The following is a 57333-nucleotide window of genomic DNA, read 5'->3' on the forward strand; positions in this document are numbered from 1 at the left end:
TGCGCGAGCTCCGGCTCGGCACCGCGCTCGACTACTCGGTGGACATGGGCTCGCTCACGTCCCAGGCGCAGCTCGACCGCGTGGTCGCTCACGTCGACGACGCCCTGTCCCAGGGCGCCCGCGTGCTCGCCGGCGGCGTGCACCGCGCGGACATCGGCCCGTTCTTCTACGCGCCCACGGTCCTCGACCACGTGCCGCCCACGGCCGAGTGCGCGCGCGAGGAGACGTTCGGCCCGGTCGTCACGGTGACCCGCGTGCCCGACGACGCGGCCGCGATCCGGGCCATGAACGACTCGGACCTCGGGCTCAGCGCGAGCATCTGGACGCAGGACACCGCGCGCGGGCGCCGGCTCGCGGCGCAGGTCGAGGCCGGGGCCGTCAACATCAACGACGGCTACGCGTCGGCGTTCGGCTCGGTCGCGGCACCCATGGGCGGGTTCAAGAGCTCGGGAGTGGGGCGTCGGCACGGGCGCGAGGGGATCGAGGCGCTCACCGAGGCGCAGACGATCGTGGTCCAGCGCGGCGTCTCGCGCGGGTTGAGCTTCGACACCCTCTATGCGCAGCCCGCCGACCGTGCGAGCCGCCTGCTCACGACCGCGTTCGCGGTCATGAAGAAGCTGCGCCTGCCGTAGCGGCGGGGAGCGCCTCCGTGACCCCGAAGACCTCGCGCGCCCGCACTCACGGTGCGCCCCGGGGAGGTGTCGGTCGTCCCGGCCGCGCCTAGTGGTGCACGTCGCCGCCGTGCGCGTGACCGTGCGCGCCCGGACCCGCGAGCTCGGTCCGCAGGTTCTGCTCGGCACGCTCCTGCCAGCGCTCGCGTGCCAGCGGTGTCCGGAAGAGGGACGGGAGCGCGAGAAGCTGTCCGAGGACCGCGGCACGGCCCGCCGCGAACTGCTCGTCGGGCACGTGGGCGTACTCGGTCCGCACCTGCCGGACGTAGCGGGCGTACCGGTCGGGCGCGCTGCCGAGGATCGCGAGGTCGGCGTCGCACACGAGCGCACCCGCGGCATCGTCGGGGGCCGGGTCGTGCGTGGCCGTGAGACGGACGAGCCGCGCGACCTCCGCGACGTCGTCGGGCGTCAGGCGCGCCCTGCCCGACGGGAGAGGCTCGGCACCGGTGAGCGTCGTCGTCGGGCCGGGGACGAGCGCGGACAGGCGTTCCACCGCGAGCGCGGCCGACGCCTCCTCGTCCTGCCCCGCGACACCCTCGTGGACCGCGTCGTGGAACCACAGGGCGAGCTGCGCGCGCAGCGACGTGCCCGACGGCGCAGGCTCCCCGGGGGAGGGCACGCCCGGCGAGCGGCCCTCCAGGACCGCGAGGGAGTCGAGCACGTGAGCCAGGTGCGCGGGCCCGTGATAGACGCGGTGCGGCTCGTGCCAGCGGGCGACCAGGTCCTCACCCACCTCGGGCGCCCCCGGGACCCCCGGCAGCGTCGCGTCCCACCGTGCCAGCAGGGCCGCGGCCTTGGCCGTCGCCCGCTCGCGGGCCGGGACGCGCAGCCCCGAGGCCCGCAGCCGCACGATGAGCTCGCGCCCCGACACGTCCTGGGCCCCCGCGGCGACGCAGTCCGCGTGGCGCTCGGCCGGGACGTCGTAGTGGTCGAGGTCGAACGCGCGCCGACCCAGCCCCAGCCGCTCGGCGAAGCCGTGCAGCTCGTCGAGCGAGGAGTCCGAGACGAGGTGGGACCACGAGGTCCCGTGGGCCGGCCAGGTCGGCGGGTCGATGAGAAGAGCCACGCCTCGACCCTAGAGGGTCGAGGCGTGGCTCGGGTCGTGCGCGGGCAGTGCCGTGCGCGCGCACGTGCCGTCGCGCCGTGCTCGGGTGCGCGACGACGGCGGGGGAGAGGTCAGGACTCCTGCGGCGCCTCGGGCTCCTGGGCCGCCGCCGGCTCAGCAGGCGCTGCCGATGCTGCCGACGCTGCGGGCGGGAACGTGACGGGCTTCCCGGCCTTCTCGGTCTCCTCCACGATCTCCACGCTCAGGCGGGCGATCGCGAGCTCCTCCATGGTCGGCACGACCATGACCAGCGTGCTCGTCCAGTCGGGCGAGATGACGCGCGGCTCCTTGCTGCGGACCGCGTTGCGCCCCGGGTCGACCGCGATGCCGAGGCCCGCGAGGCCCTCGACGACCTGGGCGCGCACGATGTCGTCGTTCTCGCCCACACCGGCCGTGAACGCGATGACGTCGATACGGCCCAGCACGGCCATGTACGCGCCGATGTACTTGCGCAACCGGTGGATGTACACGTCGAGCGCGAGCTTCGCGTCCTCGTTCCCGTCGGCGATCAGCTCGTGCAGCGCGCGGAAGTCGTTCTCGCCCGCGAGACCCTTGATGCCCGAACGCTTGTTGAACAGGTCGTCGAGCTCGTCGATCGACATGTTCGCGTTGCGCGCGAGGTGGAAGATCACCGCGGGGTCGATGTCCCCGGTGCGGGTCCCCATGACCAGGCCCTCGAGCGGGGTCAGGCCCATCGAGGTGTCGACCGCGATGCCGCCGCGCACGGCCGAGGCCGACGCGCCGTTGCCGAGGTGCAGCACGATGATGTTGAGGTCCTGCAGCCGTCGGCCCAGGACTCGCGCGACCTTGCCCGACACGTAGTGGTGGCTCGTGCCGTGGAAGCCGTACCGGCGCACGCCGTACTTCTGCGCGGTCTCCTTCTCCAGGGCGTAGGTCGAGGCCGCCTCCGGGAGCGACGAGAAGAACGCCGTGTCGAACACCGCGACGTGCGGCACGTCGGGCAGGAGCTCGCGGGCGACCGAGATGCCCGTGACGTTCGCCGGGTTGTGCAGCGGTGCGAGGGGAGCCAGGTCGAGGATCTGACGCTCGACCTCGTCGTCCACCAGGACGGGACGGGAGAACTGGGCGCCACCGTGGACGACGCGGTGACCCACCGCGTAGACGTTGGCGTCGGCGAGCCGCGGCCCGACCTCGTCGAACAGCGACAGCGCGATGCGCAGCGCCTCCGCATGGTCGCGGACGGGCTCCTCACGCGCGGTCGTGTTGCCCGCGAAGCGGTGCTTGATGACACCGTTCGACTCGCCGATGCGCTCGATGGTCCCCGCGGCGATGGCCTCGCCGCCGACCGGGTTGACGAGCTGGTACTTGAGCGAGGACGACCCCGAGTTCATCACGAGGACCGAGCCGTGCGCCCCGTACGCCGAGTACGGGTTCGAGCGCTCGTGCTCCGGGAGGACGGTCATGCGGGTGCTCCGTTCGTGCCGGGCTCGCTGATCGAGCCCGCCTGTGCCTGGATGGCCGTGATGGCCACGGTGTTGACGATGTCCTGGACCAGGGCACCGCGCGAGAGGTCGTTCACGGGCTTGTTCAGGCCCTGGAGGACGGGGCCCACCGCGATGGCGCCCGCCGAGCGCTGCACCGCCTTGTAGGTGTTGTTGCCCGTGTTGAGGTCGGGGAAGATGAAGACCGTCGCCTTGCCGGCGACGTCCGAGCCCGGCATCTTGGACGCCGCCACCGACGCGTCGACCGCGGCGTCGTACTGGATGGGGCCCTCGACGAACAGGTCGGGGCGGCGCGTGCGCACGAGCTCGGTCGCCGAGCGCACCTTGTCGACGTCCACGCCCGAGCCGGACTCGCCGGTCGAGTAGGACAGCATCGCGACGCGCTGGTCGATGCCGAACTGGAGGGCCGTCGCGGCCGACGAGATCGCGATGTCCGCGAGCTGGGTGTCGGTCGGGTCCGGGTTCACGGCGCAGTCGCCGTAGACCAGGACCCGGTCCTCGAGGCACATGAGGAACACCGAGGACACGACCGAGACGCCCGGCACGGTCTTGATGATCTCGAACGACGGCTTGATGGTGTGGGCCGTCGTGTGGCGCGCCCCCGAGACCATGCCGTCGGCCAGGCCCAGGTGGACCATCATGGTGCCGAAGTACGACACGTCCGGGACGATCTCGCGCGCACGCTCGACCGTCATGCCCTTGTGGGCGCGCAGCCTCGTGTACTCCTCGGCGAAGCGCTCGACGAGCTCGGGGTCGTGCGGGTCGATCACGGTCGCGGCGTCGATGTCGAGGCCCAGCTCGGTCGCGCGCGCACGGATCGACTGCTCGTCGCCCAGGATCGTCAGGTCGGCGACCTGGCGGCCCAGCAGGGTCGAGGCCGCACGCAGGATGCGGTCGTCGTCGCCCTCGGGCAGCACGATGTTCTTGCGGTCGGACCGGGCCCGCGAGAGCAGCTCGTACTCGAACATGAGCGGCGTGACGACCTCCGGGCGCGGCACGTCGAGACCCGCGACGAGCGCGGCGCCGTCGACGTTCTGCTCGAACAGCGCGAGCGCCGTGTCGACCTTGCGCTGCGACTCCTTGGACACCCGACCGCGCACGCGCGACGCGGCGCTCGCCGACCGGAACGTCCCGAGGTCCGTCCGGATGATCGGCAGGCTCGGGTCGAGGGCCTCGACCAGACGACCCGTCGAGTCGGTCGGGTAGAAGCCGCCGTTGAGCACGATCCCCGCGAGCGACGGGAAGTTGCGCGCCTGGTGGGCCGCGAGCAGGCCGATGAGGATGTCGCTGCGGTCACCGGGCGTGATGACCACGGCGCCGTCGACGAGCTTCTCGAGCAGGTGCTCGAGCGACATGGCGCCGACCAGCAGGTCGAGGACCTCACGGCCCAGCAGCTCGGGGTCGCCGAGCGCGAGCCGTCCGCCCACGGCCTCCATGATCGCGGCCACGGTCGGTGCGTTGAGGAACGGGTCCTCGGGGATGGCCCACCCGGGCAGCGAGCCCGACGCCGAGTGGGGGCCCTGGCCCTCGGGCGTGATCGTCGAGAGCTGGGCGCGCACCTGGTCGATGCTCTCGGGACGGCAGCGGTTCGCGATGACCGCGATGGGCTGGGCGTGGTTCGAGCGGAGCTCGTTGACGCTGACCTCGGTGAGGTTCGCGATGGCCTCGGGCGTGCGGTCGCGGCCCGAGACGACCAGGAGCACCGGGGCGCCCAGGTTGGCCGCGATGCGCGCGTTGAACGCGAGCTCGGTCGGGCCTGCGACGTCCGTGTAGTCGGTGCCGACGATCACCACGAAGTCGCACTGCTTGGCGACCTCGTGGTACCGGGCGACGATCTGGGCGAGGGCGGCCTCGGGGTCGGCGTGGACGTCGTCGTACGTGACGCCCATGGCCTCCTCGTAGGTGAGGTCGACACCGTCGTGCGCGAGCAGCAGCTCGAGCACGTAGTCGCGGTCAGCGGCGGGGGGTACTGCGGCGGAGCCGGCCCCGTCGACGGGGGCGGTGGCCCCCGCGACGGAGCTCGGGGCGGTCCGGGTCACGGGCCGGAAGACCCCGACCCGCTGGACCCGACGGGTCAGCAGGTCGAGGACGCCCAGCGCGATCGTGGACTTCCCCGTCTCGCCCTCGGGTGAGGCGAGGTAGATGGATCGGGCGGTGCTGGTCACTCGTTGTCGCCTCCGGTAGCGGCGGCCGCGTCGTACGACGGGCCGCTCCCTTCTGTCGCGGTGTCGCCCGCGTCGGGCCACACCCAGTCACGGACCGAGGGGATGTCCTCGCCGTGCTCTCTCGTGTACTGCCGTGCCTCGAGGCGGGCGTCGACCATCTTCTGGCGCAGGCCCGCCGCCTTCGAGCGCAGCGACGGCACGCGGTCGATGACGTCGATCACCAGGTGGAACCGGTCCAGGTCGTTGAGCATGACCATGTCGAACGGCGTGGTGGTCGTGCCCTCCTCCTTGTAGCCGCGCACGTGGATGTTGTCGTGCCCGTTGCGGCGGTAGGTCAGGCGGTGGATGAGCCACGGGTACCCGTGGTACGCGAAGACCACGGGCTTGTCCGTGGTGAAGAGCGTGTCGAAGTCGCGGTCGGAGAGCCCGTGCGGGTGCTCCTTCTCGTCCTGCAGGCGCATCAGGTCCACGACGTTGACGACGCGCACCTTGAGGTCGGGCAGGTGCTGACGCAGCAGGTCGGCCGCAGCGAGCGTCTCCAGGGTCGGGACGTCGCCCGCGCAGCCGAGCACGACGTCGGGGTCCTCGCCCGGGACCTCGCTGCCCGCCCACTCCCAGATGCCCAGGCCCCGGGTGCAGTGCGCGACCGCCTGGTCCATGGTGAGGAAGTTCGGCGCCGGCTGCTTGCCCGCGACCACGACGTTGACGTACTGGCGCGAGCGCAGGACGTGGTCGTACGTCGAGAGCAAGGTGTTGGCGTCCGGCGGCAGGTAGACGCGGACGATCTCCGCCTTCTTGTTCACGACGTGGTCGATGAAGCCCGGGTCCTGGTGGCTGAAGCCGTTGTGGTCCTGGCGCCACACGTGGCTCGAGAGCAGGTAGTTGAGGCTCGCGATCGGGCGGCGCCACGGGATGTCGTTCGTGATCTTGAGCCACTTGGCGTGCTGGTTGAACATCGAGTCGATGATGTGGATGAACGCCTCGTAGCACGAGAACAGGCCGTGGCGACCCGTCAGCAGGTAGCCCTCGAGCCACCCCTGGCACTGGTGCTCGGACAGCATCTCCATGACGCGACCCGCCCGCGCGAGGTGCTCGTCGACGTCGGGCCCGAAGAAGTCCGCGTTCCACTGCTTGTCCGTGACCTCGTAGACGGCCTGCAAGCGGTTCGACGCGGTCTCGTCGGGGCCGAAGATCCGGAAGTTGTCCGGGTTGAGGCGCACGACGTCCGTGAGCCACTGGCCCAGGACCCTGGTCGCCTCCGACATGCCCCCACCGGGCGCGCTGACCTCGACCGCGTAGTCGCGGAAGTCGGGCAGGCGCAGGTCCTTGAGCAGCAGGCCGCCGTTGGTGTGCGGGTTGTCGCTCATGCGCAGCGTGCCCCGGGGCGCCAGGCGAGCGACGTCCGCGTCGAGGCGGCCCTCGTCGTCGAACAGCTCGTGGACGCGGTAGGAGTCGAGCCAGTCCTTGAGGTCCTGCAGGTGCTCGGGGGTGTCGCGCGCGCTCGCGAGCGGCACCTGGTGCGAGCGCCAGGAGTCCTCGGTCTTCTTGCCGTCGATCGTCTTGGGGCCCGTCCACCCCTTGGGGGTGCGGAAGACGATCATGGGCCACGCCGGGCGCTCGTCGTTGCCCGCTGCGGCGTCGGCCTTGATCTGCGCGATGTGGTTGAGCACCTCGTCGAGCAGGACCCCGAAGCGCCGGTGGACCTCGTAGTGGTCCTCGCCGTCGAACCCGCCCGTGAAGAAGTACGGGGTGTGCCCGTAGCCGATCATGAGGTCGCGCAGCTCGTCGTCGCTGATGCGCCCGAGGATCGTGGGGTTCGCGATCTTGTACCCGTTGAGGTGCAGGATCGGCAGCACGACACCGTCGTTGACGGGGTTGACGAACTTGTTCGAGTGCCAGCTCGTGGCCAGGGGGCCGGTCTCGGCCTCGCCGTCGCCCACGACCGCGGCGACCAGGAGGTCCGGGTTGTCGAACGCGGCGCCGTAGGCGTGCGAGAGCGCGTAGCCGAGCTCGCCGCCCTCGTGGATCGACCCCGGGGTCTCCGGGGCGACGTGCGAGGGGATGCCGCCCGGGAACGAGAACTGGCGGAACAACCGGCGCAGGCCCTCGGTGTCCTGGGTGATGTCCGAGTAGACCTCCGAGTACGTGCCCTCGAGGTACGAGTTCGCGACCAGGCCGGGCCCACCGTGACCGGGGCCCGTGACGTAGATCGTCGACTGCTCACGCTCGACGATCGCGCGGTTCAGGTGCGCGTACAGGAAGTTCAGGCCCGGCGTCGTGCCCCAGTGGCCGAGGAGGCGCGGCTTGACGTCGTCGCGGGTGAGGGGCTCGCGCAGCAGCGGGTTCGCGAGCAGGTAGATCTGGCCCACCGACAGGTAGTTGGCGGCCCGCCACCACCCGTCGACGCGCGCGAGCGTCTCCTCGGAGAGGGGGGCGACCTCGGCGGATCGCCAAGGGGTTCCTTCTGTCGGACGCGAGGTGGTCGTAGTCATCGCACGCTCCAGCTGTACCGGGGGATGGTGGCACCTTCATACAACCCCATCCATGGGGGCAACGCATGGTTTCGACGGCCCCACGGGATGTGAGGTGCGTCTGTCGGGGAAGAAAAGGACGAAGGTCCCGACCGGCTCGTCGAGAGGTCCCGGGACGGGCGATCTTGCCCGGGACAGTGGTCTGGGTCACGTCGGGGGTCGGGGATTCTCTCGGGCCACCCCCGCGCGGCTACCGTGGAGTCGTGTCCGACCAGGCTCCCTCTCGCCCCGGCTTCTGGGCTGTCGCCCGCCGCCCCCGCATGATCGGCTTCCTGCTGCTCTTTCTCCTCGCAGCGGCCGTGTGCGGTCGTCTCGGGGTGTGGCAGCTCGACCGTGCCTACCAGCGGGCCGAGCTCGCCGAGCAGCACGAGATCGCCGAGGCCGAGGCAGCCGGGCCCGAAGGCCTCGGCGTGCTGCTCCCTCCGCAGTCGACCTTCCCGGGTGAGCTCGTGGGACGCCAGGCCTGGGTCGAGGGCGAGTACGAGCCCGAGGGGCAGCTCCTCGTCGCGGGGCGTGCGCTCGACGGGCGCACGGGCTACCTGGTCCTGACGCCGCTGCGCGTGAGCGACGACGGCACGGGCGGCGAGTCCTGGGCCGGCCTGTCCGGCCCGCCCGTGGTCCCGGTCGTCCGGGGCTGGGTCCCGACGGCGGACGCCGAGGAGGACGTGGCCCTCGCCGTACCCTCGGGCGAGGTGCGGGTCACCGCGTACCTCCAGGCCTCGGAGGCCGCCGGGACCGGCGGCCTGCCCGAGGGGCAGACGGACTCGATCTCCTCGGCGGCCCTCGCCAACGAGTGGGGCAACCCCATCTACGGCGGCTACCTGGTGCTCATGGAGTCCGACCCGGCTCAGCTCGCTGCGGCCGAGGGCGGCCCGCACCTGCTGCCCCGTCCGACCATCGAGGGCGGCAACGGGGTCAACGTCCAGAACGCCTTCTACGCGCTCCAGTGGTGGATCTTCGGCGCGTTCGCGGTCGCCCTGTGGGTGCGGCTCGTGCGCGACGAGGCCGCGGGCGGGCGCAAGCGCTCCGACGGGGTCGGGGGCGGGATCGCAGGGCTGCCCGACCTGCCGCAGGAGCCCGTCAGCCGTCCGACGGCGTGAGGTCGAGCAGCATCTCGACCGTGCCCGCGTCCTCGACCTGGACGAAGCCGAGGTTCGGCGCCGCGACGTCGTAGTCGGAGAAGGTGACGGGGATCGACCCGCTGACCTGCGCCCCGTCGCCCGTGGTCCGGGCGTCGAGGGTCGCCGTGACGTCGCGCGAGACGCCCTTGATCGTCAGCGTGCCGGTGGCCTGCACGGTGGCCGAGCCGCTCGCGAGGCCCGAGAGGTCGACGGGGGCGGTGAGGACGAAGGTCGCGGTCGGGTGCTCGCCGGTGTCGAGGATGCGCAGGAACTGCCGGTCGCGTGCTGAGTCGTCGGTCTCGATCGTCGTCATGTCGACCTCGATGCTCGCCGCGGTGAGGATGCCGCCCTCGACCGTGACCTCGCCCCGCACGTCGCCCGTGCGGCCGACCACGGTCACGTCCTGCCCAGAGAGCACCTCGTCGACGCGGTAGCCCGCCTGGGAGTCGGTGTCCACGGCGTAGACGCCGTCCTGGACGCCGTCGACGGACGAGCCTGCGGCGTCAGCGCTCCCGCCGGCCGTGGCGTCGTCGGTGGCCGTCGCCGAGCCGACCGACAGGGGAGCGGCCTCCGTGCCGGCCTGCGAGCGGGCGTAGACCCACGTGCCGCCCAGCAGCAGGAGCGCGCACAGCGTCGCGATCCCGACGGTCAGCGCGATCGTCTTCTTCATGGCCCCTCGCATCCTCGTTGAACGTTCAACCAATCGTGAGGGCTCTTGCTGGGGAATGCCTGGAAGCAGGGCGTGGTGCCTGCTGTGCACCCGGGCGCGCGCCGAGGACCTCGTCGTCCTGTCAGGTCGTCGGACGGCGCCGGGACATGTCGGACTGGCGAGAGCGTACCGGCAGGTCAGGGCGTCGCAGGACGGCGTTCAGGGCGTGGCCCGACACCGGCCACGCCCTGAACGGTCCCGCCAGTGGAACGGGCTCACTCCTGCTGCCAGGAGCTCCACAGTCGCGCGTAGTCGCCACCCGCGGCGACGAGCTCGTCGTGCGGACCGATCTCGGTGATGCGCCCCCCGTCCACGACCGCGACCCGGTCGGCGTCGTGCGCGGTGTGCAGGCGGTGCGCGATCGCGACCACCGTCCGTCCTTCGAGGACGGCGTTGAGCGAGCGCTCGAGGTGCCGGGCTGCTCGCGGGTCCAGCAGCGACGTCGCCTCGTCGAGGATCAAGGTGTGCGGGTCGAGCAGCACGAGGCGCGCGAGCGCTACCTGCTGCGCCTGCGCGGGCGTGAGGACGTGACCGCCCGAGCCGACCTCGGTCGCGAGCCCCTCGGGGAGCGTCTCGACCCAGCCACGCGCGTCGACCGCAGCAAGGGCCCCGAGCAGCGCGTCGTCGTCCGCGTGCTCGTCGGCCAGCCGCAGGTTGTCCGCGAGCGACCCGACGAACACGTGGTGCTCCTGCGTGACGAGGGCGACGTGACGGCGCAGGTCGTCGAGCGGGAGGTCGACCAGCTCGACGCCGCCGACCGTGACGGAGCCGCCCGTGGGCGGGTGGATGCCCGCGAGCATGCGCCCGAGCGTCGACTTGCCCGCGCCGGACGGACCGACGACCGCCAGGCGCTCGCCGACCGCGAGGTCGAGGTCGATCCCGTGCAGCACGTTGTGCCCCTCGCGGTACGCGTACTCGACGTCCCGCGCCACGACGTGCTCGTCCGTGGGCACCTCGTCCCCGGCCTCGCGGTCGCTGTCGACGAGCTTGACGCCCACGATGCGCGCGAGCGAGGTCGCGGCGACCTGGATCTCGTCGAGCCAGAAGATGAGCTCCCAGACGGGCCCGGCGAGCTGGAACGCGTACATCGCGATGGTCGTCACCGCGCCGATCGTCGCGTGCCCCGTCGAGAGCAGGTAGCCGCCCCACACGATCACTGCGACGGGCGCGAGCACGAACGTGAAGTCGACCGCGGGGAACAGGACCGTGCGCAGGTTCAGCGTGTACTTCTCGGCCGCGAAGGCCTCGCGCAGGTCAGCCTCGACCCTGGCCCTGCGACGCGCGCCCAGGCGCAGGGCGTCGACGGTGCGGGCGCCCTCGACCGACTCGGTGATGGTGCCGTTGAGCGCCGCGTACGCCGCGGACTCGCGCTGGTAGCCGGGCGAGGCGCGCCGAAGGTACCAGCGGGAGACCACGACCATGAGCGGGACGCCCAGGAACAGCGACACGGCCACGAGCGGCGAGGTGAGCATGCTCGCCACGACCGTGAGCAGGATCGTGACGACCGCGACGATGAGGCGCGGGACGCCGAACCGCACGGCGTGCTGGATACGGTTGACGTCGTTGGTCGTGCGCGCGACCAGGTCTCCTGTGCCGGCGCGCTCGACGGTCGACAACGGCAGCGTCGTGACGGTCTCCAGGAAGTCCTCGCGGAGCTCGGCGAAGACCGTCTCCCCGAAGATCATCGAGGACTTCTGGGCGTAGCGGATGAGCACGGCCTGGACGAGGACCGCGCCCACGCCGATCGCGATGACCTGGTTGACGTAGGCCGACGTGGTGCCCTGGGCGACCGCGTCGACGAGGCGGCCCAGGATCCACGGGCCCGCGAGCCCGGCGATCGCTGCGACGGTGTGCAGGACCGCGAGGCCGATGAGCGGCCTGCGGTGCTCGCGGACCAGGTAGGCGGTGTGCTGGCGGACCTGGGAGGCGTCCGCGACGGGGAGCTTCATGACACGCCCTTCGAGGCGTCGGTGAGCTCGGCGGAGCCCATGGGCAGGTGGTCGTCCTCGGGGACTGCGGGCGTCTCGTCCATCGAGCGCCCGACGACGGCGCGGTAGCGCGAGGCCTCCGCGCCCTGGTGGGCGTCGTGCGGGCGGTGCAGGAGCTCACGGTGCGTGCCGTGCGTGACGACGCGGCCGTCCTCGACGAACAGGACGTCGTCGACGTGGTCGAGCACGAGCGGGCTCGCGGTCACGATGAGCGTGGTGCGCCCGCGCCGAACCTCGGCGAGGCGTTCGGCGATGCGGGCCTCGGTGTGGGCGTCGACCGCGCTCGTGGGCTCGACGAGCACCAGGATCTCGGGGTCGGTGAGGATCGCGCGGGCCAGGGCGACGCGCTGGCGCTGGCCGCCGGACAACGAGCGGCCCTTCTCCGGGAGCTCGCCCGCGAGGCCGTCGGGCACCGAGTCCAGGACGTCGTGCGCGTCGGCGATCATGACGGCCCGCAGGAGCTCGGCCTCGAGGCTCCCGCCGCGCACGTCGATCTCCTCGCCGAGCACGCCCGAGAACAGGTGGGGCGTGGCCTCGGCGACGACGATGCGCTCGCGCACCACGTCCTTGTCGAGGTCGGAGAGCCGGATCCCGCCCAGGTGCACGGGCGTGCCCGCCTCCGCGACGTCGTCGAACCGGCCCATGCGCGTGGCGATGCGCGCCGACTCGTCCGGGTCCACGCTCACGAGCGCGACGACGCGGCCGGGCGTGAGCTCGACACCGCTCGCGTCGTCGACCAGGGCCGCCCCGGCGGGCGGCGCGGACGCCGTGCCGGGGGTCGCGCCCGTCGCGGGGACGACCGAGAGCACCTTGACGAGCTTCTTCGCGGCCACGTGGGCGCGCGTCGTGATCTGGAGCGTCTGGGTCGCGATCTGCAGCGGCCACGACAGGAACGCGGCGTACCCGTAGAACGCGACGAGCTGACCCGGGCTGATGTCCCCGGCCACGGCCGCGTGCGCGCCCAGGTACAGGACCAGGGCGACGAAGAGTCCCGGCAGCAGGACCTGGAGCCCGTCGAGGTAGGACTGCGTGGTCGCGACCCGCACGCCCGTCTCGCGCACGGCCTGGGACTGGGTGCGGTAGCGGTCCGTGAAGACCTTCTCGCCGCCGATGCCGCGCAGGATGCGCAGGCCCGAGACGGTGTCCGCGCCCAGGGTGGTCAGCCGGCCCGACGCCTCGCGCTGCGCGGCCTGGCGCTGCTGGAGGGGCTTGACGAGGAACGCGAGGATGCCCGCGACGACCGGCAGCCCGAGGACCACGACGAGGCCCAGCTGGAGCGAGGTGCTCAGCATGATCCCGGCGACCACGGCGTACGCCATGAGGGAGCCCGCGAAGCGCGCGGCGATCGCGTAGACCTCGCCCACGCGCAGCGCGTCCGACGCGACCGCCGAGACGACCTCTCCCGTGGGGAGCTCGTCCGTGATGGTGTGCCCCGAGCGCGCCACGGTGTCGCCGACGAGCTGCGAGGTGGTGAAGGCCGAGCGCAGCCAGTTCTCGATGTCGAAGCGGTGCCCGAGAGCGGCCGCGCCCACCTGCACCAGGCCGATGCCCAGCATGACCGCGGCCCAGCCGAGAAGGACCGCGCCGAAGCCCTCGTCGAGACCCTCGTCGAGCGCGCGACCGAGCACGTAGGGCATGACAGCCTGGCACACGAACGTGACCATGCCGAGCAGGACGGCGGCCAGGAGGATCCCCCACTGGCGGCGCGCGAGCCACCACAGGAAGGCACCGGGGCCGGTGAGCGGAGGGGTGCCAGGGTCGGGGAGGGGGAGGGGGCGCACGGTCATTAACATTAGGTGTGGCCACCGACACCGGGCCACGGATTTTCGCTCAGCGTAAGGAAACCTCCCATGACCACGCCCGACCCCGCCGGCTCGCAGAAGACCTCCGACGCCGTGGCGGACGCCCCGTCGCAGGAGGTCGTGGACCGCGCCGTCCGCAAGGCCCGCGGCGCGCTCCAGCGCTACCGCGTGATGGCCCTCATCACCGGTGTGATGCTCCTGATCCTGTGCGTCGAGATGATCGTCAAGTACGGCGTCGGCCAGTTCGTCGACGTCGACGGCGTGATGCGCTTCGTGGGCTGGATCCCGTTCGCGCACGGCTGGGTCTACGTGGTCTACCTCGTGACGGTCCTGGACCTGTGGTCCAAGATGCGCTGGAGCTGGGGACGACTCGCGACCATGGTCTTCGCGGGCGTCGTGCCCGTCATGTCGTTCATCCTCGAGAAGAAGGTCCACCGCGAGGCCGAGGCCAAGCTCGACGCCCTCGTGGAGCAGTACGCGCGATGACGTCGCTGCCGCCGCTGGTCGCCCCCTCGGCCGAGCCCCTGTCTGCGCAGGAGCTGGCCCGCTACTCGCGGCACCTGGCCCTGCCGGGGATCGGGGTCGAGGGTCAGCAGCGCCTGCGGGCCGCGCGCGTGCTGGTCGTGGGCGCGGGCGGGCTGGGCAGCCCCGCGCTGCTCTACCTCGCGGCGGCCGGCGTCGGGACGATCGGCATCGTCGACGACGACCGCGTGGAGGTCTCCAACCTCCAGCGCCAGGTCATCCACGGCGGCTCGGACGTGGGGCGACCCAAGGTCGTCTCGGCGCAGGACGCCCTCGCGGAGGTCAACCCGCACGTGAGGGTCCGCCTGCACGAGCAGCGTCTCGACGCGACCAACGTCCTCGACGTCCTGGCGGGCTACGACGTCGTCCTCGACGGGACCGACAACTTCGCGACCCGCTACCTCGTGGGCGACGCCGCCGAGATCGCGGGCGTCCCGTGCGTGTGGGGCTCGATCTTCCGCTTCCAGGGCCAGGTCAGCGTCTTCTGGTCGGCGCCGCCGGTCGGGGAGGGCGTCGTCTACCGCGACGTGTTCCCCGAGCCGCCGCCGCCCGGTACCGTGCCAGACTGCGCGACGGGCGGGGTCCTGGGCGCCATGTGCGGGACGGTCGGTTCGGTCATGGCGACCGAGGCCATCAAGCTGATCACCGGTGCGGGCCGCACGCTCCTGGGCCGCCTCGCGGTCTACGACTCGCTCGAGCTCACGTGGCGCCACCTCACGATCCGGGCCGACCCGGCCCGCGTCCCGGTGACGGGGCTCCTGGCGGGGGACCACGCGTACGAGGCGTTCTGCGGGTTCGCCCCGGTAGACGACGTGGGCTCGGTCGAGGTCCCGTCGGATGTCTCGTCCGGCGCGGACCTCTTCTCCGGCCCGACGGCGGACGGCCGCCTCGTGGTCGACCTCGCCCGGGTGCCGGGCAGGACGGGGCCGACGCCCACGAGCCTGACCCCTCGCGAGCTCGCCGACCGCCTCGCGGACCCCGACGACGACCTGCTGCTGCTCGACGTGCGCGAGGACTGGGAGACGCAGATCGTCTCGCTCGACGGCGCCCGCGTGGTGCCCAGCGGGGTCTACGCGGGGCCCGGGGCGGCCGCGGCGCTCGCGGACCTGCCGCGCGACCGGACGGTCGCGGTGCTGTGCAAGGTCGGAGGCCGGTCCGAGCGGGTCGCGAGCCTCGCGCGGGCCGCGGGCGTGGACGCGCGCAACGTCGAGGGCGGGATCCTGGCGTGGGTGCGGGACGTCGAGCCGGGCCGCCCGACCTACTGATTCCTCGCTCTCCTCGCTCTCCTCGCTGTCGGCGAGGTAGAACGTTCTGCGTGACGTAGAACCCGGTGCGGTCTACCTCGAGCAGGACGTTCTACCTCAGCGGGAGTGCTCCGGCACTGCGCCGGGTCAGAGCGCCAGGTCCAGGTTGCCGGCGCCCAGCAGGCCGGACCCCGTGAGCCCGGCACGGCCCACCATGCCGTCGACCGGCGAGCTCGCGAGGGCCCGCTCGCGGCGCGGGATGCGACCCGCGAGCGCCGCGAGCCGTCCGGCCTCGACCGCGAGCCGCATGGCCGTGGCCATCCGCACCGGGTCGGCGGCACGGGTCACGGCCGTCGCGAGGAGCACGCCGTCGCACCCGAGCTCGAGGGCGTGCGCGGCCTCCGACGCGGTCCCGATCCCCGCGTCCAGGATCACTGGCACGCGGGCCGCCGACGCGATGGCTGCGATGTTGCGCGGGTTGAGGATGCCCAGCCCCGACCCGATGGGCGCGCCCAGCGGCATGACGGCCGCGCAGCCCACGTCCTCGAGGCGGCGCGCGAGGATCGGGTCGTCGTTGGTGTAGGGCAGGACGGTGAAGCCGTCGCGGACCAGGGTCTCGGCGGCCTGGACGAGCCCGATCGGGTCGGGCAGCAGCGTCACGTCGTCGGCGATCACCTCGAGCTTGACCCAGTCGGTGCCGCAGGCCTCGCGGGCCAGGTGGGCCGTGAGGACGGCCTCCTTGGCCGAGAAGCAGCCCGCGGTGTTGGGCAGGGCGCGGATGCCGAGGCGGTCGAGCAGGCCCCAGATGCCGGTCTCGCCCGCACCCCCGTCGCTGCCCGCGCCACCCGACGGACGCACCCGCGCGACGCGGCGCATCGCGACGGTCGTGAGCGCGGTGCCGGACGCGACGAGCGCCTCCTCGAGCGTGAGCAGGTTCGCGGCACCGCCCGTGCCCATGACGAGGCGCGAGCCGAGCGGCACGCCCGCGACGACGAGAGAGTCGTCGGCCGCGCGGTCCTGCGGGTCCTCAACCACCCTGCACCGCCGTGACGACCTCGACACGGTCGCCGTCGCGCAGGGTCGTGGACGCCCACGTGCTGCGGGGGAGCACGGCGTCGTCGATCGCGACCGCGACGCCCCGGGGGACGTCGCCCGTGTCCCCGAGGAGCTCGGGCAGCAACGCGGCGACGAGGGCCGTGACGGTCGTGGGCGCGGCGAGCGGATAGGGCTCGCCGTTGACGAGCGCGGTGCCGGTCATGTGGTCCTCCGGGGGGTGGGCGTGGGGGAAGGGGCGGACGCGGGGGAGAAGCGCAGGGGGTCGATCGCCGCGACCGCGGGCGGCAGCGGCTGGCCGGTCAGGACCGCGTCGATCGCTGCTCCCGTCACGGGGGCGAGCAGCACGCCGTTGCGGTAGTGGCCCGTCGCGAGGACCAGGCCGGGCACGCTCGTGGCTCCCAGGAGCGGCAGGTTGTCGGGGGTGCCCGGGCGCACGCGCGGCGTGACCTCGACGAGGGCCAGCTCGTCGAGCGCGGGGAGCAGCGCGCGGGCGTCCCGCAGGAGCGCGAAGACGCCGCCCACGGTCGCGCGCCGGTCGTCGGGGTGCTCCTCGCTCGTCGCGCCGACGACGACCTCGCGGTGCCCGTCGGGTCCGGGCGTACGCGGTACGACGTACACCGGACGTCCCTGCACGACGCCGCGCACCACGTGGTCGAGCGTGAACCAGGGCGGGGCGTCGAGCCGGAGCGTCTGCCCCTTCACCGGACGGGTCGGGGCCGTGACCTCGGGGACGTCCGCGAGCAGGCTGCCCGAGTCCGCACCTGCCGCGAGGACCACGGTCCCCGCCCGGTGCTCGTGGCCCGCGTCGTCGAGAGCCCCGGTCATGGGGGCGCCCGGTCCTGGCGAGCGCAGGAGCCGGACGGCCCGGCGGTGCACGACGGCGGCGCGCGGGTCCCGTGCGAGGGCCGCGGTCAGGGCGCGGTGCACCGCCCGCGGGTCGACCTGGTGGTCTCCCGGCGCCCAGAACGCGCCCGCGACGCGCTGCCCGACGAGCGGCTCGCGCTCCCGGGCGGCCACGACCGTGATCTCGGTCGAGTCGAGCCCCCACGCCTCCTGCAGCGCACGCACGCGCCGCCCGAGGGCCAGGTCGTCCCCGTCGTAGGCCAGCGTGAGCGTGCCCGTGGCCCGCAGCCCCACGTCGAGCCCCGAGTCGGCCTCGAGCTCGGCCGCGAACGCGGGCCACCGCGCGGCGGAGTCGGCGCCCAGGCGCAGCGCGGCCTCCTCGCCGAAGTCGGCCTCGGTCACCGGGGCGAGCATCCCGGCCGCCGCGTGGGTCGCGCCGTCGCCCGGCGCCGGGTCCAGGACGGTCACGCGCAGACCTGCACGCGAGGCCCGCCACGCCGTGGTGAGCCCCACGATGCCGCCGCCCACGACGAGGACGTCCGTGGCGCCGTCGGGCACGGGTGGGCGCGCGGGCAGGGCAGGGTGGTCGGTGGACAGGGTTGCGCTCATGCGCTCGCTCCCTTCGCTGGCATGACCCAGATCAGGTTCGACGGTCGGCTCTCGCCCTCTCAGCCCCGAACGGGGCTCCCGTGCTTCGCGGCCACCCTACAACGCACGCCGACCACGCCCGGGGCGTGCCCACGGGCTGCGCCCCGACCGCGCCCCCGACGAGCCGTGCCTATCCTGGGCGCCGTGACCACCGCTCCGACCGGCGACGCCGAGGCCCGACAGCACACCGCCCCCCGCGCGGGCACCGTCGAGCGGCTGCGCGCCGCCCGGCTGTACCTGTGCACCGACGCGCGCGAGGAGCGCGGCGACCTCGAGGACTTCCTGCACGCGGCGCTCGCGGGCGGGGTCGACGTGGTCCAGCTCCGGGACAAGACGCTCGACGTCGCGCGCGAGCTCGAGCTCCAGGAGACGGTCGCGCGCGTCGCGACCGAGCACGGGGCGCTGTGGGCCGTCAACGACCGGGCCGACGTCGCGCTGCTGACCGGGGCCCCCGTCGTGCACATGGGTCAGGGCGACCTGCCCGTGCCCGCGGTCCGGTCGCTCCTCGGTGCGGGCCCGCTCCTGGGCCGCTCGACGCACTCGCTCACCCAGGCCGCAGCCGCCGAGGCCGACCCCGACGTCGACTACTTCTGCGTCGGCCCCCTCTGGGCCACGCCCACGAAGCCGGGGCGCGACGCCGTCGGGCTCGACCTGCTGCGACAGGTCGCGGCGACGGCGCCGACCACGCCGTGGTTCGCGATCGGGGGTGTCGACGCCGACAGGCTCGACCAGGTGCTGGACGCGGGCGCCGAGCGCATCGTCGTGGTCCGCGCGATCACGGGTGCGGCCGATCCCGAGCGGGCCGCGCGCGAGCTACGCGAGCGGCTGCCCGCCTGACGCGCGCAGTGATCCCCGTCGCACGTGCTGGACCGATGCCGGGGATCGGCCTCGGGCCAACTATCCTGGGCTGGTGACACCCACCCCCTCAGCCCCCCGGCCCGTATTGGTCGTCGACTTCGGCGCACAGTACGCCCAGCTGATCGCGCGTCGCGTGCGTGAGGCCAAGGTGTACTCGGAGATCGTCCCTCACACCTTCACCGTCGAGCAGATGCTCGCCAAGGACCCGGCAGCGATCATCCTGTCCGGCGGTCCGTCGTCCGTGTACGCGCAGGGCGCGCCCTTCGTGGACCCCGCGCTGTTCGAGGCCGGCGTGCCCGTCCTCGGCATCTGCTACGGCTTCCAGGCCATGGCCAAGGCGCTCGGCGGGACGGTCGCGCAGACCGGGCTCAGCGAGTACGGCGGCACGTCGGTCGACGTCTGCCAGGCCGGTGCGCTGCTCTCGGGCTCGCCCGACCAGCAGACCGCCTGGATGAGCCACGGCGACGCCGTGCACGCGGCCCCCGAGGGCTTCGAGGTCCTCGCGACCTCGGCGGGCTCGCCGGTCGCGGCCTTCGAGAACACCGAGCGTCGCCTGTACGGCGTGCAGTGGCACCCCGAGGTCAAGCACTCCCCGCTGGGCCAGAAGGCCCTCGAGAACTTCCTGTACCAGGGCGCCGGCCTCGCCGGTGACTGGACCCCGGGCAACGTCATCGCCGACCAGATCGCGCTCATCCGCGAGCAGGTCGGGGACGCACGCGTCATCTGCGGCCTGTCCGGCGGCGTCGACTCCTCGGTCGCCGCGGCCCTCGTCCAGCAGGCCGTGGGCGACCAGCTCACGTGCGTGTTCGTCGACCACGGCCTGCTGCGCGCGGGCGAGGTCGAGCAGGTCGAGCGCGACTTCGTCGCGGCCACGGGCGTCAAGCTCGTCGTCATGGACGAGAAGCAGCGCTTCCTCTCGGCGCTCGCGGGCCACTCGGACCCCGAGACCAAGCGCAAGATCATCGGCCGCGAGTTCATCCGCGCGTTCGAGCAGGCGGCGCGCGACATCGTCGCGGACGCGGGCGAGCACGGTGGTGAGGTCAAGTTCCTCGTCCAGGGCACCCTGTACCCGGACGTCGTCGAGTCCGGCGGCGGCGAGGGCACGGCCAACATCAAGAGCCACCACAACGTGGGCGGCCTGCCCGACGACCTGCAGTTCTCGCTCGTCGAGCCGCTGCGGGCCCTGTTCAAGGACGAGGTGCGCGCCGTGGGCCGCGAGCTCGGCGTGCCCGAGGTCATCGTTGCCCGCCAGCCGTTCCCCGGTCCCGGTCTCGGCATCCGCATCGTCGGCGAGGTCACGGCCGAGCGCCTGGAGATCCTGCGCGCGGCCGACGCGATCGCGCGCGAGGAGCTCACGAAGGCCGGCCTGGACGACGAGATCTGGCAGTGCCCCGTCGTGCTCCTGGCCGACGTCCGCTCGGTCGGCGTCCAGGGCGACGGCCGCACCTACGGCCACCCGATCGTGCTGCGCCCCGTGTCCTCCGAGGACGCCATGACCGCGGACTGGACCCGTCTGCCTTACGACGTCCTCGCGATCATCTCGACGCGCATCACGAACGAGGTCAAGGACGTCAACCGCGTCGTGCTCGACGTGACGAGCAAGCCGCCGGGCACCATCGAGTGGGAGTGACCTCCCGCTGAGCCACGAAGGGCCGGCCCCCGCAGAGCGATCTGCAGGGGCCGGCCCTTCGGCGTCCGGGGTGGTGCGGGGTCGGCGCCGGTCAGCCCTGCGCGGTGCCCGCCGTCCGCTCCTCGCGGTACGCCGCTGCCTTCTCGTACGCCTTCTCGACGTCCGCGAGCACGCTCAGCCACCCGCTCGACGGCCGGACCGCGCGGTTGTGAGCGACGATGCGGTCGAGCAGGCCGTCCTGCTCCACGAGGCGCACGATCTGGTCCGTCATCGCTGCGTCGTCGGCGGCGAGCAGGCCGTCGACCCCGTCGGTCAGCCGTTCGGCCACCCCGGACTCCGCGCGCGTCACCACCACCAGGCCCGCGGCCTGCGCCTCGAGCGCCGCGATCCCGAACGACTCCTGGATCGCGGGGGCCGCGAACACGTCGGCGCGCGAGTAGAGGCGCTTGAGCTCGTGCGCGCCGAGGCGCCCCGGGAGGCTGACCGTCGAGGAGAGCCCGTGCTCCTTGACGAAGCGGCGGGCCGCGTCGAGCTCGGGGCCCTCGCCCGCGATCGTCGCGAACAGCGCGTCGTGCGGCAGGCGCTCGACGGCCTGCCGGATCGACTCGAGCAGCGGCAGGACCCGCTTGCGGGGCGCGAACCGGGTCGCGGCGACGACGTGCACGGCCTTGCCCTCGCCGCGCGCGTCCCGCTCGACGCGCGGGACGGCCCACTCGTCGAGGTCCAGCCCGTTGTGCAGGATCTCTACGGGCACGTCGGGCCCGGCGATGCGGCGCAGCGGGGCGGCCGTCAGCTCGCTCACGGCCGACAGCAGGATCGGGAGGCGCGACCAGTGCGTGACGCGGTCGAGCGCGGCGAACCACCGCTCGGCGGAGCCCCACACGCTGTGCACGGTCAGGACCGCGGGCAGGCCCAGGTGGGCGACGGGCTTGAGCGACGCCTGCACCGACGGCGTGAGGACGCCCATGTGCAGGTGCACGACGTCGGGGCGCGCGTCCCGCAGGAGACGTGCCACGTGGTGGGCGGCCCGCGGGTGCACGGGGTAGCCACCGGGGATCCGGGCGGCCACGCGGTGGATCGTGACGCCGTCGTGCACCTCGCGGCTCATGCCGTGCTCGCCGGGCGCCGCGGGCGTCGTGGTGACCACCTCGACGTGGTGGCCGGCCGCGGCCTGCTGGGCCGCGAGGCGGCTCACCTGGGTCTCGATGCCGCCGAGCAGCGGCAGGTAGCAGTCCGTCACATGGGTGATCCTCACCCCAGGATTCTCCCATCGACGCGTCCACGGACCGTGCCCGGCTGGCCTGATTCGGGGTCGAACAGACCTTTCGTCCGGCGGAGACGACGAATCGTCGCTACGTTGACATCAAAGAATCGGCTCGGGGAGGGATATCGCAATGTCCAGCACTGTCACGGTTCGGCCGGCGAAGGGCGTAGGGGTCATCGGGATCCTCACCGTCATCGCCGGGATTGTCATGATCATCGCCGGTGGCGTCACGTGGGGGGTCGTCACCTCGCAGCTGTCGGCCGAGGACATCACGGTGTCCGACGACGCGGACTTCCTCGCAGGACGCCACGTCAACGGTCCGTTCACCGCCTACGCCCAGGCGGAGGTCATCAACAAGCACGCGCTCGAGATCAGCGACGGCCAGACCTACGCCGAGCTCCCGCAGGACGACGAGCGGCGCGCCACGGTCATGAACGCCTCGTTCCTGCGTGCCTCGCTGTTCACCTCGGTCGTCGCCTACGGCGTCTCGGCACTGGTCATCGGCCTGGGCATCCTGTTCATCCTCATCGGTATCGCTCTGCGGCGGATCGCGAGCGGCCCGGCCGTCGCGGTCGAGACGTCGGACGGCTACTCGTCGGGCGGCAACCTGTCGGCGGCCCCGGCCCCGGCGACGCACACCCCGGCCCACGCTGCGCCCGCAGCACCGGTCACGCCCGCACCGACGACCCCGGCTCCCACGACCCCGCCCGTCACGCCGCCGACCCGCACGTCGGCTCACGCGGCGCCGGTCGTGGAACCCAAGAGCCCGGGGGTCCCTGCGACGCAGACCGACCCGATCGTCGAGCCCAAGAGCCCAGGGGTCCCGCCGACCGGTCCGGACACGCCTCCGACGACGCCCCCCGCGGGGGACACGCCTCCGCGCTGAGGTCCTCTTCCAGGTGCACGACGGCGGCGCACCGGCCCTACCGGACCGGTGCGCCGCCGTCGTGCTCACCCCTGCTGTCGTGAGTGCGGGGTTCTGCTGCGACTCGCCGGGCGTGTCGCAGCAGAACCCCGCACTCGGCGAGCCGGGCTCAGCGCCTGGCGCGCTCGCGGGCGCTGCGGCGGCTGCTCGACACGATCGAGCTCACCACGAGCACCAGACCCGCGACGCTCAGCAGGGCGATGAGCGCGAGGTCGAGGTCGTACGTCGCACCGAGGGCCAGTGCGAGGATGCCGGCCCCGACGGCGACGATGACGAATCCCCACACGACCGTCCCGACCCGCAGCCCACGGTCGCGCGGGTCGTCCTCGGGCGGGAGCTGCGCCTTCTGCTGCGCCGTGACGTTCCACTGCGCGGCCGGGTCGACCGCGGGGGTCGGCCCGGGAGCCGGTGGCTGCGTCGACAGGGGAGGCGACGACGCGGCCGCGACCGGGACCGGCTCGGGGTCGACCGGTGCGTCCTGCACCGGGTACGCCTGGGCGTGCGTCGGGGGCACGACCGGCAGGGCGAGCGTGGGGTCGGTGACCGGCAGAGCCTGGGTCGCCTCGCCGCGGAAGATCTCGTCCGCCAGGTCGTCCTCGTGCACGGGGCCGGACTCGACGACCTGCGTCGTGTCGGGGTCGGCCTCGTCGGTGCCGTCGGGAGACCCACCCTCCGAGGGGGCCTCGTCGTCGGCGACCTCACCTGACGTGACGGGCAGCTCGATCGTGGGGTCGACCGGCGGGAGGGCCTGGGTCTCGCGCGCGTCGTCGGACTCGTAGGGGTTCTTCTCGGTGGTCATGATTCCTCCCGGATGGTCACGTCGCCGGCGGAGACGTCGACCTCGAGCAGCAGCACGGGGCCGGTGCCGTCGGTGACGGAGTCGGTGACGAAGGTGTGCGGTCGGGTGTTGACGCCGTTGATGGAGCGGCGCTCGCCGTCGACCGTCCAGGTCGCGTTGCCCGCGAGGACGCGGACCTCGGCCTCGACCGGGGTGTCGGCCGGGACGATCACGGTGAGGTCCCCGGCGCTCAGGTCGATCGGGACGACGACCGGGTCCTCCCCGACGGTGCTCAGGTCGAGCTGGCTGAGGTCGACCACGGGGTTGCCGAACGTGAAGGCGAAGCCGTTCTCCGCGTCCTGGACCGAGGTCACCGTGTACGTGGCGTCGGAGACGCGGGCCGTGAGGTCGGTGTCGATGTTGTCGATGCTGCTGTTCAGGCCCGCGATCGGCAGCGCGATGAGCGTCGCGACGATCGCGAGGCCGCCCAAGGCACCGCTCGTGCGGCCCCGCAGGCCGGAGACGATGACCCCGAGCCCGAGCAGGACGATGGTCGCGCCGATCCACGTGTAGAAGAACGGCACGTCGATCACGTCGCGGCGCTCGAGCAGCAGGAGGACCGCGGCGCCCAGGAGGCTCACGCCGAGCGTGATCCCCACGACCGCGGTCCCGGGACCGCGCGGACGCCGGGCCGCGCGGGCACGCTGCTCCTCGGCACGACGCTGGCGCTCGATCTCACGCTCGGCGCGGCGCCGAGCGTGGTCGTGGGCGCGGGCCGCCTGCTGCGCGGCGGCCTGCTGGGCCGCGTACGCCTGGGGCGGGACGGGGCGCTGGGCGGGGTAGCCCGGCGGCGGAACCGGCGCCGAGGCGGTGTACGCGGGGCCTGACGGCGCCGCCGGGGCCGCGGGGTACGTCACCCCAGGGGCGGGCTGGGCGCCGGGGGCAGGTGCTCCGTAGGGCGGGCGAGGCTGCTGCCAGCCCTGCGGGGGCGGGCCCTGCTGGGTGGGTGCGCCGGTGAACGGCTGAGCGGGGTAGGGCTGCTTGGGCGGCACGGGTCCGCCAGGATGCTGGGCGTTCTGCCCGGTCGCCCGGTTCGCCGCGTACCTGCGGTAGTCGCTGCGCCGGTTGACGACCAGGACGATCACGACGACCACGGCCGCGGTCCACAACAGGCCGTTGAGCCACTCGAGCCCGGCGAAGTGCCACCAGGAGAGCCAGCCGTTGTTCCAGCTCAGACCGACGATCGTGGTGGCCGCAGCACCGAGCATGGCCACGTCGAAGTCGCCGCGGATCGCCTGCTGGAGGTGGATGCGCCCGTCGCGGGACTCGGGGAGCAGGGCCCACGCGAGCCCGTACAGGACGAGGCCGGCGCCGGTGAGGAACACCGAGACGACGAGGATGCCGCGCACGATCAGGGGATCGATCCCGAACCGGTCGGCGACGCCACCCGCGACGCCACCGACCCAGCGGTCCTCCGACCGGGAGACGCCGATGCGTCGTACGGTGTCGAAGAAGCCGTCCATGCCGCTGGACGGGCCGCCGGACTGACCGGGGGCCTGGTGCGGCGCGCCACCAGGGGCGCCCGGCCCCCCGGGCTGGGGTCCGGGCTGGCCGGCGCCGCTCGGGGTGCTCGTCGCGTAGGGAGGCCCGGCATGCTGCTGGGGTGCTCCGGTCGGTGCGGAGCTCCCGGCCGGGGGTTCTGGGGAGGTGTCCTCGGTGCTCATGGCTCAAGCCTGGCCCGGGAGGTGTGCCGAGGGGTATCGGGTGATCCCCTGATCCGACCCTGATCCTGTCGATGGCCGACCCTGAACTTTCGCCTCGAGAGCGGACGAACGGGGCGTTCCGGCCGGTGGGGCGGCCTGGGCGTGTGACCATCAGAGAGTGACACCGACAGAGCGACCAGCCAGGAGACTTCCCCTCCGGCGCCCCGAGCAGGGGCGCTGGGTCGGTGGGGTGTGCCGCGGCCTCTCGCTGCACCTCGACCTGCCCGTGGGTGCGGTGCGCCTCGTGCTGGCCCTCATGGCGCTGGCGGGCGGCGCGGGCATCGTGCTGTACGTCTTCCTCTGGGTCACGGTCCCCGCCGGGGACCCGGCGCAGGTGGCCGACGAAGAACGTCCCGCGTCGCTGCGACGCATCGCCCCCCGGCTCCAGGGCCGGGTGCGCAAGCTGCCGGTGCGCGACGTCGCGATCGGCGTGGTCCTGCTGAGCGGGGCGGCCGTGCTCCTGGCCTCGCGGGCCGGCGTGAACATCGAGGTCTCGTGGGTCCTGCCGGTCCTCATTGCGCTCGCCGGCACGGCGCTGGCCTGGTCCCAGCTGGACGCCGCGCAGCGGGGCCGCTGGCTGTCGCGGGCGGGAGGACGCACCCCGGCCGGCGTGGTGCGGCTCGCGGGCGGTCTCGTCCTGGTGCTCGTGGGGGTGCTGCTCCTGGTGGGGCAGGACTCGACGGCCTCGGACATGGTCCGGGCGACGGTCGCGTCGCTCGCGGTGCTCGCGGGCGCGGCGATCGTGCTCGCCCCGTGGTGGCTGCGGCTCGTGCGCGAGCTCGGCGACGAGCGTGCCGCGCGTGCGCGGGAGGCCGAGCGGGCCGACATCGCGGCGCACCTGCACGACTCGGTCCTCCAGACCCTTGCTCTCATCCGGTCGAGCGCGGCCGACGCCGACACGGTCGCGCGGCTCGCCCGCGCTCAGGAGCGCGAGCTCCGCGAGTGGTTGTACAACGACCGACCTGCTCCTGGTACATCGCTCGCGGCGGAGCTGCGCACGCTCGTCGGAGAGGTCGAGGACCGGCAGAGCTGGCGGCTGGCGGCGGGCGCCGCAGCCGCGGCCGGGGTCGCCGCGGCGGGGACCGTCGGGGACGGCGGATCGGCGGGGACCGCAGCCGTGGTCGTCGACGTCGTCGTCGTGGGGGACTGTGTCCCGACCGACGAGACCACCGCGCTCCTCCAGGCCACGCGCGAGGCGCTCGTGAACGCCGTCGCCCACGGGCGCCCGCCCGTCTCGGTCTACCTCGAGGTCTCGGACGACGCCGTGGAGGTGTTCGTCCGCGACCGCGGGGACGGGTTCGAGATGAAGGACATCGCCCAGGACCGCTTCGGTGTGCGCGAGTCGATCATCGGCCGCGTCACGCGCAAGGGCGGCAGCGCCGAGGTCGTCTCGCGGCCGGGCTGGGGCACCGAGGTGCGGCTCAAGGTGCACCGGGCCGCCGAGAGCGAGGTCCAGCCCGCCGCCGAGACTGCGGCGGGGGCGGCCTCCGGACCTAGGATGCCGGTGGGGCCCGACGCGGGTGCGGCGCCGACCAGGCACGAGGGCCCGTCGCCACGGACCCCGGACGGCCCCGTACCGGACCCGGTCCCCGCGCAGCGCCCCGGACGCCCCGGACGACCCGGACGAACCGCACGATCGACCCAGGAGCGTACGTGACCACCATCCCCAGCCCCGCGCAGAGCACCGTCCCCGGTGCGCCGGTCCCGGTCGTCCTCGTCGACGACCACCACATGTTCCGCGCGGGGGTGCGGGCCAGCCTGGACGGCCGCGTCGACATCGTCGGGGAGGCCGACAGCGTCGACGGCGCGGTCGAGGCGATCCGGGCGCTGCGCCCGCCGGTCGTGCTGCTCGACGTGCACCTCCCCGGCGGCAACGGCGGCGGCGGGGCCGAGGTCATCACGCGGTGCTCGGACCTCCTGGGCTCGACGCGTTTCCTGGCGCTGTCCGTGTCGGACGCGGCCGAGGACGTCGTGGCCGTGATCCGCGCGGGCGCCCGGGGCTACGTGACCAAGGCGATCTCCGGACCGGACCTGGCGGGGGCCGTGGTGCAGGTCGCGAGCGGGGACGCCGTCTTCTCGCCGCGCCTCGCGGGCTTCGTGCTCGACGCCTTCGGGACCGGCCAGGCGGACGTGGCCGTGGCCGACGACGAGCTCGACCGGCTCTCGGCACGCGAGCAGGAGGTCATGCGCCTCATCGCCCGCGGGTACGCCTACCGCGAGGTCGCCTCGGAGCTCTTCATCTCCGTCAAGACGGTCGAGACCCACGTGTCCTCGGTGCTGCGCAAGCTCCAGCTCTCGTCGCGTCACGAGCTCACGCGCTGGGCGGCCGCGCGACGGCTCCTGTAGGCCCGCGCCGCTGGGGCCCCGGCGCCTCGTCAGGGGCGAGATGTCGCCGTATTGCCAGGTGAGAAGCGGGGGTCGCGCGCCGCCGCGGAGCGATAGCCTGGAGGCACCCGGTGAAGCCCTCCGGCCCGACGAAAAGGAACCTCCGACGTGACGTACGTGATTGCTCAGCCTTGTGTGGACGTGAAGGACAAGGCGTGCATCGAGGAGTGTCCGGTGGACTGCATCTACGAGGGCAAGCGGTCGTTGTACATCCATCCGGACGAGTGCGTGGACTGTGGTGCGTGCGAGCCGGTGTGTCCGGTGGAGGCGATCTACTACGAGGACGACGTGCCCTCGGAGTGGAGCGACTACTACCGGGCGAACGTGGAGTTCTTCGACGACCTGGGGTCGCCGGGTGGTGCGGCGAAGATGGGCATGATCGACAAGGACGACCCGATGATCGCGGCCCTGGCCCCGCAGGCCTGAGGAACGCGAGCCGCCGAGAACCTCGAGAACGTGGGGGCCGTCATCCACCGGATGACGGCCCCCAGCACGTCCTCGACGTTCTCGCCCGTCCTCAGCCCTGCGGCTCGACCGGTCGAGACGGTCAGCCGAGCCCGGCCGCCCGCCACGCCGGGCTCACCCGCACCACGTCGCCGATCACGGTCACGGCAGGAGCGCGGACGCCGGCCGCGGTCGCGACGTCGGCAATGGTCGCGAGGGTCCCCACGGTGGACCGCTGTCGCGGGCCGTACCCGTCCTCGACGACCGCGACGGGGGTCTCGGGCGACCGGCCCGAGGCCACGAGCGCGGCCGCGGAGTCGCGGAGCCGCGAGACGCCCATGAGCAGGACGACGGTGTGGTCGGAGGCCGCAGGCACCTTGCCGATGTCCTCGTGCCCGGTCAGGACGGTGAAACCGCGCGACCAGCCGCGGTGCGTCACGGGGATGCCCACCGCGGCGGGCACGGACACGGCGCTCGTCACGCCGGGCACGACCTCGACGGGGATGCCGTGCTCCTCGCACGCGATGAGCTCCTCGCCTCCGCGCCCGAACACGTACGGGTCGCCGCCCTTGAGCCGGACGACGCGGCGTCCGGCGAGCGCGTGCTCGACCAGCAGCGCGTTGATCTCCTCCTGCGGGACCGGGTGGAACCCCGGGGTCTTGCCGACGTCGATCACCACGACGTCGTCGGCGAGCTCGTCGAGCAGGGCGCGCGGGCCCAGCCGGTCGGTCACCACGACCTCGGCCTGCGCGAGCAGACGGCGTCCGCGCGCCGTGACGAGCCCGGGGTCGCCGGGTCCGCCGCCCACCAGCGCGACGGTCCCGCGGCCCGCAGCGGGTCGGCCCGGCCGCAGCGGGAGCTCGCCCGTCGCCAGGAGGGCGTCGATCGCGTCTCGGACGCGCTGGGCGCGTCGGGGGTCGCGGCCGGCGTTCACGGCCACGACGACCTCGGTCGTGGCGGTCGTGGCAGCGGAGGTGGTGTCGTCCGCCACGGTCACCCGGGCCACGGCCGGGACCCACGCGCTCCCGGCCTCGGCGTCACCCGCGCTCACGTAGAAGACGCGTAGCGCCTCGGCCTCGGCCGCGACGGCCGCGTCGACCTCGGAGGAGCCGGTCGCGGTGTGCACGAGCCACGCGCCCTCGAGGTCTCCTGGCCGGAACGAGCGCGCCTCCCAGGCCACCGACCCGGCCGCGCCGGGCCCGTCGGGGCGAGCGGCGCCGTCGGGCAGGGGGGCGACCAGCAGCGCCAGGTCCTCGCAGACCTCCGGCGCGACGACACGCACGTGCGCGCCCGCGAGGACGAGCGACCGGGTCCGCCGCGCGGCGACCGGGCCGCCGCCCACGACGACCACGAGACGGCCCGCGATCCGCAGACCGAGGGGGTAGAGCTCAGGGTTCATGCGCCCATCATCGCCCGAAAGCGGCGGTGGCCAGCTCACGCCGGCGCAGCAGCCACCCCGAGCCCTTGCCGGCCGACGTCTCGGGGGCCAGGCCCCGACGACGCAGCATCGACTTCTCGACCGGCGCGAAGAACAGCAGCTCGATGACCATGCCGACCACGAGGATCAGCAGGATCGCGGTGAAGACGAGCGCCATGTCGGACAGCTCGCGCCCCTGCTGGAGGAACGCGCCCAGCCCGAACCCGATCCCGCCGCCGACCGCGATGATCTCCGCGGCCATGAGCGAGCGCCACGAGAACGCCCAGCCCTGCTTGAGGCCCGCGAGGTAGCCGGGGAAGGCCGCGGGCAGGATGACGTCCTTGATCATCTGGAACCGGCCCGCGCCCAGGACCTGACCCACGCGCCGGTACAGCGGCGGCACCTGGTCCACGCCCGACACGATCCCGTTGATGATCGAGGGCACCGCGCCCATGAGGATCACGAAGTACACCGTGGCGTCGGACAGCCCGAACCAGATGATGCCCGCGGGCACCCAGGCGACCGACGGCAGCACCTGCAGGCCCGTGATGATGGGCCCGAAGGAGACACGCACCCAGCGCACGCGGGCCACGAGGATGCCGAGCGGCGTGCCGATCGCGACGGCCGCGAGGAAGCCCAGGACGCCGCGCTCGAGGCTCGTCCCGAGGGCCTGCCACAGCGTGCCGCTCTCCGCGGCGCGCGTGACGGCCTCCCAGACCTGCTCGGGGCCGGGCAGGTTGTAGATGGGCTGGACCTCGAGCCACACGAGGGTCTGCCAGACGGCGAGCAGGATCGCGATCGCGAGGACCGGCGGGTAGACGGCGTGGAACGCCGTGGACCACCGGCTCGCGGTGGGGGCGACGGTCGTCTGGAGGGCGTCGAGGCCCGCCTCGATGTCGCTCACGTCCTTGGCGTGCCCGACGGCGGCCCCCGCCTCGCGCGGACCGGTCGCGACGGCGTCGCGCGTCTCGGGCGAGTGCCCGGACGCGTCCGGGCCAGGCAGGGCCCCGTCGCGCGGGGCCACGGTCTCGGTGCTCTTCGACGTCTCAGACGGCATGACGGCGGATCTCCTCACGGAGGTCGTTGGTGATCTCGGTCGCGAGGCGCGACGCGGCGGCGGCCTCGATGCTGCGCTGCTCGTCGGCCCCGTACACGTCGACGTCCCACTCGCGCACGATGCGCCCGGGGCGCGACGACATGAGCAGCACGCGCTGCCCGAGCCGCACGGCCTCGCGCACGTTGTGCGTGATGAACACGATCGTGCGGCCCGTCTGCTCCCAGACGCGTTCGAGCTCGTCGTGCAGCAGGTCACGGGTGATGGCGTCGAGCGCCGCGAACGGCTCGTCCATGAGCAGGACGTCCCGCTCCTGGGCGAGCGAGCGGGCCAGTGCGACGCGCTGGCGCATGCCGCCCGAGAGCTCGTGGACGCGCTTGTCGCCCGAACCGTCGAGCCGCACGAGCGAGAGCAGCTCGGCGGCCCGCTCGCGGCGCTCGGAGCGGGGCACGCCCCGGAACTTCAGGGCGAGCTCGATGTTGCGGCTCGCGGTGAGCCAGGGGAACAGCGCGGACTCCTGGAACATCAGGGCCGCGCCGTCCCCGGCGACCTCCACGTCCCCCGTGGTCGGGCGCTCGAGACCCGCGACGATGTTGAGCAGCGTCGACTTCCCGCAGCCGGAGGCTCCGAGCAGGCAGACGAACTCGCCCTGCGCGATGTCCAGGTCGATCCCGTCGAGCACCGGGGCGCCGTCGGGGGAGAACCGCTTGGACACGCCGCGCAGGCGGACGCCGGTCGTGGGACCGGCCCCGTCGCTCGGTGCCGTTGCGTCTGCTCCGGTCGGGGTGCCCGTACGGGCGGGGGACGTGGTGGTCATCGTGCTACTCCTTGCCGAGACCTGCGGCGGAGACGGTCGGCTGACCGGCCTCCTTCAGCACCTTGTTGAGGAGGCTCAGGTCGTAGATGCCGTCGAGGTCCGCCTCGGTGGTGGTCCCGGCCGTCACGCCGTCCTCGAGCAAGGTGTTGAGCGTGCCCGCGAGCGGGTCCGTCGTGAAGGTGATGTTGGTGAAGGCGCGGTCGAGGACCGCGTCCGACAGGGGCTTGCCGGCGATCTTCTCGATCTCGCCGTTGACGAGCGGCTTGGCCTCGTCCGGGTTGGCGTTGAGCCAGTCGATCGCCGCGACCTCGCCGCGCAGGAGCGCCTCGACGGTCTCCGGGTGCTCTTCGAGGAAGTCGGTGCGGACGATGAGGTGCGTGGTGAGGAACTGGCCGTCGTTCCACAGGTCCTTCTCGTCGACCAGGACGTGGGCGCCCGCGTCGAGCACGAGGCGCGAGGCCCAGGGCTCGGGCAGCCAGCCACCGTCGAGCTCGCCGTTCTGGAACAGCGTGAGGGTCTGGGCGTTCTCGGTCGGGGTGACCGCGACGTCTCCGCCTCCCTGGATGTCGTTCTTCAGGCCGTTCTCGGTGAGCCAGGCGCGCAGCGCGACGTCCTGGGTCCCGCCGAGCTGGGGCGAGGCGATCTTGGTGCCCTTGAGGTCGGCGGCCGTGTCGATCCCGTCGCGCACGACGAGCTGGGCCCCGCCCGACGTCGAGCCCGCGATGATGCGCACGGCCTCTCCGTTCGACTTCACGAAGTTGTTGATCGCGGGGTTGGGGCCGATGAACGTGGCGTCGATGGCCCCCGCGTTGAGGGCCTCGATCGCGGCGGGTCCGGCGTTGAACACCTGGGTCGAGAGCTTGGTGTCGCCCAGGGCTTCCTCGAACTGTCCGCCGGCGACCCCGACGAGGGCCGGGGCGTGCGTGACGTTGGCGAAGTAGCCGAGGCGGAGCTCGTCGGCGGGGCCGCTCGAGGCGTCGGGGCTGTCGGCGGCGTCGGACGTGCCCGTGGAGCAGGCGGAGAGCAGGAGCAGCGGTGCGACGGCGAGCGCGGCGACCGCGGAGCGGGTCCGGGCGAAGCGGTGTCGTGACGTGCCGGCTCGGGTCGTGCGGGTCGGGCGGGACGACGTGTTCATGGTGGGTCCTTCTGGATGGTCGGTAGTTGCCTGGCGGTGGACGTGTCGAGTCCCGGCAGCGCCGATCCGTGCAGTACGCGATCCGAGGGCCCGGTGGTCCGGGCCCGACCTGCGGTGGTCGGGGGACCTCAGATCGCGTACTGCACGGGACGCTGCGAAGGACATCGCACGGCCGCCAGGGCGTCTCCGACCATTCCTGCTGCGAGGGTGCCGCCGTCCTGACCGTCGATCAGGAGGAAGGCACCGGTGCGGCGCGAGGTGACGTACTCCTCGGCCGCGACGGGTGAGGCGAGGCGCAGGGTGACGCGCCCGATGTCGTTGAGCTCGAGCGCCTCCGCGGGCTCGAGCTCGGCGGTGTCGAGGTCCAGGCGCCCGACGACGTCGCGCACCACGGCCTGCACGGTGCGGGTCGTGTGCTTGAGCAGCACGCGGGTGCCGGGGCGCAGCGTCTTGTCGCTGAGCCACGCGACGGTGCCCTCGACGTCCTGCGTGACCTGCGGGGCGTCGGCTGCCGCCGCGATGAGGTCGCCGCGGGCGATGTCGATCTCGTCCGTGAGGCGGATCGTGACCGACTGCGGGGCGAAGGCCTCGGCGAGCGTGCCGTCAGCCGTGTCGATGCCCTCGACCGTGCTCTTCTTCCCGCTGGGCAGGACCACGACCTCGTCGCCCACGCGGACCACGCCCGAGGCGATCTGGCCCGCGTACCCGCGGTAGTCGCGGAACCGCTCCTCGAGGGCCGCACCCTGGGGGCGCAGGACGACCTGGACGGGGAAGCGGAAGGCCTCGGTGTCGGGCGTCTCGGCCGCGGGGAGCTCCTCGAGCAGGTCGAGCAGGCTCGGTCCGTCGTACCAGGGTGTCCGGCCGTCGGGGCCGCCCGAGCGGTCGACGACGTTGACGCCCTCGAGCGCCGAGACGGGCAGCGTGAGGATGTGCGCGACGCCGAGCGAGGCCGCGGCCTCGCGGATCTGGCCCGCGAGCTCCTCGTAGCGCTCCTGGCTGTAGTCGACCAGGTCGATCTTGTTGACGGCGACGATCACGTGGGGCACGCGCAGGAGGCTCGCGACCGCGAGGTGGCGGCGCGTCTGCTCGAGCAGTCCCTTGCGGGCGTCGATGAGCAGCACGACGACGTCGGCCGTCGAGGCCCCCGTGACGGTGTTGCGCGTGTACTGCACGTGCCCGGGGCAGTCGGCCAGGATGAACGAGCGCTTGGCCGTCGCGAAGTAGCGGTAGGCGACGTCGATCGTGATGCCCTGCTCGCGCTCGGCGCGCAGTCCGTCGGTCAGCAGCGCGAGGTCGGCCGTGGCGAGGCCGCGGTCGCGCGAGACGCGCTCGACGGCGTCGAGCTGGTCCGCGAGGACGGACTTGGAGTCGAACAGCAGACGGCCGACGAGCGTCGACTTCCCGTCGTCGACGGACCCGGCGGTGGCGAGGCGCAGCAGGGTGCTCGTGGGCAGCGGGTGCGTGGTGGTGGCGCTCACTAGAAGTACCCCTCCTTCTTGCGGTCTTCCATGGCGGCTTCGGAGATCCGGTCGTCGGCGCGCGTGGCGCCGCGCTCGGTGATGCGGGTCGCGGCGACCTCGGTGATGACGTCGTCGACCGTGTAGGAGTCGGATTCGACCGCGCCCGTGCACGACATGTCGCCCACGGTCCGGTAGCGCACGGTCTCGGTGCGGACGTTCGCGGCCTCGGCGTCGTTGCGCGGCTGGGAGTACGGTCCGACGGCGAGCAGCATGCCGTCGCGCTCGAAGACCTCGCGCTCGTGCGCGTAGTAGAGGCTGGGCAGGTCGATCTTCTCGGCCGCGATGTAGCGCCAGATGTCGAGCTCGGTCCAGTTGCTCAGCGGGAACGCGCGGACGTGCTCGCCCGGGCGGTGGCGGCCGTTGTACAGGTTCCACAGCTCGGGCCGCTGGTTGCGCGGGTCCCACTGGCCGAACTCGTCGCGCAGCGAGATGACGCGCTCCTTGGCGCGCGCCTTCTCCTCGTCGCGGCGGCCGCCACCGAACACGGCGTCGAACTTGTGGCCCGTGATGGCGTCGAGCAGCGGCTGGGTCTGGAGCGGGTTGCGCGTGCCGTCGGCGCGCTCCAGGAGGCGGCCGTCGTCGAGGTAGTCCTGGACGCTCGCGACCTCGAGGCGGGCGCCGAGGCGCTCGACGGTCGCGTCGCGGTACGCGAGGACCTCGGGGAAGTTGTGCCCCGTGTCGACGTGCAGCAGCGGGAACGGCACGGGGGCGGGCCAGAACGCCTTGGTCGCCAGGTGCAGCATGACGACCGAGTCCTTGCCGCCGCTGAAGAGCAGCACGGGGCGCTCGAACTCCGCGACGACCTCGCGGATGATGTGGACGGCCTCGGACTCGAGGGACTCGAGCTGCGTGAGGCGGTAGGTGGGGGCGGTCTCAGGAGTCTCTGCGGTCCCGGTGGGGGAGACAGGTGGGGCGAGGGGGGCGGTCAAGGCGTCGCTCTTCTCGTCGGGGTGCGTGGGGTGGTCGGTCGGCACGTCGGTGGGCACCGTCCGGTGGTGCGTGGTCGCGGCGCTCATACGTGGAGCCCGCACTCGGTCTTGTCGAGCCCGGCCCACCGGCCTGCGCGCGGGTCCTCGCCGGGGGCGACGCGGCGCGTGCAGGGCGCGCAGCCGATCGAGGGGTACCCGTCGTTGAGGAGCGGGTTGAGGACGACCTGGTGGTCGGCCGCGTAGCCGAGCAGGTCGTCGAAGGACCAGGCGGCGAGCGGGTTGATCTTGACCAGCCCGTTCTTCTCGTCCCAGGTCACGAGCGGGGTGTTGGTGCGGGTCGGGGCCTCGTCGCGGCGCACGCCCGTGACCCAGACCTCGTACTCGCCGAGCGTGCGGGTCAGGGGCTCGACCTTGCGCATCGCGCAGCACGCGGCGGGGTCGCGCGACCAGAGGTCCTTGCCGTGCGCCTCGTCCTGCTGGGCGACGGTGAGCTGCGGCAGGACGTCGACGATCGTGACCTCCATCTGCTGCTCGACGGCGTCGCGCGTGCCCGAGGTCTCGGGGAAGTGGTAGCCGGTCTCGAGGAACAGGACGTCGACCCAGGGGGCCTGTTGCGCGACGACGTGCGGCAGGACCGCGTCGGCCATGGAGCACGCGACGGCGATCGAGTCGCCGAACTCGCGCACGGCCCAGGCGACGACCTGTTCGGCGGTCGCTTCCGGGTGGTCGCTGTCTGGTGCGCCGGGCGTCCCTCGTCCGTGCAGCTCGGCCTGACCGCGCTCGACGATCGCACGCAGCTCGTCGGCCGACCGCTGGGGGCGGGCGTTCTGGGCGCGCCGGGCCGCGTGCGCGGCCCTGGACTCGGCGCGCGCCTCGGTGCGTGCCCTGGCGGCCGCGCGCAGGGCGGCGAGCGGGTCGCCGCCGGTCGCCGTGCCCGCAGCGCCCACGGTGCCCGACGGCGCCGCTCCGGCAGAGTGCGCGGCCCCGCCCGGGTTCGTGGTCATCCCGCTCATCGCAGCGACTCCTCGTCCGCGCGGTGCGCCCACTGGGCGAAGCTCTCCTCGCCGTCCTTCTCCTTCTCGAACTGGCGCACGACGCGCTCGACGTACTCGGGCAGGTCGTCGTTGGTGACCTTGAGGCCGCGCACGGTCCGGCCGAGGCCGGCCTCCGCGCGGTCGTCCGAGGTCAGGCCGCCGCCCAGGTGGACCTGGAACCCGGGGACCTGGTTGCCGTCGTCGTCCATCACGAGCTGGCCCTTGAGGCCGATGTCCGCGGTCTGGATGCGGGCGCAGGAGTTGGGGCAGCCGTTGATGTGCAGCGAGAGCGGCTTCATCGCGGAGAGGTCGCCGAGGCGCTTCTCGAGGTCGTCGATCGCGCGGCTCGCCGCGGCCTTGGTCTCGACGATCGCGAGCTTGCAGTACTCGATGCCCGTGCACGCGATGGTGCTGCGGCGGAACGGGCTCGGGTTCGCGTCGAGGCCCTGCTCCTTGAGCCCGGACACGACACGCTCGAGGTGCTCGTCGGGGACGTCGAGCACGAGCAGCTTCTGGTGCGGGGTGAAGCGCACGCGGTGCGACCCGGCCGACTCGGCGAGGTCCGCGACGGCCGCGAGGATGCTCCCCGAGACGCGGCCGACGTAGGGAGCGGCGCCGATGTAGTTGAGGCCGTCCTTCTGCTTGTGCACGCCGACGTGGTCGCCCGGCTGGGACGGCTGCGGGGCGGGCGGGCCGTCGGGCAGCGCGTAGCCCAGGTACTCGGTCTCGAGCACCTCGCGGAACTTCGCCGGTCCCCAGTCAGCGAGCAGGAACTTCAGGCGGGCCTTGTTGCGCAGGCGGCGGTAGCCGTAGTCGCGGAAGATCTGGACGACCCCGTGCCACACGTCGGCCACCTGCTCCTCGGTGACGAACGCGCCGAGGCGCTCGCCCAGCCGGGGGTTGGCGGACAGGCCGCCGCCGACCCACACGTCGAAGCCGACGCCGAGCTCGGGGTGCTCGAGCGCGACGAAGCCCACGTCGTTGATCTCGTGGACGACGTCCTGGGAGGGGTGGCCCGTCACGGCGGTCTTGAACTTGCGGGGCAGGTTCGCGAGCTCGGGGACCCCGATGTACTTGTCGGTGATCTCCTTGATGACCCGGGCGGGGTCGATCAGCTCGTCCGCGGCGATCCCGGCGACCGGGCTGCCCAGGACGACGCGCGGCACGTCGCCGCAGGCCTCGGTCGTCTGCAGCCCCACGGACTCGAGCCGGCGCCAGATCTCGGGGACGTCCTCGACCTCGACCCAGTGGAGCTGGATGTTCTGGCGGTCCGTGATGTCGGCGCTGTCGCGGCCGAAGTCGCGCGAGATGTCCGCGATGACGCGCAGCTGCTCGGTCGTGACCGCGCCACCGTCGATGCGGACGCGGAGCATGAAGTACTTGTCCTCGAGCTCGTGCGGCTCGAGCGCCGCGGTGCGCCCGCCGTCGATCCCGGGCTTGCGCTGCGTGTACAGGCCCCACCAGCGGAAGCGTCCGTGCAGGTCGTCGCCCGTGATCGAGTCGAAGCCCTCGCGCGAGTAGACGTCCTCGATGCGCTGGCGCACCGAGAGGCCGCCGTCCTCCTGCTTCCACTTCTCGTTGCCGTTGAGCGGCTCCTTGCCGTCGACGGCCCACTGGCCGTTGGGCCGGGCGACGCGCGCGGGGCGGGCCGGGCGCTCGGGGCGAGCGGCGGCGTCGGGCACCTGCGAGGTGGACTCGGTGCCGGCGCTCGGGCCGACCGGTGCGGGGGTGCTGCTGCCTGCCGGCTGACCGGCGACCGGGGTCGCGTCAGTGGCGGTGTTCGGCGGCGTCATCGTGCTCCTCGTGGGGGGACGTGGGCACGCGGACCGAAGGACTCAGCAGAGAACGAGGGGGCTGAGGGCCGACCACGCGCGCCCTTGGCTCAGGAAGATGGCGAGCGGTCGGCGAGGACGGCTCGGGCTGAGTCAGGCGCGGGTCAACAACAACAGCAGAAGCTGTTGCGGGCGCAGGCCGTCGACTCGTGACGCGTCGTCACGAGGAGGAGGTGCGCTGCCGTGGTCATGGCGGGAACGCTACAGAGGCAGCGGGTGAATGAACACCCCCTGTCCGCATGGTGGATGGGTGTCTCAGACTTCGGCGCCCCTCGGGCGGTGCGGGGAGGGTGGGGTGAGCAGCGCCACGCCCATCTTTTTCCGACAGCGGCGTCAGCAAACTAGGATGTGGTCATGGAAATCGTCTACAACGTGTTCGCGGTCCTGCACTTCGTCGGCTGGGCCATCGTCCTCGGCGGCTACTTCGTGTCGCTCAAGTCCGCCGCGCTCAACAAGGGCGTCTTCCACGGTGCCGCGACGGCTGCCGTCGCGGGCATCCTCATGGTCGGCGTCGCCGAGATGAGCGGCATGTGGGACGACGGCGGCCCCAGCATGATGAAGATCGGCATCAAGCTCGTCATCGCCGTGATCATCGCGGTCCTCGCGTTCATCGGCGTGCGCCAGGGCGACAAGATCTCGCCCGCGCTCAAGCACTCGATCGGCGGCCTCACGCTGGTCAACATCATCGTCGCAGTCTTCGTCTGACGCACGACGCGACCCGGGCCGCGTGCGCCGCACCGGTCTGCCTGCCGGTCCGGACCGTCGGGTGAGGGTCGCGTAGATTGACGAGCTCCCCGTACCCGTCAGGGTGCGGGGAGCTCTGTCGTTCCGGCTCTGTCGTCGAGGAAGTGGGTGCGCGCGTGAGCGTGGTGGGAGAGGTGGTCGTCGGCCTGGTGATCCTGGTCGGGCTGGCCGGGATCGTGGTGCAGGTCCTGCCGGGCAACACGCTCGTGGGCGGGGCGATCCTGGTGTGGGCGATCATGACGGGCGGCACGACGGCGTGGGTCGTCTTCGCGGTGGCCGCGACCTTCGTCGTCGCGGCCGAGGGCGGTCAGCTCCTGCTCGCCGGCCGGCACATGCGGCGGGCAGAGGTCCCGTGGTCGACGCTCGCGTGGGGCGGCCTGGTGGGCGTGGTCGGGTTCTTCGTCATCCCTGTGGTCGGGCTGTTCATCGGCTTCGTGGCCGCGGTCTTCGTGGCCGAGCTGATCCGTCGGCGCGACCGACGAGCGGCCTGGCGGGCGACCGTCGCCGCGCTGCAGGCCACGGGCATCACGATCGTGGTCCAGCTGCTGGGAGGGCTGTTCGCGGCCGCGACGTGGGGCGTGGGGCTCGCGCTGACGTGAGCCCGGCGCCACGGGAGGTGCCGAGAACGGGGTCGAGGTCGTTCTGGAGGCCGGAACGACCTCAACCCCGTTCTCGACCACCGGACGGGGCCTGACCGGAAGAGTCAGGTCCGGCCGAGGGAGGAGGGGAGGGGCGTGGGGGCGCGGGGACTGCGGGGGTGTGGGGACGCGGGGGGACTCAGGCGCCGAGGCGTGCCCGTAGCCGGTACTCCAGACCGACCCGCACGGTCGGCCACTCGGCGGCCGTGACCGAGTAGACGACGGTGTCGCGCAGCGTGCCGTCGTACCCGATCTGGTGGCTGCGCAGGACCCCGTCGAGCTTGGCGCCCATGCGCTCGATCGCGGAGCGCGACTCGCGGTTGTGGAAGTGGGTGCGGAACTCGACCGCGATCGCGTCGAGGTCGTCGAACGCGTGCGCGAGCAGCAGGAGCTTCGCGGCAGGGTTCGCGCCCGTGCCCTGCGCCCCCGCGCGCTGCCAGGTGGCGCCGATCTCGACACGCCGGTTGAGGGGGTCGATCCCGAGGAACGTCGTGATGCCCAGCACCTGGTCGTCGGCGTTGCGGACCACGACCCACGGGTTGGCCGTGCCCGCATCACGGGCAGCGATCTTGTCCTGGATGTACACCGCCATCTCCTCGGGGGTCGGCACAGAGGTGTACCAGCGGTTCCACAGCTCGCCGTCGCGCACGGCCTCGACGAGGGCGTCGTGGTGGTCCGCCCGCAGCGGGACGAGGCGCACGAGACGGCCGGTCAGGGTCACGGGGTCGGCGAAGGCGTTCACGTGCCCGACCTTATCCGGCGCGCGGCCCGGGGCGCCCGGCAGCCCTGATCGTGGTCGCACGGTGGCCGGTTGCCGAGAACGGGACGGCGGCGCCACGGGCCGCGACGCGACCGCAACCTCGTTCTCGGGGCGAACGCACCCGACCGACGGGTCACCCGACCGAGATCTCCGTCACGTAGAGCACGTTGCCGTCGAGGTCGCGCATCGAGAACATGGGCGGGACACCGTCCCAGCGCAGCAGCTCGTCGACGCGCACGCCCTGGCCGGCGAGCGTCGCGTGGTCGGCGGCGGCGTCCGAGGTCGCGAGGCGGATGCCCGTGTCGGCCCCGGCCTCCTGGCCCTGGCCCTCCTGGACGAGGGCCACCGAGACCGCGGCGCCGGGCGGGGCGACCTCGATCCAGCGGAACCCTTCCTGGAGGTCGCCGTCCATGCGGACCTCGAAGCCCAGGGTGTCGCGGTAGAACGCGAGCGCGGCGTCCTGGTCGCGCACCGGGACCGCGACCGTGTGCAGGCCCGTGAAATGGGTCGTCGTCATGATTCCTCCTTGGCAGCGGGGCGCCCTCGACGGAGGGCGTCGTGGGGAGGACCGCGGCGAGGGCGCGAAGTCATCGGTCGCCGGCCCGGGCGTGCGCGTCCCGTGAGCTTGCGGGACGCGTGCCGATGCGGGGAGTGTCGGTGCGCACGCCTAGGCTGGTGGGGCTATGACATCGCTCTTCGAGAACCTGCCGCTGCCCGGATTCGACCTCGCGTCCCTCGGGGACTCGTCGCGCCTGCCGACCACCGCGCCGCGGTGGGACGAGGCGCCCGACGGCGGAGGTTCCGCGCGCACGTCCGCCCGCCCGGGGCGGGGCTCGGCGGAGCGTGCCGACGCGGCGGGCCGCGACGAGGAGGGGCACCGCGTCGGCGGCTTCTCGCACATCGACCCGGACGCGCTGCTCGACGGGATGAACCCGCAGCAACGTGAGGCCGTGGTGCACGCGGGCAGCCCGCTGCTCATCGTGGCGGGTGCGGGCTCGGGCAAGACGCGGGTCCTGACGCACCGCATCGCGTACCTGCTCGCGACCGGCCGGGCGCGGCCGGGCGAGATCCTCGCGATCACCTTCACCAACAAGGCCGCCGCGGAGATGCGTGAGCGCGTCGAGTCGCTCATCGGCCCCGCGGCCCGGTACATGTGGGTCTCGACGTTCCACTCGGCGTGCGTGCGGATCCTGCGCAAGGAGGCCGCGGCGCTCGGGCTCAAGTCGAGCTTCTCGATCTACGACGCGGCCGACTCGCAGCGGCTCATCACGCTCGTCAGCCGCGAGCTCAACCTGGACGTGAAGAAGTACCCGGCACGGACGCTGTCGAACAAGATCTCGGACCTCAAGAACGAGCTGATCGACCCCGAGCGCTACGCACGGGAGAGCGGTGCCTCCGCTGCGGACGGCGCACAGGGTGCCGGTGGTCCGGCCAACGCGTTCGACCAGGTCCTCTCGGACGTCTACTCGCGCTACCAGGCCCGCCTGGCGCAGGCGCACGCGCTCGACTTCGACGACATCATCATGACCACGGTCAACCTCCTGCAGGCCTTCCCGGCCGTCGCGGAGCACTACCGTCGCCGGTTCCGGCACGTGCTGGTCGACGAGTACCAGGACACCAACCACGCGCAGTACGTCCTGGTGCGCGAGCTCGCGGGGGCGAGCGCCCCGCCGGCGCAGGGCGAGGACGGCACGTGGGCGCCGGGCACCATCCCGCCCGGCGAGCTGACGGTCGTCGGTGACGCCGACCAGTCGATCTACGCGTTCCGCGGTGCGACGATCCGCAACATCCTCGAGTTCGAGGCCGACTACCCGAACGCCCGGACCATCCTGCTCGAGCAGAACTACCGCTCGACGCAGAACATCCTCTCGGCCGCGAACGCCGTGATCTCGCGCAACATCGACCGCAAGCCCAAGCGCCTGTGGACGGACGCCGGGGCGGGCGTCAAGATCATCGGCTACGTCGCGGACAACGAGCACGAGGAGGCGCGCTTCATCGCCGAGGAGATCGACCGCCTCGGCGACTCGGACGGCGTGCGCCCCGGCGACGTCGCGATCTTCTACCGGACCAACGCGCAGTCCCGTGCCCTCGAGGAGGTGCTGATCCGCGTCGGCCTGCCGTACAAGGTCGTCGGTGGCACGCGCTTCTACGAGCGCCGCGAGATCAAGGACGCGATCGCCTACCTGCGGGCCGTCGCGAACCCCGACGACGACGTCAACCTGCGCCGCATCCTCAACGTGCCCAAGCGCGGCCTCGGCGACCGTGCCGAGGCCCTGGTCGCGGCGTTCGCCGAGCGCGAGCGCATCTCGTTCGCGGCGTCGCTCGACCGGGCCGAGGAGATCCCGGGCATGACGACCCGGACCCTGAACCCGCTGCGCTCGTTCCGCGAGCTGTTCCACGGGCTGCTCGACCTGTACGCGACGGGCGCGACGCCCGCGGAGATCCTCGGAGCGGTCCTCGACCGTTCGGGCTACCTCGCCGAGCTGCGGGCCAGCGACGACCCGCAGGACGGGTCGCGCGTCGAGAACCTCGCCGAGCTGCACGCGGTCGCGAGCGAGTTCACCGAGCTCGAGCCCGAGGGCACGCTCACGGACTTCCTGGAGCGCGTCTCGCTCGTCGCGGACTCGGACCAGATCCCGTCGAGCGACGACGAGGGCCACGAGGGCAAGCCCGTCGTCGACCCGGGCGTCGTGACGCTCATGACGCTGCACACGGCCAAGGGCCTCGAGTTCCCCGTGGTGTTCCTCAGCGGCATGGAGGACGGCACGTTCCCGCACATGCGGTCGTTGCACGACGAGAGCGAGCTCGCCGAGGAGCGGCGCCTCGCGTACGTCGGCATCACGCGAGCACGGGAGCGGCTCTACATCTCGCGCTCCGCGGTCCGGTCGGCATGGGGCATGGCCAACGAGTTCCCGCCCAGCCGGTTCCTCGACGAGATCCCCGAGGACCTGTGGGACTGGCGCCGCAAGGAGTCGTCCATGGCGACCCTGCGCGGCCCGGGCGGCTACACGGGCGGGTGGGGGTCGTCGTCGGGCGGCTCACGCGGCGGCTCGGGCACCGGGTACGGCTCCGGGGGCTCGGGCTCGCGCAACGGTGCGGTCCGCACGCGTACCGTCACGCCCAACCCCGACGGCCCCAAGTTCGGCTCGGCGACCCCGCGCAAGGAGGGGGACATCCCCTCGCTCGCGATCGGCGACAAGGTCACGCACGACGCCTACGGGCTCGGCACGGTCGTCGCGGTCGAGGGCGCGGGCACCAACGCGGTCGCCAAGATCGACTTCGGGGCGGACGGCACCAAGCGCCTCCTGCTGCGCTTCTCGCCCGTCACCAAGCTGTAGGGGACGGGGGCTGCTCCGCGACCGGACCGGGCCTGGTGCGTGTGCTGCGGCTCAGGTCAGTGTGCTCTCGCGTTCGACGACGGTCGGCGTGAGGACGACCGTGCGTGGAGGTCCGCCCGCCACCATCTCGGCCGCGAGCTCGACCGCGACCTTGCCCTGGAGGTCGAAGGGCTGGTGCACCGTGGAGAGGCGCGGCGTGGACATCGAGGCGACCGGGTGGTCGTCGAAGCCGATGACGAGGACGTCGTCCGGTACGCGCAGGTCGTGCTCGCGCAGCGCCTGGAGGACTCCGATCGCGATGCGGTCGTTGCCGCACGCGACGGCATCGAACCGAGCCCCGGAGCGCACCAGCTCCACACCGGCCTGGTAGCCGGCCGGCGTGTCCCACCCGGCGTAGACGATGGTCGGCAGAAGACGTTCTCCGAGAGCGCGACGTAGACCCTCGGCGCGGTCGGACGTCGCGGGGTTGTCCGCCGGGCCCATGATCGCCGCGACGCCGGTCGCCCCTCGCGCGAGGAGGTGTTCGGCGGCGAGGGTGGCACCCAGGACGTCGTCGGAGTAGACGGAGGCGAAGGCGCCCTGGTCGAGGTCGCCCAGCTGACCACACAGCACGACCGGCACGTGAGCATCACGCAGGTCGTCGAGCATCCCGTCGTCGATGTAGGGCGAGATGTGGATCACGGCGTCGACCGCGCCGCGCTTGAACAGGCGCAGCCCTTTGGCCCGCTCGTCGCTCGTCGCCATGGTGAACAGGACGGGGACGACCGGAGTCGGGGTCAGGGCATCCGTGATGCCCTTGAGCACCGAGGCGTACGTCGGGTCCGCGAGCAGCTCGTCGAGCGGTTCGGTCAGGGCCACGGCATAGGCCTCTGCTGTACCGGTCGCGAGCTGACGTGCACGGGCCGACGCGATGAAACCGGTCGACTCGATCGCTGCTCGGACCGCCTGCTCGCGGTCGGCGCCGACGCCCGGCGCACCGTTCAGGACGCGGGAGACGGTCATGTGGGAGACCCCGGCGCGAGCGGCGACGTCTCGGATCGTGACCTTCTTGGTGCGGGCGACCGCCATCGACTGCCTCCTCGACCACGGCCTGCGAACCTACGGCTCCGGGCCTTCTCGTTGTGAGGCGGAGTCTACCGTGACCGGCGGCCGCAGAGCCTTGCGGCGAGTGCGTGTTACCGGTAACGTCGGCGGCGCGTTACCGGTAACACCCATATGCCCTGCTGGCGCTTCGGCGACCCGACCGGTCGGCCAGGGCAGCAGCACTCGACGACGAGGACCAGGTATCACCCATGACGACGCTCCGGTGGGAGGACCCCACCACCACAGGTGCCGGGCGGCTCCCAGCACACGCGTACTTCTTCGGCCATGACTCCACGGCAGGGGCGGCGACCGGACAGCGGGGCCTCTCGCAGGGATTCACCTCCCTGTCGGGGCGATGCCGGTTCCGCTACTACGACCATCCCGGCCGTGTCGCCCCCGCCGACCGCACCGAGCCGGCTCTCACCCTGGGAGGCGAACCGCTCCCCGGCTGGACGGTCCTGTCGGTGCCCCACCTGTGGCAGCTCGACGGCTTCGGGCGGTTGCAGTACACCGACGAGGGCTACCCGTTCCCCATCGACGTCCCGCACGTGCCGTCGGACAACCCGACCGGGGTCTATCAGTTCGATGTCGAGCTCGCTCCGCAGCCGGCGGGGTCCCGGCGCATCCTGCGCCTCGACGGGGTCGAGGCCTACGTCGAGGTGCACGTCAACGGGACCGAGGTCGGCTGGTCCAAGGGCTCGCGGCTGTGCGCCGAGTTCGACATCACCGATGCTGCGCACGACGGTCTCAACCTCGTCACCCTGACCGTGCTGCAGTTCGCGGACTCGACGTACGTCGAGGACCAGGACATGTGGTGGGCCTCGGGGGTCTTCCGCGACCTCTACGTCTACGTGCGTCCCGCGACCCATCTCGCCGACTACGTGGTGCGGACGCGCCTCCTGCCCGACGGCGCCGCGCACCTGAGCGTCGGCCTCGACCTGGTCGCGGAGCCAGGGCCGGGCGGGGGGAGCGTCGGGTGGTCCGTGCGCACGCTCGACGGGGAGCAGGAGCTCGCATCGGGCGACGCCGACGCGCCCTCGGGCACCGACGACATCGGCCTCCGGGTCCCTGACGTCGAGTGGTGGAACCCCGAGCAGCCGACGCTCTACCGGCTCGATCTCGAGGTGCGTGATGGGCGGGGACGAACGTCCCAGCACGTCAGCGTCCGGTTCGGCTTCCGTGACCTGACGATCCGCGACGGGATCCTCCTGCTCAACGGTTCCTACTTCGCCATGCACGGCGTGAACCGGCACGACCACGACGACCGGTTCGGCCGCGCCGTCGGCATGGACCGGGTGCGCCGCGACCTCGAGCTCATGAAGCGACACAACATCAACGCGGTCCGCACGGCCCACTACGCCAACGATCCCCGGTTCTACCAGATGTGCGACGAGCTCGGCCTGCTGGTGGTCGCGGAGACCGATCTCGAGTCTCACGGGTTCGCCAACGTCGGTGAGATCGGGCGGATCACCGACGACCCCCGGTGGCGCACGACGTACGTCGACCGCATCGAGCGGCACGTGCTCGCCCAGCGCAACCACCCGAGCATCGTCATGTGGTCCCTCGGCAACGAGTCCGGGGACGGGCGCAACATCACCGCGATGTACGAACGGTGCAAGGAGCTCGACCCCACGCGTCCCGTGCACTACGAGGAGGACCGCGACGTCCGCGACGTCGACGTCATCTCCACCATGTACTCCCGGGTCTCCCAGATGAACGACTTCGGCGAGCACCCTCACCCCAAGCCGCGCATCCTGTGCGAGTACGGGCACGCGATGGGCAACGGCCCCGGCGGGCTCTCGGAATACCAGCAGGTCTTCGACCGCTGGGACTCGATCCAGGGGCACTTCGTCTGGGAGTGGTGCGACCACGGCCTGCGCGAGGTGACCGACGACGGCCGTGAGCTCCACCGCTACGGCGGCGACTACGGGGACTATCCGAACAACGGGAACTTCTGCCTCGACGGCCTGCTGTTCCCGGGACAGCAGCCCAGCCCCGGGCTGACCGAGTACGCCCAGGTCATCAGCCCCGTCAAGGTCGAGGGGGCCGACGGTGGGCTCCTCGTGCGCAACGGCTTCTACTTCACGACCCTCGCGGACTTCGACCTCGTGGTCGAGGACCACGTCGACGGCGTCGTGGCGCGATCGCTGACGGTGTCGGCCGGGGCCGTCGCTCCGCGTGAGTCGACCGTCGTCGAGCTGCCTGAGGCGCCCAGGGGCGGCGAGGTGCTCCGGACCGTCTCGGTCCTGCGCCGCACGGGCACCGCATGGTCGGCGCCGCACGCACGGATCGGCATCTACCAGTTCCCGCTCAGCGACGACGAGCCCGACGCAGGTCAGGTCGCGACCCAGCCCCGGCATCCGTTCCGGGTGGTCGAGTCCGAGCACACCCTCGCGATCTCGGCGGCGTCCTCGACATGGACGTTCGACACGCTCACGGGGCGCCTGCTCTCGTGGCGTGGCGCCGGTCGCGACCTCGTGGTGCGGCCACCCCGGCTCCAGATGTGGAAGCCCCTCATCGACAACCACCAGCAGGAGCACGACGCGCTGTGGCACCCTCGTCACCTGCAGATCATGCAGGAGTCGACCCGCGGTGTCCGCGTCGAGCGGGGCGAGGGGTACGTCACCGTCGTCGTCGAGACGAGCCTCGCACCGCCCGTCTTCGACTTCGGGATGCGGGTCACCTATCGCTGGGACCTGTTCGACGACGGCACGGCGCGCCTGAGCCTGTCCGGGACCCCCTACGGTGAGTACCGCGACATCGTGCCCAAGATCGGCCTCGATCTGGGAATACCGGTCGACTGCGACCAGGTCGAGTTCTACGGACGCGGGCCGGGAGAGAACTACGCGGACTCCCGCGCCTCGCAGGTGGTCGGGCGCTACCGGGGCACCGTCGCCGACATGTTCACGTCGTACGTCGTCCCGCAGGACTGTGCCAACCACCAGGACGTCCGGTGGGTCGTGCACAAGGACCGTCACGGCCGAGGTCTCGCCTTCGCGGCGGAGGGGGCCCCGCTCAACTGGTCCGCCTGGCCCTACACGTGCGAGCAGATCGACGCGGCGCGTCACGTCACCGACCTCGTCCCGGACCCCGAGGCGCTCACGGTCAACATCGATCATGCCGTCCTCGGGCTCGGGTCGAACTCGTGGGGATCGGAGGTGCTCGACACCTACCGAGTGCGGTTCGAGGAGTTCAGCTACTCGTTCCTCATGACACCGCTCAACACGGGCGACGTCGACCCCGCATTCGCCGTCCGCGGTGTGCGTGCCGCACACCCCCGCCCGGGCGCCACGGAGCCCGGCCGTACGACGACGGAGGACGTGCTGTGACCCTGTTCGCCTCGAGAGAGGACCTCGTCGCCGGTCATGCGGGCGTCACCAAGTGGGAGCGCCTGCTTGCCGCGCTCGACAACGCGGACGCCGTCAGACCCGGCGTCGCGCACTCGATCGGGGACTCCCTGACGTACCGGCGAGAGAGTGCCGAGGGTCTGAGCCAGACCACGTTCGTCGGGCACCGGCGGTACCAGACAGTGCTGTCGGTGCTCGTGGGCGAGGTCCGGACGGACCTCGCCCCGCAGAGTGCGTTGCCCACGTACGAGGCCTACAGCGACCTGTCGGACCGCGAGAGGTTCTCCGCCACCGCAGGCGTGGGGCATGTCGTGACCGCGTCGCAGGGCCAGATCCTCGCGGTCCCGGTCGACCACGCGTGGCGTGTCGCGCCTGGCCAGCACGCCGACCTCCTGGTCGTCCGCCTCACCGTCGAGGGCGCGACCTTCCACAACAAGTAGGCGCAGCGCGCCTGCCCTCACTCTTCTCCTCGAGAAAGCACAAGCTCATGAACGATCGCAAGAGCATCGGTGGATTCATCCTGTTCACCATGGTCATCGCGGCGGTTTTCAACTTCCGCAACGTCATCAACAACTACGTCGCCATCGGCACGCTCGCGGCCCCCGCCTTCTTCGTCGCCACGATCGTGTACTTCATCCCGTTCACCCTGATCATCGCCGAGTTCGTGAGCCTCAACCGGAACTCGGAGTCCGGCGTCTACCAGTGGGTGCGCTCGTCCCTCGGCGGCAGGTGGGCCTTCTTCACGGCCTTCTGCTACTGGTTCGTGAACCTCTTCTACTTCATCTCCCTGCTGCCGCTCGTGCTCGTCTACGCGACGTACATGATCCTGGGCAAGGGTGTCCAGGTGGAGCCTTGGGCGCTCGCGGTCTTCTCGATCGCCATCTTCTTCGTCGCGACGTGGATCTCCACGCGGGGTGCGAAGTGGATCGGCAAGGTCACGTCGTTCGGCGCGACCCTGATGCTGTCGATGGCGTTCGTCTTCATCGTCGGCGCCGTCGTCGCGCTGCTCGGCGGGATCACGCCCGCGAACGACCTCTCGATCGCCGGGATGAAGCTCGACCCCGGATCGGGTCTGACCACCTGGGCCTTCCTCGGAACCCTGGCGTGGATCATCCAGGGAGTCGGCGGCGCGGAGTCCATCGGCGTCTACCTCAACGACCTGCGCGGGGGAGCCAAGGCCTTCGTCCGCACGATCGTCGTCGCGGGTCTCACGATCGGCCTGGTCTACACGATCGGGACCTGGCTCATGGCCGTCTTCGTCGAGAAGAGCGAGGTGGGCTACGAGAACGGCGTGTTCGTCACGATGGCCGCAGCAGCCGAGCACTTCGGGCTGTCGGGGACCGTCACCATCCGTGTCGTCGGTGTCATCATGCTCGCCGCGACGCTCGGTGGTCTGATGATCTGGACCTCCGCACCGGTCAAGATCTTCTTCTCCGAGATCCCGAGCGGGATCTTCGGGCCCAAGGTCGTCGCGCTCAACGAGCACGGTGTGCCGGTGCGTGGCGCCTGGATCCAGTTCGCGATCGTCGTCCCGCTGCTCGTCATCCCGACGCTCGGTGCCGGGTCGTCGATCGATGCGCTGCTCAAGATCGTGATCAACATGACGGCAGCGACGGCCCTGCTGCCCCCGGCGCTCATCCTGGTCGCCTACTGGAAGCTCCGGAAGTCCTACGAGTCCGCCAGCCGCAGCTTCATGATGGGTGGTCGCGGGCTCGGGCTGAGCATCGCTTCGTTCCTCGTCGTGCTCTTCACGGTGTGCTTCGTCGCGGCGACGTTCCCAGAGGACCAGGCGCTCTGGCTCACGCTCGTCTACAACGTCGGTGGCGTCGTGATCTTCCTGGGTGCCGCGCTCGTCTGGTACGAGCGGTACATCCGGCGCCTGCGGTCGCAGGACCCCGAGGCGGCTCGACGCGAGCTCGCGCCGAGCGCGTTCGAGCAGTCGACCCGCAACGCCGAGGAGGACGCCCTCCTCGAGGCTGCCCGGCCAGTGAAGGCCTGAGCTCTCACGCCGCCGCCCGTCCCCCTGGGGCGAGCGGCGTCGTCGGGCCGGGAGATCCTCGGACGAGCTGCGCCGACCAGGTCCGGCAAGGCTCGTCCGAGCACGGCTCGGCCCGGCACGCGAGCGGGACGGGTGTGGCCAACGAGACAGCGCCCGAGCGGGGAGACGGCCCGCCCCGGGTAGGTCCCGGCGTGCTGCCGGGCTACCCTGTGACGGGATGTCTCGATGTCGAGACATCGGTTAGCCGGTCAGGCAGTCAGATGGAAGGACGACACAGGGTGGACCTGTTCGAATACCAGGCGCGCGACATCTTCGAGAAGCACGGGGTTCCCGTGCTGGGCGGCGTGGTCGCCACGACCCCCGAAGAGGCTCGCGAGGGCGCTGAGAAGCTCGGTGGCGGGACCGTGGTCGTCAAGGCCCAGGTCAAGGTCGGCGGTCGCGGCAAGGCGGGCGGCGTCAAGCTCGCCCACTCGCCCGAGGAGACGGCCGAGAAGGCGTCCGAGATCCTCGGCATGGACATCAAGGGACACACGGTCCACCGCGTCATGATCGCGGAGGGCGCGAAGATCGCCGAGGAGTTCTACTTCTCGGTGCTCCTCGACCGGGCCAACCGCTCGTACCTCGCCATGGCGAGCGTCGAGGGCGGCATGGAGATCGAGGTCCTCGCGGTCGAGCGCCCCGAGGCGCTCGCCAAGGTCGCCGTGGACCCGACCGTCGGCATCGACCAGGCGAAGGCCGACGAGATCGTCGCCGCCGCCGGGTTCGCCGACGACGTCAAGGCACAGGTCGCCGACGTCATCCAGAAGCTGTGGACCGTCTACAAGGAGGAGGACGCGACCCTGGTCGAGGTCAACCCCCTGGTCCGCACCGAGGACGGCTCGATCGTCGCGCTCGACGGCAAGGTGACCCTCGACGAGAACGCCGGCTTCCGCCACGCGGACCACGAGGCGCTCGAGGACAAGGACGCGGCCGACCCTCTCGAGGCCAAGGCCAAGGAGAACGACCTCAACTACGTCAAGCTCGACGGCCAGGTCGGCATCATCGGCAACGGCGCGGGCCTCGTCATGAGCACGCTCGACGTCGTCGCCTACGCGGGTGAGCAGCACGGCGGCGTCAAGCCCGCCAACTTCCTCGACATCGGCGGCGGCGCGTCCGCGGCCGTCATGGCTGCAGGCCTCGACGTCATCCTCAACGACGAGCAGGTCAAGAGCGTGTTCGTGAACGTCTTCGGCGGCATCACGGCGTGCGACGAGGTCGCCAACGGCATCGTCCAGGCGCTCGCGATCCTCGGCGACGAGGCGAACAAGCCGCTCGTCGTCCGTCTCGACGGCAACAACGTCGAGGAGGGGCGCGCGATCCTCGCGGAGGCGAACCACCCGCTCGTCACCCTGGCCGAGACGATGGACGGCGGCGCCGACAAGGCTGCCGAGCTGGCCAACGCCGCTTCCTGACCCGAGACCCGAGAGAGAAAACAGACAGACATGGCAATCTTCATCAACGAGGACTCCAAGGTCATCGTCCAGGGCATGACGGGTTCGGAGGGCCAGAAGCACACGACGCGCATGCTGGCCTCCGGCACCAACATCGTGGGCGGCGTCAACCCGCGCAAGGCCGGCACGTCGGTCGCTTTCCCGAAGGGTGAGGGCACCGTCGACGTCCCCGTCTTCGGGTCCGTCGCCGAGGCGATCGCCGCCACGGGTGCCGACGTCTCCGTGATCTTCGTGCCCCCGGCATTCACGAAGTCCGCGGTCGTCGAGTCCATCGAGGCCGGCATGCCGCTGACCGTCATCATCACCGAGGGTGTCCCGGTCGCGGACTCCGCGGAGTTCTTCACCCTGGCCGAGGCCAAGGGCGTCCGACTCATCGGCCCCAACTGCCCCGGCATCATCAGCCCCGGGAAGTCGAACGTCGGCATCATCCCGGCCGACATCACGGGCCCCGGCAAGATCGGGCTCGTCTCGAAGTCCGGCACGCTGACCTACCAGATGATGTACGAGCTGCGTGACTTCGGCTTCTCGACCGCGATCGGCATCGGCGGCGACCCGATCATCGGCACCACGCACATCGACGCCCTCGCGGCGTTCGAGGCGGACCCCGACACCGAGGCGATCGTCATGATCGGCGAGATCGGTGGCGACGCCGAAGAGCGCGCCGCGGCGTACATCCAGGCGCACGTGACCAAGCCGGTCGTCGGCTACGTCGCGGGCTTCACGGCTCCTGAGGGCAAGACCATGGGCCACGCCGGCGCCATCGTGTCCGGCTCGTCGGGCACCGCGCAGGCCAAGAAGGAGGCCCTCGAGGCCGCGGGCGTCAAGGTCGGCAAGACGCCGTCCGAGACCGCCGCTCTCATGCGCGAGATCCTCTCCTGATCACGTCCTGCTGAGCACCCGCTCAGCAGGTCCGACGGCGCCCGGCCACCCTTCGGCCGGGCGCCGTCGGCGTACCCTGTTCTTCCCGGACGCGCGCCGGCGCCCGGTCGCGCACCGGGCAGGCGCGCTGATCGCGGGCGCGCCGCCCGACCTGCACCGCCAGGGCCGACCGATCGACGACGATGGAGACCATGACCACGCCCACCCAGTCCGTCGCCGGGCGACGGGCACCCCGAACGGTCGAGGAGCCCGCCCGCGGTCCTCGTCGTCCCCTCGAAGCCCCTCGGCGCTGGATCTCGGGCATGGTCGCCGCGCTCCAGGCGCTCGCGCTCTCGCTGGCCGTGGTGATCCTGCCGGCCGTCGCGGCATTCCTCGCGTCCTCGGCCGGGCCCGGCGAGGGCGACGCGGGGGGATGGGGCCAGTCGGTGTCGGTCGCGGCCGGGTTCTGGCTCCTGGCCCACGGCGTCCCGCTCGCGGCCGCAGGCACCTCGATCACCCTGGTGCCGCTCGGCCTCACGTCCCTGGTGGTCTTCACGTGCTTCGCGTCGGCCCGCCGCTCGGCGCACACCGCGACGTCGTCGTGGGCGGTCGGGGTCGGGGTCTACGCGGTCGCGACGCTCGTCATCGCGCTGCTCGCCGGGTCCGCCCCGGGGTGGGACGTCCTGTTCGCGCTGCTGGGCGGGGCGGTCGTCGCGGGGGTCGGCCTCGGTGCCGGGATCCTCTCGCGCCCCGACGCTCCACGGGTCGGCGACCTGACCGCTGCCCTCGACCCCTACGTCCCGCCCGTCGCGCGGCTCGGCGCCCGTGCGGGCCTGCTGGGCCTGGCCCTGCTGGTCGGGGTGTCGAGCCTCGTGGTCGGCGCCTGGGTCGTCGCGGGCCGGGCGACGTCGGGGGACATCGTCGTGGGCCTTGCGCCGGGCCTGCTCGGCGGACTGATCCTCGCGGTCTCGCAGCTCGCGGTCGTGCCGAACATGGTGCTCTGGGTGAGCTCCTGGATCGCGGGCCCCGGCTTCGTGGTGGGCGAGGGGAGCAGCTTCACGACGAGCGCGTCCGAGCCGGGCGCGCTGCCCGCCGTCCCCCTCCTGGGCGCCCTGCCCGGACCCGAGTGGACCACGGTCCTGGCCTCGTTCGCGCCCGCGGTCGTCGTGCTCCTGGGCGTCGTCGCCGGGGTGTTCGTGTGGCGTCGCTGCGGTGGGCACGACGCCCGGTGGGCGGACCTGGGGCTCGCGCTGCTGGGTCTCGCCCTCACGGCCGGGCTGCTCGTGGTGACCCTGCAGCTCGTGGCGGGTGGCGCCGTCGGGCCGGGGCGCATGGCGCAGGTCGGTGCCCCGCCCCTGCTCGCCGGAGGCATCGTCGCCGCCGAGCTCGCGGGCGGGGCGGCGCTCGCCCTCGTGTGGGGCAAGGCCGCCGTCACCGAGCGGGTGCGTCACCGACACGACGACGCCGCGCCCGACGACGCGGCCGCACCCGTCGACTGACGCGGGGGCGACCGGCCGGGCCTACCGGCCCAGCCGGTCCTTGGTCCACTGCTCGCGCGCCTGCTCGTACTGGACCGCGCACTCCTGCTGCGCGGCGACCGTGATGGCGCCGTCGAGGCACTGCTGGTTGTCGAGCTCGACGTCCCACATGGCGAGCCCGCCGAGCATCGACAGCGACATGGTCGCGGTCAGGCCCAGCCCGACGGCGACCGCGGGCAGCAGCGCGCCGCCCAGGCGGGCGCGCCAGACCGCGCGCATCGCGCGGACCCCGAACACGATGGTCACGACCGCGAAGAAGAGGCTCGAGACCCGCCACGGGAACGCGAGCGAGCTCGTGACGAGCGTGACGAGCATGAGCAGCCCGAAGTGCAGCACCTGCCGCGTCGTCGCGCGCAGCGTGTCGGGGTCGACGGGCACGGGAGGTTCGCCCGGTGCGGGAGGGCCGCCGGCGGGACGCCCGGGCCGGGCCTGACCCGGCGGCACGCCCTGGGCGGGGGGAGCCGGGGGGCCCTGCACCGGGGGAGGGGTGGGCTTGCGCGCCTCGTCGGTCGGCTTCTGGCCGGGACGTGGGGGCGCGTACGGGTTGCCCATGGGCAGCTCCTCGGTGCTTCGCGGGTGGCGACGGCGCGGACCGGTGCGCAGCCCCCGCCCGGTGGAGGGAGCAGACCGGCACCTCTCCGGCGCGGACTAGGGTGGTACCTGGCTTTTCTCCCCCCATTCTCCACCACTGCCGACGCCTCCGAGGAGCACTGTGCGCACACCTTCCGGTCAGCCCATCGACACGACGAGCGCGGCGCGGGTCGTCGTCCTGGTCTCGGGGGCGGGCAGCAACCTCGCTGCGCTCCTCGCGGCGCACGAGGACCCCGCCTACGGGGCGCGGGTCGTGGGTGTCGTCACGGACAAGCCGGGCGCGGGGGCGCTCGACCTGGCGCGCGAGGCGGGAGTCGCGTCGGTCGTCGTCGCGCCGGGCGACTTCGCGGACCGCGACGCGTGGAACGACGGCGTCGCGGAGGCCGTGGCGGTCTTCTCGCCGGACCTGGTGGTCCTCGCGGGCTTCATGCGCATCCTGAGCCCGGCGTTCGTGGACCGGTTCGCGGGCCGGACGATCAACACGCACCCGGCGTTGCTGCCGTCCTTCCCGGGCGCCCACGGGGTGCGCGACGCGCTCGCGTACGGCGTCAAGGTCACGGGGTGCACGGTCCACGTGATCGACAACGGCGTGGACACCGGGCCGATCATCGCGCAGGCGACCGTGGCCGTCGAGGAGTCCGACGACGAGCAGGCGCTGCACGAGCGCATCAAGGTCGCCGAGCGGGCGCTGCTGGTCGAGACGGTCGGCCGGGCGGCGCGCGAGGGCCTGCGGGTCGAGGGGCGCCGGGCGCTGCTGGGCTGACGCCACGTGTCGCACGAGAGGGGTTCATCTGTCCGAGACGGTGCTTGGACCACGGTCCGGGGGACCCGTCTCGGACGGGAAGTCCTGTCTCGCGGCAGGCCGTTGAACCGGCCTCTTGACCTGCTCCTTGATCAACCAGTACGTTGATCAACGTAACTGTTGATCACGACGAGCAGGCCGACATGACCCTCCTGGACGACCCGCACGACGAGTCAGGCACCGACGACCTCGACCGCGCGTTCCTCGCGCTGGCCGACCCGGTCCGCCGGAGCATCGTCGCCACGCTGTCCAGAGGACCGGCAACGGTCAACGAGCTCGCCGCACCCTTCCCCATCACGAAGCAGGCCGTGTCCCGGCACATCCAGGTCCTCGAGACCGCGGGTCTCATCACCCGCAGCCGGGACGGCCAGCGACGACCCTGCCACCTCGACCCCGCCGCGCTCGAACGGCTCACGGCGTGGATCGACGAGTACCGGCTCACCGCGGAGCGGCAGTACCGCCGGCTCGACGCCCTCCTCGGGCGGCTCCAGGCACCGTCGTCGGACCCATCGAAGGAGCAGTCATGAGCAGCACGCACGCCACGACCGTCACGGCCCCTCCGGGAACGCCCTTCATCGAGGTCGTCCGCGACGTCGACGCCCCGCGTCCCCTCGTGTTCCGGGCCTTCACCGACCCGACGCTCGTCACGCAGTGGCTCGGTCCCCGTCGCTACGAGATGGTCCTCGACCACTGGGACGCCAGGACGGGCGGCTCGTGGGCCTACGCCCACCGCGCGGGCGAGGAGGAGTACGGGTTCTTCGGCACGTTCCACTCGGTCGTGCCGGACACCCGGGCCGTGCAGACCTTCGAGTTCGCGGGCGCTCCCGGGCACGTGAGCCTCGACGAGGTCACGTTCGAGGACCTGCCGGGCGGCGGGACCAGGATCGTCACGCGCTCGGTCCATCAGTCGGTCGAGGCGCGGGACGCCATGGTCGGCTCGGGCATGGCCGACGGCATGAGCGAGGGCTACGACCGCCTCGACGAGCTGCTGGCCTCGGACGTCGTCGCCTGACGGCGGCCCTCCGCCGCCGAGGCCCGCAGCGCCCGCCGTCGAGATGCGGCGATCCGGGGTCCGGTGCTCTCTCCGACCCCAGGTGGCCGCATCTCGACCGGCACACCCACCCGACGGCGCCACGCGCCCCGGGGGAGCGGGGCACCCCGGGGGCGAGGCGCCGTCGGGCCACCGCGCCCCGGACCGCCCGCCCCGGGGCGCGGTAGGATCGGAGGCGGCCGCGACTGGCGAGGGTGGGAACGACCACCGGGGAGCGTCCGATCGACCTGTTGGTGCGTCGTCCGCCTGGGCGCCTGGTGACCGGAATTCCGCGACCCGCTGACCCACAGGAGCCCCTCGTGTCCGCAAGCTCTCACGCCGCCCCCGACACCGGCACCGTCCAGATCGCCGACGACGCCCAGCGCCCCGTGCGCCGCGCCCTCCTGAGCGTCTACGACAAGGCCGGCCTCGTCGAGCTCGCCACGGCTCTGCACGCCGCGGGCGTCGAGCTCGTCTCGACCGGCTCGACCGCGTCCACGATCGCCGCCGCCGGAGTCCCCGTGACCAAGGTCGAGGACCTCACCGGGTTCCCCGAGTGCCTCGAGGGGCGCGTCAAGACGCTGCACCCGCACGTGCACGCCGGCATCCTCGCGGACACCCGCAAGCAGGACCACCTCGACCAGCTCGCGCAGCTCGAGATCGCGCCGTTCGAGCTCGTGGTCGTCAACCTGTACCCGTTCGCGGACACGGTCGCGTCGGGCGCCGGTCCGGACGCCGTGATCGAGCAGATCGACATCGGCGGCCCCTCGATGGTCCGCGCCGCGGCGAAGAACCACCCGAGCGTGGCAGTCGTCGTCGACCCGGCCACGTACGGCGACGTGGTCGCCGCGGTCCAGCGCGGCGGCTTCACGTACGCCCAGCGCAAGGCGCTCGCGGCCCGCGCGTTCGTGCACACCGCGACCTACGACGTCGCGGTCGCGTCCTGGATGAGCAGCGTCGTCGCGCCCACGGACGCCGCGGAGGTCGACGGCGAGACCGTCCACACCGGCTTCCCCGCGTGGGTCGGTGCCACCTGGGACCGTGCCGACGTGCTGCGCTACGGCGAGAACCCGCACCAGCGCGCCGCGCTCTACACCAACGGGCACGGCGCCACGGGCCTCGCGCAGGCGACCCAGCTCCACGGCAAGGCCATGAGCTACAACAACTACGTCGACGCGGACGCCGCGTGGCGTGCCGCGCACGACCACGGCGACGCCCCGACGGTCGCGATCATCAAGCACGCCAACCCGTGCGGTGTCGCGGTCGGCGCCGACGTCGCCGACGCGCACGCCAAGGCTCACGCAACCGACCCGGTCTCCGCGTACGGCGGGGTCATCGCGACCAACGCGGTGGTGAGCGCGGCCGCGGCCGAGCAGATCGCGGGCGTGTTCACCGAGGTCGTCGTGGCGCCGGGCTACGAGCCCGAGGCGCTCGAGATCCTCTCGCGCAAGAAGAACGTCCG

At 72.4% G+C, this 57333-nt stretch carries 48 protein-coding genes and 1 riboswitch (2 of these 49 running past the window's edge); of the genes, 23 read left to right on the plus strand and 25 right to left on the minus strand.

What is annotated here, in order from left to right:
* On the plus strand, positions 1-632 hold the 3' end of the coding sequence (locus ACZDYF_RS03525) for a succinic semialdehyde dehydrogenase (RefSeq protein WP_191791465.1). 994 nt of this gene lie to the left of the window's left edge; the window shows 632 of its 1626 coding nt (coding positions 995-1626); its start codon lies beyond the left edge, outside the window; it ends in the stop codon at positions 630-632.
* 88 nt (positions 633-720) lie between these two features.
* On the opposite strand, the gene ACZDYF_RS03530 is transcribed toward ACZDYF_RS03525, so the two are convergent.
* From ACZDYF_RS03530 to ACZDYF_RS03545, 4 genes are all read right to left on the minus strand, one after another.
* Entirely contained in the window at positions 721-1737 is a 1017-nt protein-coding gene (locus ACZDYF_RS03530) for a DUF4031 domain-containing protein (protein ID WP_475053405.1), read from the minus strand.
* 110 nt (positions 1738-1847) lie between these two features.
* The gene (locus tag ACZDYF_RS03535; RefSeq protein ID WP_204808046.1) at positions 1848-3200 is read right to left on the minus strand and encodes an acetate/propionate family kinase; all 1353 of its coding nucleotides are present in this window, start codon (positions 3198-3200) and stop codon (positions 1848-1850) included.
* Positions 3197-5404 carry a phosphate acetyltransferase gene (gene pta, locus ACZDYF_RS03540; RefSeq protein ID WP_475053412.1) on the minus strand — a complete coding sequence of 736 codons (2208 nt, stop codon included), beginning with the start codon at positions 5402-5404 and terminating at the stop codon, positions 3197-3199. The genes ACZDYF_RS03535 and pta overlap by 4 nt, the downstream gene beginning before the upstream one ends.
* Complete coding sequence (locus ACZDYF_RS03545; RefSeq protein WP_204808049.1) at positions 5401-7896, minus strand: phosphoketolase family protein; 2496 nt, start codon at positions 7894-7896, stop codon at positions 5401-5403. The genes pta and ACZDYF_RS03545 overlap by 4 nt, the downstream gene beginning before the upstream one ends.
* A 242-nt stretch (positions 7897-8138) precedes the next feature.
* On the opposite strand from ACZDYF_RS03545, the gene ACZDYF_RS03550 reads away from it, so the two are divergent.
* The gene (locus tag ACZDYF_RS03550; RefSeq protein ID WP_475053419.1) at positions 8139-9035 is read left to right on the plus strand and encodes an SURF1 family protein; all 897 of its coding nucleotides are present in this window, start codon (positions 8139-8141) and stop codon (positions 9033-9035) included.
* Here ACZDYF_RS03550 and ACZDYF_RS03555 read toward each other — a convergent pair.
* The 3 genes from ACZDYF_RS03555 to ACZDYF_RS03565 all read right to left on the minus strand — a co-directional run bounded on the left by ACZDYF_RS03555 (position 9016) and on the right by ACZDYF_RS03565 (position 13540).
* Complete coding sequence (locus tag ACZDYF_RS03555; protein ID WP_475053422.1) at positions 9016-9726, minus strand: YceI family protein; 711 nt, start codon at positions 9724-9726, stop codon at positions 9016-9018. The two genes, ACZDYF_RS03550 and ACZDYF_RS03555, sit on opposite strands and share 20 nt — an antisense overlap.
* 254 nt (positions 9727-9980) lie before the next feature.
* Entirely contained in the window at positions 9981-11714 is a 1734-nt protein-coding gene (locus tag ACZDYF_RS03560) for an ABC transporter ATP-binding protein (protein WP_191791454.1), read from the minus strand.
* On the minus strand, positions 11711-13540 hold the full coding sequence (locus tag ACZDYF_RS03565) for an ABC transporter ATP-binding protein (RefSeq protein WP_475053426.1): 1830 nt from the start codon (positions 13538-13540) through the stop codon (positions 11711-11713). Before ACZDYF_RS03565 ends, ACZDYF_RS03560 begins: the two co-directional genes overlap by 4 nt.
* A gap of 63 nt (positions 13541-13603) precedes the next feature.
* Here ACZDYF_RS03565 and ACZDYF_RS03570 point away from each other — a divergent pair, with 63 nt between their 5' ends.
* Together ACZDYF_RS03570 and moeB are read left to right on the plus strand one after the other, a co-directional pair.
* Positions 13604-14041, plus strand: coding sequence for a DUF3817 domain-containing protein (locus ACZDYF_RS03570; protein WP_191791450.1), 438 nt, complete (start codon positions 13604-13606; stop codon positions 14039-14041).
* On the plus strand, positions 14038-15342 hold the full coding sequence (moeB, locus tag ACZDYF_RS03575) for a molybdopterin-synthase adenylyltransferase MoeB (protein WP_475053429.1): 1305 nt from the start codon (positions 14038-14040) through the stop codon (positions 15340-15342). The genes ACZDYF_RS03570 and moeB overlap by 4 nt, the downstream gene beginning before the upstream one ends.
* Before the next feature lie 126 nt (positions 15343-15468).
* On the opposite strand, the gene ACZDYF_RS03580 is transcribed toward moeB, so the two are convergent.
* The 3 genes from ACZDYF_RS03580 to thiO all read right to left on the minus strand — a co-directional run bounded on the left by ACZDYF_RS03580 (position 15469) and on the right by thiO (position 17829).
* Entirely contained in the window at positions 15469-16278 is an 810-nt protein-coding gene (locus ACZDYF_RS03580) for a thiazole synthase (RefSeq protein ID WP_475054591.1), read from the minus strand.
* A gap of 70 nt (positions 16279-16348) precedes the next feature.
* Positions 16349-16579, minus strand: a complete 231-nt coding sequence (gene thiS, locus ACZDYF_RS03585; RefSeq protein ID WP_475053434.1) for a sulfur carrier protein ThiS — start codon at positions 16577-16579, stop codon at positions 16349-16351.
* Positions 16576-17829: a glycine oxidase ThiO gene (thiO, locus tag ACZDYF_RS03590; RefSeq protein WP_475053437.1), complete on the minus strand. Its 1254-nt coding sequence runs from the start codon at positions 17827-17829 to the stop codon at positions 16576-16578. Before thiO ends, thiS begins: the two co-directional genes overlap by 4 nt.
* A 174-nt stretch (positions 17830-18003) precedes the next feature.
* Between thiO and thiE the strand changes: the two genes are divergently transcribed.
* A complete protein-coding gene (gene thiE / locus ACZDYF_RS03595) occupies positions 18004-18705 on the plus strand; it encodes a thiamine phosphate synthase (RefSeq protein WP_449867006.1) in 702 nt (233 codons plus the stop codon).
* Between the two features lie 73 nt (positions 18706-18778).
* Positions 18779-20356 carry a glutamine-hydrolyzing GMP synthase gene (gene guaA / locus ACZDYF_RS03600; protein WP_191791438.1) on the plus strand — a complete coding sequence of 526 codons (1578 nt, stop codon included), beginning with the start codon at positions 18779-18781 and terminating at the stop codon, positions 20354-20356.
* Between the two features lie 91 nt (positions 20357-20447).
* Here the strand turns inward: guaA and ACZDYF_RS03605 are convergent, their stop codons facing one another.
* Positions 20448-21611: a glycosyltransferase family 4 protein gene (locus tag ACZDYF_RS03605; RefSeq protein ID WP_475053441.1), complete on the minus strand. Its 1164-nt coding sequence runs from the start codon at positions 21609-21611 to the stop codon at positions 20448-20450.
* Between the two features lie 139 nt (positions 21612-21750).
* Between ACZDYF_RS03605 and ACZDYF_RS03610 the strand changes: the two genes are divergently transcribed.
* Positions 21751-22506 carry a hypothetical protein gene (locus ACZDYF_RS03610; protein ID WP_475053446.1) on the plus strand — a complete coding sequence of 252 codons (756 nt, stop codon included), beginning with the start codon at positions 21751-21753 and terminating at the stop codon, positions 22504-22506.
* 148 nt (positions 22507-22654) lie between these two features.
* Here the strand turns inward: ACZDYF_RS03610 and ACZDYF_RS03615 are convergent, their stop codons facing one another.
* Both ACZDYF_RS03615 and ACZDYF_RS03620 read right to left on the minus strand, forming a co-directional pair.
* On the minus strand, positions 22655-23344 hold the full coding sequence (locus ACZDYF_RS03615; RefSeq protein WP_475053450.1) for a hypothetical protein: 690 nt from the start codon (positions 23342-23344) through the stop codon (positions 22655-22657).
* Positions 23341-25047, minus strand: coding sequence for a PspC domain-containing protein (locus tag ACZDYF_RS03620; RefSeq protein ID WP_475053455.1), 1707 nt, complete (start codon positions 25045-25047; stop codon positions 23341-23343). The genes ACZDYF_RS03615 and ACZDYF_RS03620 overlap by 4 nt, the downstream gene beginning before the upstream one ends.
* A gap of 157 nt (positions 25048-25204) precedes the next feature.
* Here ACZDYF_RS03620 and ACZDYF_RS03625 point away from each other — a divergent pair, with 157 nt between their 5' ends.
* The 3 genes from ACZDYF_RS03625 (at position 25205) to fdxA (ending at position 27897) form a co-directional block, all read left to right on the plus strand.
* Positions 25205-26743: an ATP-binding protein gene (locus ACZDYF_RS03625; protein WP_475053458.1), complete on the plus strand. Its 1539-nt coding sequence runs from the start codon at positions 25205-25207 to the stop codon at positions 26741-26743.
* Between the two features lie 5 nt (positions 26744-26748).
* Complete coding sequence (locus ACZDYF_RS03630; protein ID WP_372440792.1) at positions 26749-27432, plus strand: LuxR C-terminal-related transcriptional regulator; 684 nt, start codon at positions 26749-26751, stop codon at positions 27430-27432.
* A 147-nt stretch (positions 27433-27579) separates the two neighbouring features.
* Positions 27580-27897, plus strand: coding sequence for a ferredoxin (fdxA, locus tag ACZDYF_RS03635; protein ID WP_129429411.1), 318 nt, complete (start codon positions 27580-27582; stop codon positions 27895-27897).
* A gap of 121 nt (positions 27898-28018) precedes the next feature.
* Here the strand turns inward: fdxA and cobA are convergent, their stop codons facing one another.
* From cobA to ACZDYF_RS03675, 8 genes are all read right to left on the minus strand, one after another.
* A complete protein-coding gene (cobA, locus tag ACZDYF_RS03640; RefSeq protein ID WP_475053460.1) occupies positions 28019-29314 on the minus strand; it encodes a uroporphyrinogen-III C-methyltransferase in 1296 nt (431 codons plus the stop codon).
* A 7-nt stretch (positions 29315-29321) separates the two neighbouring features.
* Positions 29322-30389: an ABC transporter permease gene (locus ACZDYF_RS03645; protein ID WP_475053465.1), complete on the minus strand. Its 1068-nt coding sequence runs from the start codon at positions 30387-30389 to the stop codon at positions 29322-29324.
* Complete coding sequence (locus ACZDYF_RS03650) at positions 30379-31203, minus strand: ABC transporter ATP-binding protein (RefSeq protein ID WP_475053468.1); 825 nt, start codon at positions 31201-31203, stop codon at positions 30379-30381. Before ACZDYF_RS03650 ends, ACZDYF_RS03645 begins: the two co-directional genes overlap by 11 nt.
* Positions 31204-31207: 4 nt before the next feature.
* Positions 31208-32338, minus strand: a complete 1131-nt coding sequence (locus ACZDYF_RS03655) for an ABC transporter substrate-binding protein (RefSeq protein ID WP_475053470.1) — start codon at positions 32336-32338, stop codon at positions 31208-31210.
* A 128-nt stretch (positions 32339-32466) separates the two neighbouring features.
* Entirely contained in the window at positions 32467-33816 is a 1350-nt protein-coding gene (locus ACZDYF_RS03660; protein WP_475053472.1) for a sulfate adenylyltransferase subunit 1, read from the minus strand.
* Positions 33816-34874 (minus strand): sulfate adenylyltransferase subunit CysD, encoded by a 1059-nt coding sequence (gene cysD / locus ACZDYF_RS03665; RefSeq protein WP_475053474.1) that lies wholly within the window; start codon positions 34872-34874, stop codon positions 33816-33818. The genes ACZDYF_RS03660 and cysD overlap by 1 nt, the downstream gene beginning before the upstream one ends.
* Positions 34871-35800 carry a phosphoadenylyl-sulfate reductase gene (locus ACZDYF_RS03670; RefSeq protein WP_475053477.1) on the minus strand — a complete coding sequence of 310 codons (930 nt, stop codon included), beginning with the start codon at positions 35798-35800 and terminating at the stop codon, positions 34871-34873. Before ACZDYF_RS03670 ends, cysD begins: the two co-directional genes overlap by 4 nt.
* Complete coding sequence (locus ACZDYF_RS03675; RefSeq protein WP_191789436.1) at positions 35797-37614, minus strand: nitrite/sulfite reductase; 1818 nt, start codon at positions 37612-37614, stop codon at positions 35797-35799. The genes ACZDYF_RS03670 and ACZDYF_RS03675 overlap by 4 nt, the downstream gene beginning before the upstream one ends.
* Before the next feature lie 393 nt (positions 37615-38007).
* Between ACZDYF_RS03675 and ACZDYF_RS03680 the strand changes: the two genes are divergently transcribed.
* Positions 38008-38358 carry a hypothetical protein gene (locus ACZDYF_RS03680; protein ID WP_138825406.1) on the plus strand — a complete coding sequence of 117 codons (351 nt, stop codon included), beginning with the start codon at positions 38008-38010 and terminating at the stop codon, positions 38356-38358.
* Between the two features lie 155 nt (positions 38359-38513).
* A complete protein-coding gene (locus tag ACZDYF_RS03685) occupies positions 38514-38996 on the plus strand; it encodes a DUF456 domain-containing protein (RefSeq protein WP_475053480.1) in 483 nt (160 codons plus the stop codon).
* A 178-nt stretch (positions 38997-39174) separates the two neighbouring features.
* On the opposite strand, the gene ACZDYF_RS03690 is transcribed toward ACZDYF_RS03685, so the two are convergent.
* Positions 39175-39777, minus strand: a complete 603-nt coding sequence (locus ACZDYF_RS03690) for a GNAT family N-acetyltransferase (protein WP_475053485.1) — start codon at positions 39775-39777, stop codon at positions 39175-39177.
* Between the two features lie 151 nt (positions 39778-39928).
* Positions 39929-40312 (minus strand): VOC family protein, encoded by a 384-nt coding sequence (locus ACZDYF_RS03695; protein ID WP_475053490.1) that lies wholly within the window; start codon positions 40310-40312, stop codon positions 39929-39931.
* A 166-nt stretch (positions 40313-40478) separates the two neighbouring features.
* On the opposite strand from ACZDYF_RS03695, the gene pcrA reads away from it, so the two are divergent.
* A complete protein-coding gene (gene pcrA, locus ACZDYF_RS03700) occupies positions 40479-43133 on the plus strand; it encodes a DNA helicase PcrA (protein ID WP_475053493.1) in 2655 nt (884 codons plus the stop codon).
* A gap of 51 nt (positions 43134-43184) precedes the next feature.
* Here the strand turns inward: pcrA and ACZDYF_RS03705 are convergent, their stop codons facing one another.
* Entirely contained in the window at positions 43185-44201 is a 1017-nt protein-coding gene (locus ACZDYF_RS03705) for a LacI family DNA-binding transcriptional regulator (protein WP_475053496.1), read from the minus strand.
* A gap of 224 nt (positions 44202-44425) precedes the next feature.
* On the opposite strand from ACZDYF_RS03705, the gene ACZDYF_RS03710 reads away from it, so the two are divergent.
* The 6 genes from ACZDYF_RS03710 (at position 44426) to ACZDYF_RS03735 (ending at position 53409) form a co-directional block, all read left to right on the plus strand.
* Positions 44426-47545 carry a glycoside hydrolase family 2 TIM barrel-domain containing protein gene (locus ACZDYF_RS03710; protein ID WP_475053503.1) on the plus strand — a complete coding sequence of 1040 codons (3120 nt, stop codon included), beginning with the start codon at positions 44426-44428 and terminating at the stop codon, positions 47543-47545.
* Positions 47542-48003, plus strand: a complete 462-nt coding sequence (locus tag ACZDYF_RS03715; RefSeq protein ID WP_475053508.1) for a NanQ anomerase/TabA/YiaL family protein — start codon at positions 47542-47544, stop codon at positions 48001-48003. Before ACZDYF_RS03710 ends, ACZDYF_RS03715 begins: the two co-directional genes overlap by 4 nt.
* Positions 48004-48050: 47 nt before the next feature.
* Positions 48051-49562: an amino acid permease gene (locus ACZDYF_RS03720; RefSeq protein WP_475053511.1), complete on the plus strand. Its 1512-nt coding sequence runs from the start codon at positions 48051-48053 to the stop codon at positions 49560-49562.
* Between the two features lie 278 nt (positions 49563-49840).
* On the plus strand, positions 49841-51013 hold the full coding sequence (sucC, locus tag ACZDYF_RS03725) for an ADP-forming succinate--CoA ligase subunit beta (protein ID WP_191789431.1): 1173 nt from the start codon (positions 49841-49843) through the stop codon (positions 51011-51013).
* 30 nt (positions 51014-51043) lie between these two features.
* Positions 51044-51931: a succinate--CoA ligase subunit alpha gene (gene sucD, locus ACZDYF_RS03730; protein WP_475053518.1), complete on the plus strand. Its 888-nt coding sequence runs from the start codon at positions 51044-51046 to the stop codon at positions 51929-51931.
* A 191-nt stretch (positions 51932-52122) separates the two neighbouring features.
* Positions 52123-53409: a cell division protein PerM gene (locus tag ACZDYF_RS03735; RefSeq protein WP_475053522.1), complete on the plus strand. Its 1287-nt coding sequence runs from the start codon at positions 52123-52125 to the stop codon at positions 53407-53409.
* A 21-nt stretch (positions 53410-53430) separates the two neighbouring features.
* Here ACZDYF_RS03735 and ACZDYF_RS03740 read toward each other — a convergent pair whose 3' ends face one another.
* Complete coding sequence (locus ACZDYF_RS03740) at positions 53431-54000, minus strand: hypothetical protein (protein ID WP_475053525.1); 570 nt, start codon at positions 53998-54000, stop codon at positions 53431-53433.
* Positions 54001-54160: 160 nt separating this feature from the next.
* On the opposite strand from ACZDYF_RS03740, the gene purN reads away from it, so the two are divergent.
* The 4 genes from purN to purH form a co-directional block, all read left to right on the plus strand.
* Positions 54161-54802 carry a phosphoribosylglycinamide formyltransferase gene (purN, locus tag ACZDYF_RS03745; RefSeq protein WP_475053530.1) on the plus strand — a complete coding sequence of 214 codons (642 nt, stop codon included), beginning with the start codon at positions 54161-54163 and terminating at the stop codon, positions 54800-54802.
* Positions 54803-54984: 182 nt separating this feature from the next.
* A complete protein-coding gene (locus ACZDYF_RS03750; protein WP_191795795.1) occupies positions 54985-55368 on the plus strand; it encodes an ArsR/SmtB family transcription factor in 384 nt (127 codons plus the stop codon).
* Positions 55365-55853: an SRPBCC family protein gene (locus tag ACZDYF_RS03755; protein ID WP_475053534.1), complete on the plus strand. Its 489-nt coding sequence runs from the start codon at positions 55365-55367 to the stop codon at positions 55851-55853. The genes ACZDYF_RS03750 and ACZDYF_RS03755 overlap by 4 nt, the downstream gene beginning before the upstream one ends.
* Before the next feature lie 210 nt (positions 55854-56063).
* Positions 56064-56151, plus strand: a riboswitch (ZMP/ZTP riboswitch).
* Positions 56152-56191: 40 nt separating this feature from the next.
* Positions 56192-57333, plus strand: the 5' portion of a protein-coding gene (purH, locus tag ACZDYF_RS03760) for a bifunctional phosphoribosylaminoimidazolecarboxamide formyltransferase/IMP cyclohydrolase (protein ID WP_475053537.1). It continues 529 nt past the right edge of the window; the window shows 1142 of its 1671 coding nt (coding positions 1-1142); the start codon lies at positions 56192-56194; its stop codon lies off the right edge, out of view.

It is taken from the genome of Oerskovia sp. PE-21s (assembly GCF_056158145.1).

Coding starts and splice junctions, on each gene's coding strand:
- moeB (WP_475053429.1), top strand. CDS start 14,038: ATGACGTCGCTGCCGCCGCTGGTCGCCCCCTCGGCCGAGCCCCTGTCT.
- ACZDYF_RS03720 (WP_475053511.1), top strand. CDS start 48,051: ATGAACGATCGCAAGAGCATCGGTGGATTCATCCTGTTCACCATGGTC.
- ACZDYF_RS03535 (WP_204808046.1), bottom strand. CDS start 3,200: ATGACCGTCCTCCCGGAGCACGAGCGCTCGAACCCGTACTCGGCGTAC.
- ACZDYF_RS03555 (WP_475053422.1), bottom strand. CDS start 9,726: ATGAAGAAGACGATCGCGCTGACCGTCGGGATCGCGACGCTGTGCGCG.
- thiO (WP_475053437.1), bottom strand. CDS start 17,829: ATGAGCGCAACCCTGTCCACCGACCACCCTGCCCTGCCCGCGCGCCCA.
- ACZDYF_RS03580 (WP_475054591.1), bottom strand. CDS start 16,278: ATGGGCACGGGCGGTGCCGCGAACCTGCTCACGCTCGAGGAGGCGCTC.
- ACZDYF_RS03615 (WP_475053450.1), bottom strand. CDS start 23,344: ATGACCACCGAGAAGAACCCCTACGAGTCCGACGACGCGCGCGAGACC.
- ACZDYF_RS03560 (WP_191791454.1), bottom strand. CDS start 11,714: ATGAAGCTCCCCGTCGCGGACGCCTCCCAGGTCCGCCAGCACACCGCC.
- ACZDYF_RS03565 (WP_475053426.1), bottom strand. CDS start 13,540: ATGACCGTGCGCCCCCTCCCCCTCCCCGACCCTGGCACCCCTCCGCTC.
- sucD (WP_475053518.1), top strand. CDS start 51,044: ATGGCAATCTTCATCAACGAGGACTCCAAGGTCATCGTCCAGGGCATG.
- ACZDYF_RS03740 (WP_475053525.1), bottom strand. CDS start 54,000: ATGGGCAACCCGTACGCGCCCCCACGTCCCGGCCAGAAGCCGACCGAC.
- ACZDYF_RS03545 (WP_204808049.1), bottom strand. CDS start 7,896: ATGACTACGACCACCTCGCGTCCGACAGAAGGAACCCCTTGGCGATCC.
- ACZDYF_RS03735 (WP_475053522.1), top strand. CDS start 52,123: ATGACCACGCCCACCCAGTCCGTCGCCGGGCGACGGGCACCCCGAACG.
- ACZDYF_RS03675 (WP_191789436.1), bottom strand. CDS start 37,614: ATGACGCCGCCGAACACCGCCACTGACGCGACCCCGGTCGCCGGTCAG.
- thiS (WP_475053434.1), bottom strand. CDS start 16,579: ATGACCGGCACCGCGCTCGTCAACGGCGAGCCCTATCCGCTCGCCGCG.
- ACZDYF_RS03610 (WP_475053446.1), top strand. CDS start 21,751: ATGTCCAGCACTGTCACGGTTCGGCCGGCGAAGGGCGTAGGGGTCATC.
- ACZDYF_RS03620 (WP_475053455.1), bottom strand. CDS start 25,047: ATGAGCACCGAGGACACCTCCCCAGAACCCCCGGCCGGGAGCTCCGCA.
- cobA (WP_475053460.1), bottom strand. CDS start 29,314: ATGAACCCTGAGCTCTACCCCCTCGGTCTGCGGATCGCGGGCCGTCTC.
- ACZDYF_RS03710 (WP_475053503.1), top strand. CDS start 44,426: ATGACGACGCTCCGGTGGGAGGACCCCACCACCACAGGTGCCGGGCGG.
- pcrA (WP_475053493.1), top strand. CDS start 40,479: ATGACATCGCTCTTCGAGAACCTGCCGCTGCCCGGATTCGACCTCGCG.
- ACZDYF_RS03655 (WP_475053470.1), bottom strand. CDS start 32,338: ATGAACACGTCGTCCCGCCCGACCCGCACGACCCGAGCCGGCACGTCA.
- ACZDYF_RS03705 (WP_475053496.1), bottom strand. CDS start 44,201: ATGGCGGTCGCCCGCACCAAGAAGGTCACGATCCGAGACGTCGCCGCT.
- ACZDYF_RS03755 (WP_475053534.1), top strand. CDS start 55,365: ATGAGCAGCACGCACGCCACGACCGTCACGGCCCCTCCGGGAACGCCC.
- ACZDYF_RS03570 (WP_191791450.1), top strand. CDS start 13,604: ATGACCACGCCCGACCCCGCCGGCTCGCAGAAGACCTCCGACGCCGTG.
- ACZDYF_RS03645 (WP_475053465.1), bottom strand. CDS start 30,389: ATGCCGTCTGAGACGTCGAAGAGCACCGAGACCGTGGCCCCGCGCGAC.
- ACZDYF_RS03670 (WP_475053477.1), bottom strand. CDS start 35,800: ATGAGCGGGATGACCACGAACCCGGGCGGGGCCGCGCACTCTGCCGGA.
- ACZDYF_RS03750 (WP_191795795.1), top strand. CDS start 54,985: ATGACCCTCCTGGACGACCCGCACGACGAGTCAGGCACCGACGACCTC.
- ACZDYF_RS03650 (WP_475053468.1), bottom strand. CDS start 31,203: ATGACCACCACGTCCCCCGCCCGTACGGGCACCCCGACCGGAGCAGAC.
- ACZDYF_RS03695 (WP_475053490.1), bottom strand. CDS start 40,312: ATGACGACGACCCATTTCACGGGCCTGCACACGGTCGCGGTCCCGGTG.
- cysD (WP_475053474.1), bottom strand. CDS start 34,874: ATGAGCGCCGCGACCACGCACCACCGGACGGTGCCCACCGACGTGCCG.
- ACZDYF_RS03680 (WP_138825406.1), top strand. CDS start 38,008: ATGGAAATCGTCTACAACGTGTTCGCGGTCCTGCACTTCGTCGGCTGG.